This window comes from Halobacteriovorax sp. HLS, assembly GCF_004006665.1.
In the GTDB taxonomy this organism is placed as follows: Bacteria; Bdellovibrionota; Bacteriovoracia; order Bacteriovoracales; family Bacteriovoracaceae; genus Halobacteriovorax.
Window position 1 is genome coordinate 517,053 of sequence record NZ_QOCL01000009.1, and the last position, 57,671, is coordinate 574,723.

Annotated in this window: 51 protein-coding genes (1 of these 51 only partly in view); 21 read left to right on the forward strand and 30 right to left on the reverse strand. The window is 35.5% G+C overall.

Annotated elements, in window-relative coordinates:
- Positions 1-144: 144 nt before the first annotated feature.
- The 7 genes from DPQ89_RS18525 to DPQ89_RS12160 all read right to left on the reverse strand — a co-directional run bounded on the left by DPQ89_RS18525 (position 145) and on the right by DPQ89_RS12160 (position 6,141).
- Positions 145-297: a hypothetical protein gene (locus DPQ89_RS18525; protein WP_164848378.1), complete on the reverse strand. Its 153-nt coding sequence runs from the start codon at positions 295-297 to the stop codon at positions 145-147.
- 121 nt (positions 298-418) lie between these two features.
- Positions 419-982, reverse strand: a complete 564-nt coding sequence (locus DPQ89_RS12135; protein ID WP_241558835.1) for a NifU family protein — start codon at positions 980-982, stop codon at positions 419-421.
- 16 nt (positions 983-998) lie between these two features.
- Entirely contained in the window at positions 999-2,219 is a 1,221-nt protein-coding gene (locus DPQ89_RS12140; RefSeq protein ID WP_127717261.1) for an aminotransferase class V-fold PLP-dependent enzyme, read from the reverse strand.
- On the reverse strand, positions 2,219-3,463 hold the full coding sequence (gene sufD / locus DPQ89_RS12145; RefSeq protein WP_127717263.1) for a Fe-S cluster assembly protein SufD: 1,245 nt from the start codon (positions 3,461-3,463) through the stop codon (positions 2,219-2,221). Before sufD ends, DPQ89_RS12140 begins: the two co-directional genes overlap by 1 nt.
- A gap of 9 nt (positions 3,464-3,472) precedes the next feature.
- On the reverse strand, positions 3,473-4,225 hold the full coding sequence (gene sufC / locus DPQ89_RS12150) for a Fe-S cluster assembly ATPase SufC (protein WP_127717265.1): 753 nt from the start codon (positions 4,223-4,225) through the stop codon (positions 3,473-3,475).
- Between the two features lie 9 nt (positions 4,226-4,234).
- Entirely contained in the window at positions 4,235-5,662 is a 1,428-nt protein-coding gene (sufB, locus tag DPQ89_RS12155) for a Fe-S cluster assembly protein SufB (protein ID WP_127717266.1), read from the reverse strand.
- The gene (locus tag DPQ89_RS12160; RefSeq protein ID WP_127717268.1) at positions 5,659-6,141 is read right to left on the reverse strand and encodes an Rrf2 family transcriptional regulator; all 483 of its coding nucleotides are present in this window, start codon (positions 6,139-6,141) and stop codon (positions 5,659-5,661) included. The genes sufB and DPQ89_RS12160 overlap by 4 nt, the downstream gene beginning before the upstream one ends.
- Positions 6,142-6,332: 191 nt before the next feature.
- On the opposite strand from DPQ89_RS12160, the gene DPQ89_RS12165 reads away from it, so the two are divergent.
- Both DPQ89_RS12165 and DPQ89_RS12170 read left to right on the forward strand, forming a co-directional pair.
- Positions 6,333-8,030, forward strand: coding sequence for a hypothetical protein (locus DPQ89_RS12165; protein ID WP_127717270.1), 1,698 nt, complete (start codon positions 6,333-6,335; stop codon positions 8,028-8,030).
- A 113-nt stretch (positions 8,031-8,143) separates the two neighbouring features.
- Positions 8,144-8,818: a sterol desaturase family protein gene (locus tag DPQ89_RS12170; RefSeq protein WP_164848379.1), complete on the forward strand. Its 675-nt coding sequence runs from the start codon at positions 8,144-8,146 to the stop codon at positions 8,816-8,818.
- Here the strand turns inward: DPQ89_RS12170 and DPQ89_RS12175 are convergent, their stop codons facing one another.
- Positions 8,819-9,067, reverse strand: coding sequence for a hypothetical protein (locus DPQ89_RS12175; RefSeq protein ID WP_127717274.1), 249 nt, complete (start codon positions 9,065-9,067; stop codon positions 8,819-8,821).
- A gap of 197 nt (positions 9,068-9,264) precedes the next feature.
- Between DPQ89_RS12175 and DPQ89_RS12180 the strand changes: the two genes are divergently transcribed.
- Together DPQ89_RS12180 and DPQ89_RS12185 are read left to right on the forward strand one after the other, a co-directional pair.
- Positions 9,265-10,164: a rhomboid family intramembrane serine protease gene (locus tag DPQ89_RS12180; protein ID WP_127717276.1), complete on the forward strand. Its 900-nt coding sequence runs from the start codon at positions 9,265-9,267 to the stop codon at positions 10,162-10,164.
- A 126-nt stretch (positions 10,165-10,290) separates the two neighbouring features.
- Complete coding sequence (locus tag DPQ89_RS12185; protein WP_127717278.1) at positions 10,291-15,819, forward strand: hypothetical protein; 5,529 nt, start codon at positions 10,291-10,293, stop codon at positions 15,817-15,819.
- Positions 15,820-15,821: 2 nt separating this feature from the next.
- Here the strand turns inward: DPQ89_RS12185 and argS are convergent, their stop codons facing one another.
- Complete coding sequence (argS, locus tag DPQ89_RS12190) at positions 15,822-17,579, reverse strand: arginine--tRNA ligase (RefSeq protein ID WP_127717280.1); 1,758 nt, start codon at positions 17,577-17,579, stop codon at positions 15,822-15,824.
- 72 nt (positions 17,580-17,651) lie between these two features.
- On the opposite strand from argS, the gene DPQ89_RS12195 reads away from it, so the two are divergent.
- Positions 17,652-18,032 carry a hypothetical protein gene (locus tag DPQ89_RS12195; RefSeq protein ID WP_127717282.1) on the forward strand — a complete coding sequence of 127 codons (381 nt, stop codon included), beginning with the start codon at positions 17,652-17,654 and terminating at the stop codon, positions 18,030-18,032.
- On the opposite strand, the gene DPQ89_RS12200 is transcribed toward DPQ89_RS12195, so the two are convergent.
- Together DPQ89_RS12200 and DPQ89_RS12205 are read right to left on the reverse strand one after the other, a co-directional pair.
- The gene (locus DPQ89_RS12200) at positions 18,029-18,466 is read right to left on the reverse strand and encodes a GNAT family N-acetyltransferase (protein WP_127717284.1); all 438 of its coding nucleotides are present in this window, start codon (positions 18,464-18,466) and stop codon (positions 18,029-18,031) included. The genes DPQ89_RS12195 and DPQ89_RS12200 overlap by 4 nt on opposite strands.
- Positions 18,467-18,541: 75 nt before the next feature.
- Positions 18,542-19,174, reverse strand: a complete 633-nt coding sequence (locus DPQ89_RS12205) for a hypothetical protein (RefSeq protein WP_127717286.1) — start codon at positions 19,172-19,174, stop codon at positions 18,542-18,544.
- 84 nt (positions 19,175-19,258) lie between these two features.
- Between DPQ89_RS12205 and DPQ89_RS12210 the strand changes: the two genes are divergently transcribed.
- Entirely contained in the window at positions 19,259-21,415 is a 2,157-nt protein-coding gene (locus tag DPQ89_RS12210) for a toprim domain-containing protein (RefSeq protein ID WP_127717288.1), read from the forward strand.
- 14 nt (positions 21,416-21,429) lie between these two features.
- Positions 21,430-22,884: a DNA gyrase subunit A gene (locus DPQ89_RS12215; protein ID WP_127717290.1), complete on the forward strand. Its 1,455-nt coding sequence runs from the start codon at positions 21,430-21,432 to the stop codon at positions 22,882-22,884.
- 28 nt (positions 22,885-22,912) lie between these two features.
- On the opposite strand, the gene DPQ89_RS12220 is transcribed toward DPQ89_RS12215, so the two are convergent.
- Entirely contained in the window at positions 22,913-23,560 is a 648-nt protein-coding gene (locus tag DPQ89_RS12220) for a hypothetical protein (RefSeq protein ID WP_127717292.1), read from the reverse strand.
- A gap of 98 nt (positions 23,561-23,658) precedes the next feature.
- Here DPQ89_RS12220 and DPQ89_RS12225 point away from each other — a divergent pair, with 98 nt between their 5' ends.
- The 3 genes from DPQ89_RS12225 to DPQ89_RS12235 all read left to right on the forward strand — a co-directional run bounded on the left by DPQ89_RS12225 (position 23,659) and on the right by DPQ89_RS12235 (position 26,181).
- The gene (locus tag DPQ89_RS12225) at positions 23,659-25,113 is read left to right on the forward strand and encodes a LamG domain-containing protein (protein ID WP_127717294.1); all 1,455 of its coding nucleotides are present in this window, start codon (positions 23,659-23,661) and stop codon (positions 25,111-25,113) included.
- A 181-nt stretch (positions 25,114-25,294) separates the two neighbouring features.
- Positions 25,295-25,708, forward strand: a complete 414-nt coding sequence (locus DPQ89_RS12230) for an integration host factor subunit alpha (RefSeq protein WP_127717296.1) — start codon at positions 25,295-25,297, stop codon at positions 25,706-25,708.
- A 41-nt stretch (positions 25,709-25,749) separates the two neighbouring features.
- A complete protein-coding gene (locus DPQ89_RS12235) occupies positions 25,750-26,181 on the forward strand; it encodes a MerR family transcriptional regulator (RefSeq protein ID WP_127717298.1) in 432 nt (143 codons plus the stop codon).
- Here the strand turns inward: DPQ89_RS12235 and DPQ89_RS12240 are convergent.
- From DPQ89_RS12240 to DPQ89_RS12300, 13 genes are all read right to left on the reverse strand, one after another.
- Complete coding sequence (locus tag DPQ89_RS12240; protein WP_127717300.1) at positions 26,140-27,087, reverse strand: polyprenyl synthetase family protein; 948 nt, start codon at positions 27,085-27,087, stop codon at positions 26,140-26,142. The two genes, DPQ89_RS12235 and DPQ89_RS12240, sit on opposite strands and share 42 nt — an antisense overlap.
- A gap of 41 nt (positions 27,088-27,128) precedes the next feature.
- Entirely contained in the window at positions 27,129-28,064 is a 936-nt protein-coding gene (gene gspN, locus DPQ89_RS12245; RefSeq protein ID WP_127717301.1) for a type II secretion system protein GspN, read from the reverse strand.
- On the reverse strand, positions 28,064-28,681 hold the full coding sequence (locus DPQ89_RS12250; RefSeq protein WP_127717302.1) for a hypothetical protein: 618 nt from the start codon (positions 28,679-28,681) through the stop codon (positions 28,064-28,066). Before DPQ89_RS12250 ends, gspN begins: the two co-directional genes overlap by 1 nt.
- On the reverse strand, positions 28,678-30,255 hold the full coding sequence (gene pilM / locus DPQ89_RS12255) for a pilus assembly protein PilM (RefSeq protein ID WP_127717303.1): 1,578 nt from the start codon (positions 30,253-30,255) through the stop codon (positions 28,678-28,680). The genes DPQ89_RS12250 and pilM overlap by 4 nt, the downstream gene beginning before the upstream one ends.
- An 81-nt stretch (positions 30,256-30,336) precedes the next feature.
- Positions 30,337-31,713, reverse strand: a complete 1,377-nt coding sequence (locus DPQ89_RS12260; protein ID WP_127717304.1) for a hypothetical protein — start codon at positions 31,711-31,713, stop codon at positions 30,337-30,339.
- Positions 31,700-32,614, reverse strand: coding sequence for a prepilin-type N-terminal cleavage/methylation domain-containing protein (locus tag DPQ89_RS12265; RefSeq protein ID WP_127717305.1), 915 nt, complete (start codon positions 32,612-32,614; stop codon positions 31,700-31,702). Before DPQ89_RS12265 ends, DPQ89_RS12260 begins: the two co-directional genes overlap by 14 nt.
- Complete coding sequence (locus DPQ89_RS12270; RefSeq protein WP_127717306.1) at positions 32,611-33,120, reverse strand: prepilin-type N-terminal cleavage/methylation domain-containing protein; 510 nt, start codon at positions 33,118-33,120, stop codon at positions 32,611-32,613. The genes DPQ89_RS12265 and DPQ89_RS12270 overlap by 4 nt, the downstream gene beginning before the upstream one ends.
- Positions 33,105-33,779 carry a Tfp pilus assembly protein FimT/FimU gene (locus DPQ89_RS12275; RefSeq protein ID WP_127717307.1) on the reverse strand — a complete coding sequence of 225 codons (675 nt, stop codon included), beginning with the start codon at positions 33,777-33,779 and terminating at the stop codon, positions 33,105-33,107. Before DPQ89_RS12275 ends, DPQ89_RS12270 begins: the two co-directional genes overlap by 16 nt.
- A gap of 5 nt (positions 33,780-33,784) precedes the next feature.
- Positions 33,785-34,240 carry a type II secretion system major pseudopilin GspG gene (gspG, locus tag DPQ89_RS12280; RefSeq protein WP_127717308.1) on the reverse strand — a complete coding sequence of 152 codons (456 nt, stop codon included), beginning with the start codon at positions 34,238-34,240 and terminating at the stop codon, positions 33,785-33,787.
- Positions 34,241-34,258: 18 nt separating this feature from the next.
- Entirely contained in the window at positions 34,259-35,476 is a 1,218-nt protein-coding gene (gene gspF / locus DPQ89_RS12285; protein WP_127717309.1) for a type II secretion system inner membrane protein GspF, read from the reverse strand.
- Positions 35,476-37,227 (reverse strand): type II secretion system ATPase GspE, encoded by a 1,752-nt coding sequence (gene gspE, locus DPQ89_RS12290; protein WP_127717310.1) that lies wholly within the window; start codon positions 37,225-37,227, stop codon positions 35,476-35,478. The genes gspF and gspE overlap by 1 nt, the downstream gene beginning before the upstream one ends.
- Positions 37,228-37,236: 9 nt before the next feature.
- On the reverse strand, positions 37,237-39,591 hold the full coding sequence (gene gspD / locus DPQ89_RS12295) for a type II secretion system secretin GspD (protein ID WP_127717311.1): 2,355 nt from the start codon (positions 39,589-39,591) through the stop codon (positions 37,237-37,239).
- A gap of 20 nt (positions 39,592-39,611) precedes the next feature.
- Positions 39,612-41,246 (reverse strand): PDZ domain-containing protein, encoded by a 1,635-nt coding sequence (locus tag DPQ89_RS12300; protein WP_127717312.1) that lies wholly within the window; start codon positions 41,244-41,246, stop codon positions 39,612-39,614.
- Between the two features lie 216 nt (positions 41,247-41,462).
- On the opposite strand from DPQ89_RS12300, the gene DPQ89_RS12305 reads away from it, so the two are divergent.
- The 6 genes from DPQ89_RS12305 to DPQ89_RS12330 all read left to right on the forward strand — a co-directional run bounded on the left by DPQ89_RS12305 (position 41,463) and on the right by DPQ89_RS12330 (position 47,870).
- Positions 41,463-43,259: an acyl-CoA dehydrogenase family protein gene (locus DPQ89_RS12305; protein ID WP_127717313.1), complete on the forward strand. Its 1,797-nt coding sequence runs from the start codon at positions 41,463-41,465 to the stop codon at positions 43,257-43,259.
- 3 nt (positions 43,260-43,262) lie between these two features.
- Positions 43,263-45,029, forward strand: a complete 1,767-nt coding sequence (locus DPQ89_RS12310; RefSeq protein WP_127717314.1) for a CRTAC1 family protein — start codon at positions 43,263-43,265, stop codon at positions 45,027-45,029.
- A gap of 241 nt (positions 45,030-45,270) precedes the next feature.
- Entirely contained in the window at positions 45,271-45,774 is a 504-nt protein-coding gene (locus tag DPQ89_RS12315) for a TraR/DksA C4-type zinc finger protein (RefSeq protein ID WP_127717315.1), read from the forward strand.
- A gap of 174 nt (positions 45,775-45,948) precedes the next feature.
- On the forward strand, positions 45,949-46,437 hold the full coding sequence (locus DPQ89_RS12320; protein ID WP_127717316.1) for a TraR/DksA C4-type zinc finger protein: 489 nt from the start codon (positions 45,949-45,951) through the stop codon (positions 46,435-46,437).
- Positions 46,438-46,515: 78 nt separating this feature from the next.
- Complete coding sequence (locus tag DPQ89_RS12325) at positions 46,516-46,893, forward strand: hypothetical protein (protein WP_127717317.1); 378 nt, start codon at positions 46,516-46,518, stop codon at positions 46,891-46,893.
- Positions 46,894-47,036: 143 nt separating this feature from the next.
- Complete coding sequence (locus tag DPQ89_RS12330; RefSeq protein WP_127717318.1) at positions 47,037-47,870, forward strand: flagellin; 834 nt, start codon at positions 47,037-47,039, stop codon at positions 47,868-47,870.
- Positions 47,871-47,918: 48 nt separating this feature from the next.
- Here DPQ89_RS12330 and htpG read toward each other — a convergent pair whose 3' ends face one another.
- Positions 47,919-49,862 carry a molecular chaperone HtpG gene (htpG, locus tag DPQ89_RS12335; RefSeq protein ID WP_127717319.1) on the reverse strand — a complete coding sequence of 648 codons (1,944 nt, stop codon included), beginning with the start codon at positions 49,860-49,862 and terminating at the stop codon, positions 47,919-47,921.
- A 161-nt stretch (positions 49,863-50,023) separates the two neighbouring features.
- Here htpG and DPQ89_RS12340 point away from each other — a divergent pair, with 161 nt between their 5' ends.
- Together DPQ89_RS12340 and DPQ89_RS12345 are read left to right on the forward strand one after the other, a co-directional pair.
- On the forward strand, positions 50,024-50,566 hold the full coding sequence (locus DPQ89_RS12340; RefSeq protein ID WP_206611167.1) for an asparaginase domain-containing protein: 543 nt from the start codon (positions 50,024-50,026) through the stop codon (positions 50,564-50,566).
- Positions 50,566-51,204: a hypothetical protein gene (locus tag DPQ89_RS12345; protein ID WP_127717320.1), complete on the forward strand. Its 639-nt coding sequence runs from the start codon at positions 50,566-50,568 to the stop codon at positions 51,202-51,204. The genes DPQ89_RS12340 and DPQ89_RS12345 overlap by 1 nt, the downstream gene beginning before the upstream one ends.
- On the opposite strand, the gene DPQ89_RS12350 is transcribed toward DPQ89_RS12345, so the two are convergent.
- A complete protein-coding gene (locus DPQ89_RS12350) occupies positions 51,205-52,149 on the reverse strand; it encodes a BamA/TamA family outer membrane protein (RefSeq protein ID WP_164848380.1) in 945 nt (314 codons plus the stop codon).
- A 282-nt stretch (positions 52,150-52,431) separates the two neighbouring features.
- On the opposite strand from DPQ89_RS12350, the gene DPQ89_RS12355 reads away from it, so the two are divergent.
- Positions 52,432-53,634 (forward strand): DUF4056 domain-containing protein, encoded by a 1,203-nt coding sequence (locus DPQ89_RS12355; RefSeq protein WP_164848381.1) that lies wholly within the window; start codon positions 52,432-52,434, stop codon positions 53,632-53,634.
- A gap of 10 nt (positions 53,635-53,644) precedes the next feature.
- Here the strand turns inward: DPQ89_RS12355 and DPQ89_RS12360 are convergent, their stop codons facing one another.
- From DPQ89_RS12360 to DPQ89_RS12370, 3 genes are read right to left on the reverse strand one after another with little or no spacing between them, the layout of a single operon-like run.
- The gene (locus DPQ89_RS12360; protein WP_127717323.1) at positions 53,645-54,628 is read right to left on the reverse strand and encodes a 3-oxoacyl-ACP synthase III family protein; all 984 of its coding nucleotides are present in this window, start codon (positions 54,626-54,628) and stop codon (positions 53,645-53,647) included.
- Between the two features lie 4 nt (positions 54,629-54,632).
- On the reverse strand, positions 54,633-55,253 hold the full coding sequence (locus tag DPQ89_RS12365; protein WP_127717324.1) for an SRPBCC family protein: 621 nt from the start codon (positions 55,251-55,253) through the stop codon (positions 54,633-54,635).
- Positions 55,240-56,853, reverse strand: coding sequence for a thiamine pyrophosphate-binding protein (locus DPQ89_RS12370; protein WP_127717325.1), 1,614 nt, complete (start codon positions 56,851-56,853; stop codon positions 55,240-55,242). Before DPQ89_RS12370 ends, DPQ89_RS12365 begins: the two co-directional genes overlap by 14 nt.
- A gap of 146 nt (positions 56,854-56,999) precedes the next feature.
- On the opposite strand from DPQ89_RS12370, the gene DPQ89_RS12375 reads away from it, so the two are divergent.
- Complete coding sequence (locus tag DPQ89_RS12375; protein ID WP_127717326.1) at positions 57,000-57,308, forward strand: hypothetical protein; 309 nt, start codon at positions 57,000-57,002, stop codon at positions 57,306-57,308.
- A 339-nt stretch (positions 57,309-57,647) separates the two neighbouring features.
- Positions 57,648-57,671 carry the beginning of a hypothetical protein gene (locus tag DPQ89_RS12380; RefSeq protein WP_127717327.1) on the forward strand. The gene runs 1,056 nt beyond the window's last position, so 24 of the gene's 1,080 nt are visible here — the first part of the coding sequence; its start codon is at positions 57,648-57,650; its stop codon lies off the right edge, out of view.

A 57,671-nucleotide genomic window follows, 5' to 3' on the forward strand; every position in this document is an offset into this window, starting at 1 on the left:
TTGCTTTTTTTATTTACTGTTGATCAGACTAATCAAGTACTGAGCTTAAGTAGCTTGAATAAGAAATGAGCGAAGGCAAGGAAATTGCCTTCGCTCGAAACTGATAAGAAAGAAAAGATATAGGCAATATATCTTGGCCCATATTTAAGATGATTTGAGATTTGTGATTTTGTTCAAAAGAACTTCTTCACTATCTATTTGGATACCCAACTCTTCTAGAAGTTCAAGTTTTTCACTTATCTTTTGCTCTAACTCATGAAGTTCAAAGAGTAGGTCAAGTCGTCCGCGAATAATCATGTTTATCTCCTAGAAATAAAGTTTGATATGTAAAACAATTATATGCCTTATTATACTTAAGTCAAGATAAAAAAAAGCACTAATAAAATTAGTGCTATTTTTATAGTAAATGTGAATAATTTTAATAGCTTGGGGCTATGTAGACATCAATCTCAGGATGATACTCATCTCTTAGTATTCCTTTAATTGCTTCAAGAGTACCAGTTGTCGAAGATGGACAAGTACCACAAGCACCTTGATATTGAACAAGGAGAATATTGTCTTCTAGTGAAATTGTTTGGATATCACCACCATCTCCTTGGAGCCCTGGGCGTATTGTCTTATCTAAGATCTCTTCGATCTTAGTTAATTCAGGAGAAAGAGACCTTCTTCTTTCTGCTTCAGGATCAGGGTCAAAGTAGTCAGGATTATGATTAGGGTATTCGGCCTTAATGAAGTCTATTATATTTGGCTCCATAGCATCCCAGTCTTCATAACCAAATTTTGTTATCGTAATAACGTTGTCGTAGAAGTGAAGTTGGTCAACACCACGAACAGTGAAAAGAGTCATTGCTAAGTTGTTTTCACCACACTCCATAGGAGATCTGTAGCTTGAGTTTCCTTCTTTCTTTACAGGCTTATCCAAAATAAACTTAAGAGCATTTGGGTTTGGCGTAGGCTGGATCATGATTTCCAGGTTTTCCATAAATTCTTCCTTTATATTATAAAAATTCTTTCGTTTTAATTATTCCAGCAACTAGCTGATCTACTTCAGACATGGTGTTGTAAATCGAAAAAGAAGCTCGTGTTGTAGCAGGTATATTAAAGCGTTTCATCAGAGGTTGAGTGCAATGATGACCCGTTCTTACAGCGATACCCTGTCTATCTAATAAAGTTCCTATATCATGAGGATGAGCACCATCAATTGTAAAAGACACAACTGATGCTTTATGCTTTGCTGTTCCAATAATCTTAAGTCCTTCTATTTTTGAAACCTCTTCTGTGGCATAGCTAAGCAGTTTATGCTCCCATGCTTTTATCTGCTCTAGTCCGATTGATTCAATATACTTGACGGCAGCATCTAGAGCAATAACTCCTGCTATATGAGGAGTACCTGCTTCAAATTTATGAGGGAGAGTATTGTAAGTCGTTTTTTCAAAACTAACGATATCGATCATATCTCCACCACCTTGGTAGGGAGGCATTTTATTTAATACCTCTTCTTTTCCGTAAAGAACTCCAACCCCTGTTGGTCCAAACATTTTGTGAGAGCTAAATGCTAGGAAGTCGCAGTCGAGATCTTGCACATCAACTTTTTCGTGAGCGATAGACTGGGCCGCATCCACGAAGTAAATCGCTCCGTAGTCATGGGCGAGTTTAATCATTTCTTTTATTGGATTAATTGTTCCTAGAGAGTTTGAAATATGGTTTGTTGAAACAATTTTAACTTTCTCATTAAGTAGAGATTTGTAGGCCTGTTGGTCAATTTCGCCTAAGTCATTTATTGGAATTTCGATAACTTTTGCACCAGTAATTTCTGCGATCATTTGCCAAGGAACAATATTGCTATGATGTTCTAGGGTACTTAGAAGGATTTCATCACCAGCTTTTAAAAACTCTCTGGCGTAGCATTGGGCCACTAAATTAATTGATTCAGTGGTTCCTTTAGTGAAGAGTACTTCATACTCTTGCTTTGCATTGATAAAGCTTTGTAGAGACTTTCTTGTCTGTTCATACTTAATAGTACCCATTTCACTAAGGTAGTGAACACCTCTATGAATATTAGCGGCCTCATTCGAGTAGTGAGCGTTAATTGACTCTATGACCGGAAGGCACTTAAGAGTACTTGCAGCATTATCTAGATAGATCAATGGCTTGTCATGAACAGTTCTAGAGAGTTCAGGGAAGTCTGCTCGAATTTTATCAATATCAAATATACTCATTATTGACCTTGTTCTAGTGTTTCAAAAACTTCTTTTTCGAATGATTCAAAAAGAATTTCTGAAAGGTAAGTCTCAACTTTTTCGTTATTTACCTTTGCAATTGCTTCAGAACAAAATGCGTGGATTAGAAGCTTTTGTGCTCTTTCTTTTGAGAGACCTCTTGATTGTAGGTAGAAAGCTTCTTCGTCACTCATCTGGCCTACAGTTGCTCCGTGAGCACACTTTACATCATCTGCATAAACCTCAAGTTGAGGTCTCGTGTCTGCATGGGACTTCTTTGAAAGTAAAAGGTTCTTGTTAAGCTGCTCTGAAGAAACCTGTTGAGCATCTCTGCAAACAAGAACTTTTCCTGTGAATACTCCACGCGAGCTACCATTTAAAACACCTTTAAAGAGCTGTGAGCTTTCTGTGTGTGGCTTAATATGTGCAATGAGAGAGAAGTTGTCGCTATGTTGATCACCATTAAGTGCATAGAGACCATCCACACTACAAGTTGCATTTTCTTGTTGTAATCTTACAGTTAGATTATTTCTTGATTTCTTAGCACCTGTTGTAAAAGTGAAAGAGTTAAAATGAGCATCTCTGTGAACATCTGCATTCACACTATTGACGTGAAATGCACTCTTACCATCTATTTGTACTTTAGTATGAGTTAACTTAGCTCCTGCCAGAACTTTGAAATTAGAAACAGCGTTAACATTATACTTAAGCTCATCTGCTCCAGTAAAAACTTCAACTAGTGTACATTCACTAAGTTCTGCAGCTGTTACATGAATTCTTGGGTTTGAGAATTCACCTTCAAAGTCTGATAAGTGAACTAGAGTGATTACGTCATCGCATATATAATTCTTAGGAATTTCTAGTGATATCACTTCATCGCAGCTTGCTCCATTAATACGAGCAAAAATATCTTTCTTGTCATCATTAGCATCTTCTTCGTCTAGTTCGATGAGATTTAATTTAATTTCATCTGGAAGAAAGGAGTCTGCCACGGAGACTTTTCCATTAAGTGTGACAATTTGATACTTACCTACAACTTTGACATCTTTTAAAATAGTAGTCTTACTTACTTTTTTATAATTCGTAGGAAGTACATCTGTTAGTTTTGTGTAAATCCAATCTTCCATTTTTGTATGAGGAAGACCGATTTCTTTAAAAAGCTCTAGTGATGACTTTTGCGAAGAAGTTTTCGCAATTGCTTCTAGATCACTTATATAGTTATTTGTTATTTCATTTATATTCATGTGAATACCTTAATTAATTAGCCAGTCGTAACCTTTAGTCTCAATTTCCATTGCAAGTTCTTTAGTTCCAGATTTAATAATCTTTCCTTCATAAAGAACATGCACATAGTCAGGAACAATATAGTCTAATAGTCTTTGATAGTGAGTAACCATAACGACTGCATTGTATCTACTCTTTAATGCATTAACTCCCTTGGCAACGATCTTAAGAGCATCAACATCAAGTCCAGAGTCAGTTTCATCTAGAAGTGCTAGGCGAGGATTTAAAACTGCCATTTGAAGAATCTCATTTTTCTTTTTTTCACCACCCGAGAAACCAGTGTTTACTGGACGAGTAAGAAATTCTTCACGCATTTCGAGTAGTTCAAGCTTTGGAATTAAAAACTCTCTAAAAGCGTCTTCTTCCATTTCTGGTGCACCTTGAGATTTACTTACTTCATTAAATGACTCATGTAAGAAGTTAAAGTTTGTTACACCTGGAATTTCAATAGGGTATTGGAAACCAAGAAAGATACCATTCTTAGCTCTTGTGTCGGCCTCTAGTTCTAAAAGGTCAGATACTTTTCCATTAATATTATAGTCGATAGAGCCGCTTGTTACTTCAAATGCAGGGTGACCAGCGATAACTTTAGAAAGAGTACTCTTTCCAGACCCGTTAGGACCCATGATCGCGTGTATCTCTCCGGCCTTAACTGTTAAGTTAATTCCTTTTAAAATTTCTTTGTCTTCAACTTTTGCATGTAGATTTTTTATTTCAATCATTATTCTTTCCTAACCAATAGAGTTTTCTAATTTCATTTCAATTAATTTTACGGCCTCAACAGAGAATTCAAGAGGTAACTCTTTAAAGACATCTGAACAGAATCCGTTAACTATCATAGATATACATTTTTCCATATCCATACCACGTTGTTGTAAGTAGAAGAGTTGGTCTTCGCTTATTTTTGAAGTTGAAGCTTCGTGCTCAACTGTTGCAGTATTATTCTTTACATCAATATACGGAAATGTATTTGCCGAACATTTATCACCAACCAACATAGAATCACATTGAGAGTAATTTCTTGCGCCGGTAGCAGAAGGCATAACTTTTACAAGACCACGGTAATTATTTTCTGATTGTTCAGCAGAGATTCCTTTAGAGATAATAGTACTCTTAGTATTCTTACCGATATGAATCATCTTTGTTCCAGTATCAGCTTGCATCATATTATTAGTAAGAGCGACTGAGTAAAAAGCCCCTTGAGAATTGTCCCCGATGAGATTACATCCAGGATACTTCCAAGTAATTGCTGAGCCGGCCTCTACTTGAGTCCAAGAAATCTTTGAATTTCTTCCTAAGCAATTTCCTCTTTTGGTAACGAAGTTATAAATACCACCTTTACCTTCTTTATTTCCAGCATACCAGTTTTGGACTGTTGAATACTTTATCTCAGCATCATCTAATGCAATTAGCTCAACGATGGCCGCATGAAGTTGATTCTCATCTCTTTGTGGAGCTGTACAACCTTCAAGATAATTAACATAACTTCCTTTGTCAGCGACTACTAGAGTTCTTTCAAACTGACCCGTTTCTTTCGCGTTAATTCTAAAGTAAGTGGAAAGGTCCATCGGACAAGTCACTCCCTCAGGGATGTAGACAAATGATCCATCTGAAAATACTGCCGCGTTTAGAGCTGCATAGAAATTATCAGCAGGAGGAACAACTGTTCCAAGATATTTCTTAACGAGCTCAGGGTATTCTTTAACAGCTTCTGAAATCGAACAGAAAATAACACCCACTTTTTCGAGATCTTCTCTGTATGTTGTTCCTACAGATACAGAGTCAAAAACAGCATCAACTGCGACACCAGAGATTCTCTTTTGTTCCGAAAGAGGTATTCCTAGTTTTTCAAAAGTCGCAAGTAGTTCGGGATCAAGTTCATCTAGGCTTTCAATACTAGTCGATTTCTTAGGAGCAGCGTAGTAGTAGAGATCTTCGAAATCTATTTCTGGAATTTCTAGCTTCGCCCAGTTTGGAGGAGTCATAGTTTTCCATAATCTAAATGCTTTGAGTCTATACTCTAGTAACCATTCAGGTTCTTCTTTTTTTGCAGAAATTAGACGAACAATATTTTCATCCAAACCTTTTGGAAACTCTTCAGTTTCTATATCTGTATAGAAGCCGTATTTGTATTCTTGAGAGGTAAGTTCTTCACTCATAATTTTAATCCATTTATCTGTAGGGTCTTGGTTACTGATTCTATTGGGCATGGCCCTTTGTCTTTGCAAAATTCATTACTAAAAAGTAGTTCTTGAATAGAGAGTGTGCTTAGGAAGTAGTTTAGTTTTTCTCCTAAAGTGATCATTGGGTTAACAATATTGCAATCACCATGTAGTTCACATAGGCCTTTGTTAGTTTGGCAAACTGTACCTAATTCCTTTCCTTCAATTACTTTTGCTAGTTCGAGGTAGCTTAAAGTGGAGAGCTCTCTTGCTAGAGTGTAGCCACCTTTAATTCCTTTGACTGATTTTAAGATGCCGTGTGAGTTCATTGTCTGCATAACTTTTGCAGTAGTATCAAATGGTGTCTTAAACTTGTCGCAGATTTCTCTCGCGCTTGTGAGTTGCTCACTATTTTTGTCGGCCATAAATTTCAGGGCCATCAAAGCATATTCGAGCTTCTTATTTACTTTTAACACTTAGGGGTCATCCTTAGTTGCGAAGTCTTTTTTTTCTATAATTTCAGTTAATTAGAGTCTATACCTCTAAATAAGCCAAAAAGAAACCTATTTATATATAATATATATCATAAATACGTCAAAAAAAGACGTATTTAAAAATGAAAAGGATTTAAATTTTAGTTTTTAGACGAGATTCCGATAAGTTAGGCATGTTTAAGGTTTATATTTTAATCCTATTTACTTATAGTGCGTCAACTTTTGCAATCTGTTCAGAAGTTGAAGGCGTTTTTAATAAGTTCTTATCTCTAGAAAAACTTAGTGCAAAGCAGAGAAGTACGATTCGAGGCACAGCACAAGTTAAAGAGTTTTTGGGTAAGTGGAAAGATCAGAAAGTTATTTCTGACAACCGAGCATTCATGAGTTCTATGGACCGAGCAAGTGGATCATCGCAAAAGAGAATATACTTTGATGTAGAGAACTCAGTTTTGAAAGGTTTAAATGATCATGTGTTAGAGGATAAGGGTCTTGGTGATGCTGTTAATAATCTCTTTAATCAAAAATTTTTAAAGAACCTAAAATCTCATCCTGATTTATTAGATAAAATAAGTGGACAGTACTCAGACTTTAAATCAATGCGTTTTAGTTTTGATTATAAAGACGCATCAGAAGCAGATTCTATAAATAAGGCCTTAGCAGAAGTTTATCAAAAATCGAATGATGAGTTTCTATTAGAAATGGACAAGGCAAAAATGGCGGGGCTTTGGCAAGGTCATGAAGGTCAACTTGGAAGTCCTCAAACTTGGTTTCTTGCTGGAACTGGAGACAATGCACTAGAGGCCAATATGGCATCAAGGGCCCAGAGAAGAAATGTCGCTTCTACTGGAGTAGCTAGTCTTTCGAAGTACTCTGACAATGTAGATGAACTCTATTCTCAAATGAGAGGAATAAGTGGTCTTCAAAGTGAGCTGGCCTCAAATCAGAAGCTTGTATCAAAGTCTATAATGACAAAAGTGAATGATGATTATGTCCTTTCAAAAGAGATGATTACTATCTTACGTAAAAATAAAAGATCGGACTTTTCAAGTGAAGCAAAGTATCTAAAAGAAATAGAGCAGAAGTCTAAGAGTTTATTTGGAGTGAAGTTAGAAAAGGACGAAATTTTAAAAATGACAAAGTACTTCGAAGATATTGATTCAATGAGCCCTCCTTTGTTTATTAGAGATAGACAGATCATAAATTTGGAAGAAGCTAAAAGCGGTCTTGTATCTGTAGACTTTGCGGGAATTGGTGTTGATAACGCTCAAGCGGCCATGATTGGACTTGGAAAGAGTTCAATGAATGATGCTAAAAAGATGAATAGTGTTTCAAAAACGTTAGATAATGTCTGGAAAGAAGTAGATAGTGTGACTGATGAGATGCATATGGCGCAAAGATCATATAACTCTGCAGTAAAAGAAATTGAACCAACTCACTCAGGGGCACTTTTTAGTGGGGATGATGGAATGTTCTTTCCTACTAAGTCATGGTCTAGAGATGAAAAGGTTAAATTAGTCGAGAAGCTTTCTCAAAAAGATCCTAGTAAGTATCGAGTTACTTTTGTTCCAACTCAATATAGTGATGGAACTTTGATTTCTGCTGCCAATAGAAGTGAGTATGTTGTTAAGGCAGAAAAAGTTGAGAAGTCTTTGAGAGCGAAGGTTACTGGAGTTGGGAAAGACAAGGTTCACTTTAATAGAGCGAAGGATTTGATTTTCGCAATTGAATATAATCCAACTAAAGATGGAAATGGTACTTTTAATTTAATTGTTAAAGGTGGCGAGCTTTCTCCTAAAGAGCTTAAGTCAATTCATAAAGTTTTCTCACAAACTATTGAAGAAGGAAGTTCTGCTGGTATAATTATACATTAATGGAACATTATCGATTAATAATATTTCTTGTCACGATTGTCTTATTTTCTATTTTACAGAATATCTTTAAAAGAAATTCTTCTATCTACTCCGCACGTCAATCGAAGCAAAGATTGAAATTAAATATATCGATGCTTCTCATTTTCTATATATGTTTCAAAGTATTTATTCCCTATGAACTTTTTAGTATTGCTAAATTGGTTCATGATAAAGGAATTGGACTGCTTAATTACTTTCAGCTCACTGGTGTAGGATATTATGTCTCTAGTGTTATACTTCTAGACCTTGTCATTTACTGGCAGCACCGTCTGTTTCACACTTCAAATTTTCTATGGAGATTTCACCGTGTACACCATAGTGATAAATTCTTAGATGCTAGTTCTGCGTTTAGATTCCATCCAATAGAGATGTTTCTGTCTTTTGGTGTAAAGGTTTTCTTTATTGTTGCTCTTGGTTTATCTCCACAGGGCGTAATTGTATTTGAAGTCCTGCTCAGCTCATTTGCTATCTTTAACCATGCTAATCTTAGGCTTTCCAATAGATTGAATCGCCATCTCGCTAGGTTCTTTGTTACACCTGATTTTCATCTAGTACATCATAGTGATCAGAGAAAGATTCATGATTCGAATTATGGTTCATTTTTAAGTTTGTGGGACAAGGTCTTTGGAAGTTATCTAGATAGTGATATTTACTTAAACGATGAGTTTGTAACTGGCCTAGAGACTCCAACAAAAGATAAATCTGTAAAGATTGTATCTATGTTGAAGCTTCCTTTTGAAAAATTATAATTAGGCAGCTGTTCTGTGAGTCGTCTGCTCGTAAGACTGTTCTAAATACTTACAGATAATATAATCTATATTGTGATCATTATAATACTTAGCAAAGCTTTGAAATACACTTACTTCGATAAGATTCTTATCAAGCCATGGTGCTTGCTCTGCTTGTAGCTGAGTTAGGTACTCAAAATAGTCTTCAATATTATGACTCTGTTCATATTTTCCAATTGAATTAAATAGTTCTTTTTTTATGTCTGACATATATGCTCCTTTACGTCCTGCAAAGATAAACTTTGGCTCCTGCCATACTTATCGTGAATGTATAATTAAAATTTACAATCTTCCTCTAAGAAAGAGGTAGAAATAGAATAATTACTCCTTAAGTATTATAAAGTATTTCTGAAAACTTTCACGTATAATTTCAAAATAGTTAAAATAGTGAAATTAGATAGGTGTTTATGATAGCTTTTGCCTCTTTGGCCGATAAGAAATTGGCCGACGAAATTTGTAAGGAAATTTCTAAACAAGGAATCCTGTATAGAATAGATTACGATCCGAGTACTAATCAGTATATTTTATTGGTTGATAAAGAAGAAAATATTGGTGTCGCTTTAGACATTTATCGAGTAATGCTTGGTTTACCAAGGCAGTTTGAGCAATCTGAAGAATGGTCTAAGATTCAGTCGGTAAGCATGGGGCCTGTAACTATGGTCGTTGTTGCATTTTGTATTGGGATTTTTATTTTAGGAGATTATAAGATTGTTCCTGAACTCTACACGCTAATGCAACTAAGTCCGGATTTTTTTACAGATTTTAATATCATGAATGTCTGGAAGCTGGTGACTCCTGTTTTTATTCACTTTGGTATCATACATATTCTATTTAATATGATGTGGATGAAAGACCTTGGAAAAGTAGTAGAAGCACAAAGAGGTGGAAACTTTCTAATTTTCTTTATTTTTCTTGTAGGGGCCTTCTCTAATGCTGCTCAGTTCTTTAGTATTGGACCAAACTTCGGTGGTATGAGTGGAGTTATTTACGGTCTACTAGGATACTTATGGATGAATAAGAGATTTAATAAGAATTCTGAATATAGTTTGGCCAAGCAAGATATCTACATCATGGTTGGATGGTTTTTCTTGTGCTTATCCGGAGCTTTGAGTTTTTCTATTGCAAATATGGCGCATGCAATGGGTTTAAGCTTGGGTATGCTAGTAGGTATTTTCTTTGGAATGAGCGAGTCAAAAGAAGAAAAGCAGTGGACTGCGGTAGCGGGATACTTTGTATTTGCTCTAGCATTACCAATATTCACACAATTTATAGAACTCTTCAAACTTTCCATGAAATCGGGTGCTTAGGCCAAGATAAATAAATAAAGTAAAATACTCAGGTTTCCGATAAGTATCTAAAGGTGGGCCCGAATTTTTAGGCCTTTAGGTATTTTGAGAGAATATATTAGAAAACATCTATTTAGTTTTGCACTAGTGCTAGTGTGTTTTTGTGAATTAAGTTTCGCACATACATTGCTACATCAACATGCTTCAAGCGATGGTGCCACAGTCGTTTATCTTGATGAAGTTTCTCGTAAGTTGATCGTAAGAAAGTATCACTCAACTGATAGTAAGATACCTGCAAACTTTCCAAAAAATATTCGCTCACTTTCAAGCTTCAATCCTTCTATATTTGATAAATACCAAGGCGTATCTTCTAGTGAAAGTATTGTTGATCTAAATTCAAGCTCATCTGCAATAAGTTCAGCTTTAAGTAGAGCAGTAGACGACTCTAGTTCAAAGTTTAGAATTGAAAGAACAATGAATGAACTGAAAAAGAATTTAGAGGGGAAGTCTTCATATAAAGTTGTGGCCGATACTAAAAGGCATGGTAAAAGAAATATAGCTCTTTTTAATCCAGTCTCCTCACACTTTATTATTCAAAAAAGTAAATACTCAAATGCAGAAGTTTCTAGTCCTGTCAGCTTTCCAAAAGACCTTGCCAGAAGATTTAGAGAGAGTGATCAAGATAGCTATGATTTATCTACTCCACATAAAATTGATAAGTATAGATCAAGAATCCAAAAAGGTTTAAAGAATGCTCGAGTTAGTGAAGATGTCATTGCTAAGACTCTAAGAGAAATAGATGAACTCAAAAAGAGTAAGTCAGAAATTATCTCTAAAATGAAGTTAATTAAAACTGTAGGAGAGTCTGGAGAACAAAAAGAAATATACATGGACCTTGATACAGGAGACTTCTATTTTAGAAAGTTTGATGATGGCAAGGTTGATAAAGATAGCTTCTTTAATGTCGGGGATGATGCGACATTAGAATCTTTAAAGGAGCTATTAATTAAAGAAGACTTATATAACGAAGGTGAGTTTGAACAAAAATTTACAGACTTTTTTAGTAATCATTGTCCTGAGAATCAGGCGGCCGATGTTATAGATAATTACGAAAATATAGAAGATATTTTAAATGTAAATTCACAAGTTTGGGAACAGTACCTATCTATGGCGGTTTCAGATGGGCCACTTATTTTAGAAGACGGCTCCCTTGTTTCTAAACTTTCGTATCAAGGACAAGAGCATGGAGTTAAGTTTAAGCTTGATAGGTTGGGAAATATAGAAAGTGTTTCATTTATAAATTCAGATAAGGCCACTCAGAGTGGACTTAGTATTGAGAGAGTTAAAGAAGGTAATGAATATATTTTCAAAATTGTCTCTAACGATAATGGAGAAAAATTAGATCAATTCTTCTTTGATACAGAAGCTGTCAAGCTTGACAGTGATCCTATTACGGCGAAATTGGCAATCTATGTACTGGGCTCTCATGAAAAAGACCCTCTAGGAAAGAACTACTATGATAAGAATATCTATCCTATTGAGTTAGATGGTTTAGGAAAAATTACAAATAGTGGAAAGAAAATTCATCTATCATCTGCTAGAAGTTCAAAGTATCCACATCGTTTCAAAGAAGGAGACGGAGCTGGCGTGACTAGCTTTTTCTTCTCTAATTTCTTTAGCACAAATGGTAGAAGAGAAAAGCTAGAAAATGAAATATCTAAAGAAGCGCTCAATACTTCTGAGAAGCTGAATAAAGATGGTGTCGTCCTACTAAATAAAGGGGAAGTTAAAGAAACTGTTTCATTAATCGTGAGTGAGGTTGAGCGCGATATTCCTAAACTAAAAGGTAGTGTGCCACAAATAACAGCAAAAGTTTATGAGCACGCATATGAAAAGTTCTCCAAAATTATTGTTCCAAAAATGATTAAAGATATGATGCCTGGAGAAAAACAAGATATCTATGAGTCAATTACAGATAAGGCAATGGTAGAGTTTAAGCAATGTTTAAAAAGAGCGTCCGATCAGAGTAACCCAGAGGGAGCTCCAAAATGTATGGAGTCCTTTGAAAAAGAAGCTCCAGTTATTATTGGTCAAGAAATTCTTGATCTTCAGTTGAGTCAAAATGGATATGAACAACTCTCTGCGAAAGCAAAATTAGAATATACAAAATGTATTAAAGAAAATTATGACACCGCTAAGGGAGATATCAACTTTATAAAGGGCTGTATATTTAAGGCAACTTTTAGTAGCGTAGATGATGGGTTAGAGGGAGTTATTTCTCTAACATTAGAAAAGATGAGCAAGGAAATGGACCCTACTGGCAAGAAAACTATTTCAGTAAGTTCTAATATATCTCTTGCTAGTCGTAACGCTTTGAGAAGTTGTTATAGCAAAAAAGGATATCTAAGTAGCAGGGTCTTTACTGACAGCTATAATATGGACACTTTAAAAGAATTGGAAGTAGAGACCTTCAAGCAAGATCTCTTTACTTGTGCAGCAAGTGTCGAAGAGATTGTGACTAGTAATGTAACAGAGCAGTTTATTAGAGATAATCTTGCAGAAATTGATCTACCTGAAAATAAAAGAGCTGAAATACTAAGTCTTTCAATGGATAAAGGACTTAAGCATTGTGTTGATATTCAAAAAAGAAGAGTTGATATTCTTGCAAAGAGTGGGAAGTTCTCAGTAGTAAAAGCTAGTGAATGTAAAGACTACGTAACTCTCTTTGTAACTGAACAAGTTGTAGATCAGAGTCTACAAGAGAAAGTATCAAAAGATTTATGGAATAAAATAGGAAAAGATGCTCCTCATAAGTCTTGTTTTGAAGGACTTAAACAAAACTCTTTAAAAAATCTTCTTGAAGAATCGGAAAGTGAGTTCAATATCGATCAGCAGTCTGCCAATTGTCTCAAAAAGAGTATTGAGTGGATAACTTACTACGTGGCAAAAGAAGAGTTACTAAAGACCTTTAGTGACGATCCAATGTATAAGAAAGTAAAGATCGATGATAAAAAAAGAGATCAATATGCAAAGAGAATTCAAAAATGTATTTCTGAAAAGTTATCTTCGAAGAATTCTTTAGAGGAAGTAACTGATTCTTTATCTCAAGCGCAGGATGCATGTATTGTTAGTTTAGTTTTAAGTGATGATGCTGCTAAAGACATTCTCTCTCCTGTTGTTTCAACTATGTTAGATGAAAATGACATAGGGATTGATCTACAGGCCAAGGCCATCGGTCCTATTGTCCACAATATGCGAGAGCGAGTTAATTCAAGATTAAAAACAGAAAGCTTAACGCTTGATCAAGTTGTTGATGAGTTTAAAAAAGTTAAGGGGACGGCAATCTATTTCATAGCAGATATGACTATTGATGGATATGTGAATGACTTTATTGATGATAAAAGTAAAGTTGATGAAATCTCTCTAAAGGTAAGAAAGGACTTATTTGATGGCGAAGACGGTTATCGAGCAATTCTTACTGGAGAGAAGGACGAAGCTAAGTTTGATAATCATATTCGTTCACTAACAAAAGATGCTGCCATTAAGCTCACTGCAATTGTCACCAATGAAGAAGCAAAGAAATTATTGTCAACAGGAGTGCTTAAAAGTGAAGCTGAAGTTGAAAAATTATCTAAGAATGCTCCTATCACTATGGAAAAGTGTTTAAATGAATTTAAAACTGGTGAGTTTAGTGATCATGTTACGTATTGTATTGCACATACTAAAGCGTCACTGACAAAGGATGTTTTTGAAGATCAGCTAAAGTCTGTTTTATATAATAGTGAGTATTCAGAGTATTTTGATGAGAAAACCAGAAAAGAAATTTTGGATAAACAGATTAATCCACAACTAGAAAGTAGTATCAAAGAGGCCTATAAAAAAGATGAGCTTGAATCCTTTATAGAAGACTTTACTTTAAGTTCGACTATTATTGCGTCTAAACCTGTACTTAGAGGAATAATTGCAGAGACGATATATGGCAAAGGGGTTGACCCTAAGAATGCTCCTGCCTCTAAAGTTGAACTGGTAGAAATGGCCTCACAAAAGTCTGAAGAGGTTTTATCGAATTGTTTACTTGAAAATCAAAGAGCTGGAAAGAAGTCTTCCCAAGATACAGAGCTTTGTATAAATGGTGTTAAGTTAACGGCCACGAGTCTTATACTTGAATCAATTCTGGATGATGTAGGTACTTATTTTGATAAAGATCCGATCTCTAGAAAGAAGTTGATAGATGGTCAAGTGAAGTACTTAGAACTTTGTGCAAAGAGTGCCAATGTTGAATTTAAAGGAAATGAATTTTCTAATCATTTAAACTCATGTTTAATTGAAGATATTTTCGATTTTACAGGAAATGCTGTAAAGCACTTGTCCCATAAGAATGAGTTAATGAGAACTATTGGGGATAATGATCTGGAGAAAATGAATACTTGTATTCAGGATGCTAAGCGAGACTATGTTAAATCTCAAAAAGTAGTCTCTTTAAGTGCGCAACAACGTAATGAGCTTTACTCTAAGATTAAAGATGGTGTTGGATTTTGGAATGAGATCTTTAGTATTCATGAACAGAGTGGAATTAAGAACTCTTCGAAAGGTGTCATCGACTGGTCTGTTGAAACTGTAAAAAGATGTGCAACAAAAGAAGTCACGCCTCTCGTTCTAGATAGTATTCTTTTATCTAGAACTGGTAAGAAGGCAATGGGTGTGACTTCACACGAGCATGCACTTGTTCTGGAAATCTCTCGGGCCATAAAAGATTTTACTGGTAAAGAGTTTGATGATCGTTTTTGGATTGATTTTTCCTCAGCGTTTTCAACAGATAGTAAGAAAGCTGAACCTTCTGTTAATGATCGCAAAGATATCAGCGATTATATTAATTCTATAATGCCAATATTAGGTACTTATATTAAGAAATTGTCGGCATTTGATTCTAAGCGAACCGTAGAAGAGTTTAGAGAATTGCTAAAAGAAATTGCCTTGGCCAAAAAGAATAAGAACCTCACTTTAGACGAGCTTAAAGATATACTTCTTTCATCTAAGCTGATGGATACAATTATAACTTCTGAAATTGGTGAAGTAATTCGAAAAGAGGCCACTGTGGCGCTTTCTTCAGAGGGACTAACTGCTGATGATATTCGCAAGATCGTCTCACCAAAGATTTTGAATGAATTATTTTCGCCTAAGAATCCAAAGGCCAAGAAAGTGTTAGACGATATAAAGCAACAGTATATTAGACCTCTTTTAGATGGTAAGAAAGTTGACGGGATCCCTGAGTCTGTAGTTAAAGATGTTAAAATACATCTTGCATCTGACACTAAAATGGGGGGATTTGTTGAAACTTTAGCAGGAGCTATTGTTCAAAAGAAATTAGATGCTAAAAGACCTAATAATGTTGGTACTCAAACGATTGCGGGTCTGATTGGCTACAATCATAGAGATTTTGATTGGAACAATTTAAGACAAAGAAGAGCTACAGGAGTTGCAAGTAAGGACCAGCCTGTGCAAAAAGCGATTGATTACTTTGGAGCGAGTGTTCTAAAGCCTATTCTTTTAAAAGAGAACTTAGGTAATCATGTTGAAAATGGGATATTCTCAAATAAAGTAACCCCAATCATTGAAAAGAGAAAGGAGTCTTTCTCAGAAATGATTGAGGGATTAATGGAGTTAGATAGACCTTAGTCCTACATTCTTTGAGGAGCTTCAATACCTAAAAGACCTAGTCCATTTTGCATGATTAAACTAACTGACTTAGCAAGAACGAGTCTAGACTCTTTAAGTTCTTGTGTTTCAGCTTTGCTAATTGAACACTCGGCATAGAAACTATTAAAGAGTTTTCCTAGTTCAAATAAGTATGAACATAAGGCAGTAGGAGAGTTCTTCTCGTGACATTGAACAACGATGTCATTAAATGCTGAACACTTAAGTAGTAGTGCTATTTCACTATCTTGTGATAATTGAGAAAAATCAGGCTTAAGTTGCGCTGAATATCCTAGCTTCTCACAAAGCGAGTTAATTCTTGCATATACATATTGCAGGTATGGACCAGTTTCTCCATCTAGTTTTAACCATTCTTTCATGTCGAAAACAATTTTACGGTTATTATCAAATCTAGTCATTCCGTAATTGATGGCCCCTCTTGCAATCTTTTGTGCAGTAGAATTAATCTCTTCTTCAGACCAGTCTCCAGCATACTTTTCTAGGTATTCTTTTTTAATATGCGATTGCATTTGGGAAATTAGGTCCATCAAAGGAACTATATTTCCTTTTCGAGAACTCATAGCACCGTCTGGAAGTTCAACAAAGTTGTATTGTAAGTGATGGCAGTTTTTGGCCTGTTCAAAGCCAATTTTTTCTAAGACTTTAAACACTTGTGCAAAGTGAAATGACTGTCTAGTGTCTACAATATAAATATTGTTTTCAATTCCATACTCTTCAAACTTCTTTACAGCAAGAGCAACGTCTTTTGTTGCATAGAGACCTGTTCCATCGGATTTGATAAGAATACAAAAACCTAGCTTATCTTCTTCAAGGTTCATTCCTACAGCACCATCATCTTTAATCAGTTTTCCTTGCTTATATAAGTCTTTAACTAACTCAAGCGAAGGAGTATCTACTTCTGACTCAAAGAACCATCTGTCGAACTCTACGTCGGCCCATTTGTAAGTACTTTTCATTAAATCCAGTGACCATTGTCTAGTCTCTTTCCAAAGATCAAAGTATTCTCCAGATTCACTTTCTAACTCTTTTAAAATTGCAGTTAGCTGTGCTCTGTTTTGTTCTTCTTGATCACTACCTAGTTGGTCCTCAAGTAGTAGGTTTGCTCTAGTGTAGATTTTTCCAAGCCATGAACCTTTATCTGTTTCAGGAACTGCTTCTTTGTTGTGATACTTTAAGTACCAGAGACATTTGGCAACATGAGTTCCAGAGTCTCCAGGGTAGGTAACAGCTACAACATCTTGATTGGCATATTTCTTAATTCTAACGAGGGCATTTCCAAGACATAAATTTCTCATATGTCCTACGTGCATCTCTTTGTGTGTATTTGGTTGAGAGTATTCAATCATCGTTTTCGGACGTTCAGAACACAGTTCTTTTTTAAAGAATTCTCCACTTATTATTTCTTCAGTTAATAACTTTGAAAAGTGAGCAGGATTAATAAAGAAGTTTAGGTATGGCCCAACTGATTTGGCCTCTTGAATAATCCCATTTGCTGAGATTGACTCCGCTAGTTTCCCGGAAATCATATTAGGGGCCATTTTTGTTTCTTTTGCCAGTGGAAAACATGGAAAAGCGATGTGACCCATTTTCATATTTGGAGCTAGAGAAATTAACTTGTAGATACTATCAATAGTTAGCGCCGCATCTGGAAAGTTCTCCTTAAGTGAATTTTCAATATTTTGGGCGATTTCTTTTAAAATAGTATTGTGTAAAACAGTCATAAAATTCTCGTGTCATAAATTTAAAGATAATATGTTATACTTATTCTATCTTACTAGAAATGCAAAGGTTTTATGCGAATACTTGTCATCATTTCATGTTTTCTAAGCTTTCAAAATATCGTTTTTGGACAAAAAATCGATGAAAGTGACCTGCTTAATAAGGATGAGAAAAACTCGACCCTAAGAAGAAGACTTGAGCCAAGAATAAGTGATAAATATTATCGGGGACGATACCTGATCTATGATTGCGTAAATAGACATTATGTATGTATCAATTTACCAAGTTTTTATAATTGCCAAGAAGAAAGATTGAAAGAGATTGAGGCCAAGAGTGTGCTCTTGTCTTGCGCTCCTCTAAAACAGTTTAAAACCCAAAAGGAGTGCTTCGACGTGAACTACTCGCTTATTCACAGAATTACGAATAAATCATTTTGTGTTAATCAGGTTTTTTAGATAATTGTTTTAAACATGAGTACGTGAGGACCAATATCCTTGATATCAAATTCACTTCCAATTTTCTCAAATCCAACTTTTTGATAAAAACCCTGAGCAGTTGTGCGTGCATTACACCAAAGTAATTGGCAAAAGTTCTGCTTAATAATTGGAAAAGCTGTTTTTAAAAGTGCTGAGCTTAGCCCTTTACCTTGATGTTCAGGTAGAGTGGCCATACCTCTTAATCTGTATTGATATTCTTCAGCTAAATCTTTATTTTTTTCAAAATAAAAAGAAGCAACACTTACGAGTTGGGAGTCTATGAACGCCCCAAGATGAAAACTTTGTTCGTTTTCATCATTTTTAAAGTGACAAGTATCGATAGGTTTACCAGGTCTTAAAACCTGATTTCTAATTTGATATGTATCAGATGCATTTATTCTTAAAACTTTCATAATTATAGTGTGTTAGAGTGGTGGTGTCCTTTATAGGAGTATCGCCAGACAATGTCACTAAAATAATAATCATGCTTAGTAAGTAGCTGAAATCCTGAATAAGTTTTCCATAGAAAGACCTGCAAGTGCCTTTGAGAAGAACTCAAAAAGGGTATCAGGTATGCCTGTGTCGTGACCAAACCACTGTGCATAGCTGTAGAAAAGACAGCGATTATTGTATTCAATCGCGATAATCTCCCCCTTAAGTCCATTGAGAAAACCACGATCAAATATGAATGGGTATCTTCCTGGCCTCTTTATTCTAGGAATTGCAAAGTTTAGACTCATATCAAACGGTAGTAACTTCGAGGAGAGTTGAAAGTTCACCCTTTGTGCTTTGTCGTCGTAGCTACTTTCTTTGATAAAACCGAGATGTTTACTAAAAGATTCGTAGTGAGACAGCTTTCTAAGTGCAAAACGACAGGACTTTGGGTGGAGTCCGGAGATGATAAAGTCTAGTTTTTGATAGTTTTGTGAATGTTTCTTTGAACTTTTAACCGTTGAAGTTACATAAATTTCATTTTTTAATATTTTTTTCCATGCAGATTCACTTATGGATTTTTGAACACTTATATGGTCAAACTTCTTTTGAGCATGGACAATTGGGGCACCATGGGCAGTACTGATTAGCAGTAAAATAGTTAAAATATATTGTTTTATGTGACGCATCGTACCTTTTCTTGGATAATATGGCTCATTACTCTGATTAATATATCAAATTTATCACAACCTGAATCATAGGGAAAATGACGCATGGGTAAGAGTATTGAAACCGTAAAAAGAAAAGGTAAAGCAAAGGAAGCACTGATTGAGAGTAAAGATCAGCGGTGGCATTGCCGAAATCGTATTACTCTAGTCTTTGGCTCAAATGATATCGAGGAACTAGATACTTATATCTATGAAGATCATAAAGTTGACTTTAAAACTGTTAAATTTCATCAGGCCAAGAGTAAGGCCATAGAAGAAATCTTAGATAATTGTATTGATGAATTCTATCGTGGCCATGTTACAGAAATTCACTGCGAATTATCGGACGATGGTAAGACTGTTGCCGTTGAAGATAATGGTATCGGGTTTCCACTTCCAAAAGTTCCTCAGGTTTACTCAGAATTTAGAACGGGTTCAAAATTTAAAGACGAAGAGACAGATGCAAAGGGGTTTTTACATAGAACCTTAGGTCAAAACGGTCTTGGTGCCGCGGCAACATGTCTTACTAGTGATGAGTTCAAGGTTCGTGTTCGTCATTATAATACAAAAAAAGAGCAAACTTATACGTTCATTGATGGAGCTCTAAAGGTCAAAAAGACTAAGCCTAAGACTTTTGCTGGACACTCTGGGGTTAGAGTTGAAGTTACTCTCTCTAAAGAGGTCTATAAGAATAATACTATTGATGCTGATTTACTAAGAAAGAGAATTATTGACCTTTCTTATAATAACCCTGGTCTGACTTTCTATTTCAATAAAGAAAAGTATCACTTTAAGAAGGGGCTTTTAGAGCTTGCTCAAAGAGTTGACGAAAAAACGGCGCAGGAATTCGGTACTAGTACTTATATTTATGAAAATACTAATACAAAAGGGAAGAAGGTTAAAGGGAAGATAGATATGTCTATTGCCCTAAACATCTGTCCAAAGTCTGAAGAGCGAGAAAAGTATATTTCTTTTGTTAACTCTACTCCTACTTTTGACGGTGGTTTTCACCATGATCGTGTAAGACGTATTTTTATCAATGGTGTGAAAGACAAGCTTGCCAGAGCGATGAAGAAAGAGAAGGTAACTCTAGTAGATAATGATATTTTAACAGGTATTACTTTTACTATTGGTATTACAATGCCAAATCCTCGCTTTGAGTCCCAAACAAAGAGAAAGCTTGTTAGAGATACTTTCTTAGAAAAGGGAATTGAAGAAATAATGTCTAAGAATATGGATAAATTTCTTAGAAAGAATAAAGAGTACTTAGAGCTTGTAATGGAAAGAGGTAAGTCTCGTCACCGTTTTCAAGAACTCAAAGATGCATCGAAAGTTGCAAGAAAACAGAAGAAACAAAGAGTTGAAAAGTTACTAGATGCTAACGAGAGAAAGAAAAGAGAGTTATGCTCTTTATTTATTTGCGAAGGGGATTCTGCTATTGGTGGTCTTCGTTCTGCAAGAGATAAGCTTTATCAAGGTGGAATCGCTCTTAAGGGTAAGCCAATGAATGTTGCCCAGTCTTCTATTAATGACATTATTAATAATCAAGAATTTGCAGATATAATGGCCTCAATTGGCCTTGTTATTGGTGTAGAAGCTGAAATCTCAAACCTTAGATACTCGAAGATTATTTTTCTCGCGGATTCGGATGTTGATGGTGGGCATATCAATACGCTCTTAACAAACTTCTTCTTCCAGTTTTGGCCAGAATTATTTGAACTTGATGTGATATGTATTGCTAAAGCACCACTATTTGAGGTTATTACAGATAAGGGAACTAAATATATTGAAACTCCAAGTGAGCTAGATGATTTTAGAGCTACGACAAAATTAAAGATTAAAGAAATTCAAAGAAATAAGGGACTTGGGGAAATGTCTCCAGAGGCGTGGAAGCATGTTCTTTCTCGTGAGTCTTTCACTGTTATAACTGCTAACGATATGTCTCTTGCAAAAGAGATGCTGAACGTCTGTTTTGGTAAAGATACTAGCCTTAGAAAAGACCTGTTAATGGATGAAGAGTCTACTGGAGAAAGTGTTTCGGTATCATCTTCAAAAGTGAAAAGCACTTCTAAGAGTTCTAGTAAAAAGAAAGTAACTAAGAAGAAAGTTGCCAAAAAGAAAGTAGCACCTAAGAAAGCTGCTGCTAAAAAAGCCACTTCGAAAAAGAAAGTTACTAAGAAGAAAGCAGCTACTAAGAAAACTAAAAAGAAATCCAAGAGATAAGGAAGAATTAGAAAATGCAAGAAACGTATTTACATTCAATGGCAAGCGTACCTCTAGAAGATATTGTTAAAGAGGAATATCGCATTTACCAAATCTATACTCTAATGGATCGTGCGATTCCTTACCTAAAGGACGGTCTGAAGCCAGGTCAGCGTCGTATTCTATTTACACTGTGGAAAAATCAATCCAAAGGCCTCATGAAGGTATCTTCTGCTACAGGTCTAGTGCTAACTCTTCATCCACATGGACCTGCCTCAGTTGAATCTGCAATTGTTAATATGGCCCAGGATTATACTTTCTCTAATAATTACCCTCTCATTGATAAGAAGGGTTATTTCGGTGAAAGAATGGAGACTTCTCCAGCAGCATCTAGGTATATCGAATGTAAACTGGGGAAGATCTCTCAGATTCTACTATTTGATGATATGGACCAAGTTGAAATGGTTCCTAACTATGATGAAAAAGTTATGGAGCCTCTAAATCTTCTACCTAAACTTCCACTTATGTTACTGAACGGTGCGGAAGGCATTGGTACTGGTTTTTCTTCTGTAATTCCTAGTTTTGGTCATAAAGATATTATTGCTTCAATGATTCAATTCCTAGAAACAGGTAAAGCGAAGAAGATTAAGCCATACAATCATGGTTACACATTACCAATTGAAAGAGATGAAAGAAGAAGACTTATCTTTAGAATGGGTTTTGAAGAAAGAGCAGGAAAGTTTTATATAACAGAGCTTCCTCGTGGTTATGATGCTCCAAAGGTTTATAAGTTTTTAACTAAACATATGGAGTCTGGGTTCTTAAAAGACTTTACTGATTCAAGTGTAGATAATGATGTAAATATTGAATTAATCTTTAAAAAGAGTGCAGAAGTTACTTTAGAAGAGATTGAGAAAGTCATGGGGGCCCATTCATCTCAGGTTCCTAACTATACTCTTATTTCAGAGCGTGGTGTTCGAATCTTTGATAGACCAGAAGAAATATTAGAGATCTTTTCTGGGCAAAGACTTGCTGTTGTTCAAAGAAGATATGAATTACGTTGTGAGAAGCTAAAAAATAGTATTCAACAAAATAATGAAATTATTAAATTCATTAAAAATAAAGAATATGAAGTTGCTACTAAATCTAAAAACAGAAAGTCATTTGTTGAGTACTTAACTAAGAAGAAGTATGTTTATGCTGATTACTTAGCAGATATGCCAATTTATAGAATGACAAAAGAAGAAGTTGCTAAACGTGCTCTTATGGTCAAAGAAGATAAGAAGCTATTTGATGAGTACTCTAAAGTGGCCAAGTCTCCTAAGCTTATCAAGAAGAAGCTTATTGAAGAGCTTAATGAAGTAGGCGCTCAATTAACAGCTTGGCTTAAAGAGAAAGATCGCGAAAGAGTAGAGCTTAGAAAGAAGATCGAAAAGAAAACAGCGAAAGTTGCGAAGAAAAAAGCAGTAACGAAAAAGAAAAGAAAATAATAAAAAAGGCTCCTTACGGAGCCTTTTTTTATATCGCTTTTAAATGACTTTGTTTTTTATTTTCATTTATACATGTATTGTATAAGTATTTTTGATACTCAAAGCAAAAAGCTCTAGCTTCACTTACTCTGAGTTTTCCTTGAGCAATTCTTTTGTACAATTCTTCTTTAGATTCTGCCCTTTGCTCAGTTGTGTAGTGATAATCTATTGCTTTTTCCATATTTGATAGGAACATTGGCCCATACATTCTATGACCCCACAGATCCATATTAATCAATTGGTTCGTGAAGTTAATGGCCATAAGTTCTGCGCTGGTTGCATTTCCACTTCCGTACTCTTTAATGACTTCGTTATATAATGTGGAAGCGTATTGACACTTTTGAGTAAATATAAAGTACATATTCCAATAGCCCATTGTCGCAAATGTTGTAAAGATGAGAAATGGCTCAACATCAATTCCAAAAAGTACTAGATTCAAACTTGAGAATACAGTGTAGTAGATACTAAAAATTGCGCCAGTAATTAGTGCAGACCTTATGAGTAGAAAACTATTTCTTGGTCTATTTTTAAAGTACATAAATCTAAAAAGTGCAAAGTTTTCAAGGCTCCAGTGAAACCAGTCACTAATATTTTGATTCTTACTCTCTTTTAGATAAATTCTTTCTGGTATGCTCATATAATTCCCATTAGTTAAGTTACTTCATTCTTATCGGATATATATCAGATTTTTTAAATAAATCTTATGCTATCTTCATATTATCCGAAGAGGTAGGTATGAAAAAATATTTTAATCAGTCCTTATTTGTATTTTTAATTCTTAGCAATTTATTTCTCATTAGTTGTTCTAGTGAAGATGAACAGGCCATTGCAAATATCATCGAAGAGGTAAGTAAAGATATCCCTGAGGGTGATATTGTAAACCCTAGTGAAGTGACTGAAGTTATCAGTAGAAAGAGTTTTCTTAGAAAATTTAGAGTAACTGATCCTATTTTCTTAAAACCACTTGAGGAGCGCATTGAGGCATTAAATAAAGCATCTAATTACCACTTTGATATTGAGTCGGGGAAGTGTTTTGATATAGACGCAGTTGAAGCAAGAGGTGAGTCAGACTCACTTGAATGTAATATTCCCGCTGCCGTTGAATCTGAAAACTATAAATTTTCTCACTATAATTTCTTTGGAGCAGACGCCAGAGGGGCCAGTGTCAAAGATGCGGAAGTTTCTATTTATGATTTGGTCTTTGCTGAAGTTCAGTTTGATATAAATTCAATATTAAATAGCGAAAAGAGACCATTCTATCAACTCTTTCATAATCATAAACGTGTCTATTACAATCAAAAGAATATGGAAGAAAAATATTCTAAAGCGCTTAAAAAGTATCAGGAAAGAAAGAGAACGTTAAAAAAGAAATTCAGGGCAGCTAAGACCGATAAGGCCAGAGAAGGGATTAAGAATAAAATTCTTAAGACTAATGAGCAAATTGAATTGGTTAAGTTGAATCATAAAATTGCAAGAAAGAAAGCTTCTAGACATCTAAAAGAGCTTAAGTGGATATCAAAAGTTGATGAGCTTGAGCAGATGAATGAAACATTCTCTGGAAAGAATAAAAAATTCGCATTCTTTGATGGATCAATGGGTTATAGCTTTGCTCCATCAAATGAAGTTTTAAATGATAAAAACTTTACTGTCTCTTTATGGTTTAGAACGTTGATTGATCAGCAAGATAAGAGGCTAATTAACTTCCACCGTGAAGCCAGTCCCGGTAGTGCCTTGAACTTGTCTCTTAAAAAAGGGAAAGTTGTCATGGGTCTACATAATGGTACAAATTATATTTCTAACGAAGTGGACTTTGAGTATGATGATGGGGTTTGGCACCACTTTGCTGTAACAAAGTCTAAGAAAGGATTTATTGTTTATATTGATGGAGAAAAATCTCTTCAATACACTGGGGAGTTTTCTGGCCTTGGTGCTCATCCTGTTGTCTTGGGCTCTTATAATGGTCAAGGTTACTTCTATAGTGGAGATTTAGATGAAGTAAGTATCTGGTCCCGATCTCTTAGTAAAAAAGATATTAGAGAAGTGTATAATTCTGGTGTTCCAGGAAATATAAAATTGCACACATCTTCTACCTTCATTAATCATTGGTGGAGACTTGGGGATCATAAAAAAGATAGTGATAATTCTTTCTATGATTCTTACTCTAAGCAAAGCTTCTTGCTAGTAGAGTAAGCTCTTGGATTCACATTTTCGGCACTTTATTCCTGAGTATATTTCTCGGCTAATGCTCTTTTAGTTAACTTTAATGGGGAAATTCGTATCTACTTAATATTTTTATAGTAATCTATTGAGTTCTTTGTTAACCTATTAATATATATGGATTTTGCATTAGACTTTAATTCACGGAGGAAGTATGAGTCTTACTAAAGCCGACATTGTTGAGCGTGTTTATAAAGAAGCTGGGTTTTCCAAGAAGGAAGCAGCTGACTTAGTTGATCTTGTATTCAAGGTTATTAAGGATACGTTAGCAAGAGGCGAAAAAGTAAAAATTTCTGGTTTCGGAAACTTTTCAATTAGAGACAAAGCAACAAGAGTAGGTCGTAATCCACAAACTGGAAACTCGATGGAAATCTCTGCAAGACGTGTTTTGACTTTCAAGCCATCACAAGTACTAAAAGAAGATGTAACTGCACGTTACTCTCATAGACTTGATGATAAAGGAAATGAAGATACTTCATTGCCTGCTAAGGAAGGTTCATCTCGTGCTTTAAGTTCATTTATGAATAACACTGAAGATATCAGTGGTGATGATTTAGACTTTGATTAGAATAGAGTTCTGAGGAACTCTACATACATTTCGGGGGAAGTATGAGTGCTCAAATTGAGATTCCAAATAAATCGCATTTCAAGTTAAATGAAGTGTGTTCTTTAACAGGTGTTAAGCCATACGTTTTAAGATTTTGGGAAACTGAATTTGAACAAATTTCTCCGATCTTATCCTCTTCAGGTCAAAAGCTTTACGAACATAAAGATATTGAAGCAATTGCTTATATCAAGAAGTTACTCTTCGATGATAAATTAACAATTGACCACGCTAAACGTGAACTTGATTTACAACACTTTTCTCAAACACAAGAAGATGAACAAGAACTAGTCGAGCCTGAGGCCCATGCTAGGCCTGAGAGATTTTCAAGAAGTCTTTCTGATTCTGATATTCAAAAGCTTGTGATGGCAAAAGCTAAGTTAAATTCTTTAATTTCAAGTGTTGATACTTTGAAGCAGAGAAATAACTGGCAATAAGTCCTTCTTAGTGTGTGATTCAATATTAGTTCTATCTTTGATTATCATAGATTCAATTTTCTTAAAGTAGTTTGATAGAACTTCTCTTGTCGAATTTAACTTTCCACTATTTAACATTTTTTCAATACTAGAGAGCTCTTTTAAAATTGTTTGATAGCAATTTTCGTTAAACGAGTTGATCCATGGATTAACTTTTACCTCATGGTCAGTTAATTTTTCATCAACAAGTTCTGTGAGGTCATCTAAAAGTTGAAATACAATACCTATACTATGTCCTAGTCTGAAAATATTTTTAGACTCTTGGTAGTAAGATTTACTACCTTTTTCATCCATTGCGCACCAAAGACCTAGCAACATGGATACCTGAATCAGTCTGGCCGTTTTATATTCATGAGTTCTTAAAAGGTTTTCAAAACTAAGAGTCATCTCTTCACTAAGATCGAGAACCTGTCCTTGGATAAGTCCTTTAGGGCCTAGCGCCCATGAGTAGAGTCTTAGGACTAGTGAGAGGTTTGTGCCTTTGTACTTGCCCAGAAGGGCAAAAGAAGCGCTTAAAAGACCATCTCCGGCCAAAAGCGCTTTCCATTCATTGAACTTTATATGCGCCGATGGCTTTCCTCTTCTTTGGTCATCATCATCCATGCATGGAAGATCGTCATGCAGTAATGTATAGGCGTGATGAACCTCAACGGAGCTTGCTAGAAAGTTAATTGAGTTTTTGTGATTATTAAGGAAGTCAAAATTTTCAAGCCCTAAAAAATCTTTGTAAACTGAACATACCAGTTGGGGTCTAAAGACTTTTCCTGGAGGAAGCGTTCCATATCTATACACTTCAGAAAATGAGTGATTAGGAATAAGCGAGTTGACGTGAGTCTCTAGGTTTTTGACAATTTTTGATAATTCCATAATTTAGCCTTGTTAGGCTGTGAACTTATCAAAAATTGTATTTATTGGAAACTAGGAACTGGTGAAGAAAGTCTTCCTCCGACTTTAAATTTGTAGAAGCCTTTGTCGCTGGGTTGTCTGCCGCTTAGCATTGCGTTAAGTAGAGCGAAACTTTCTAAGATTGTTTGCGAAAACTTAACTTCTCCTACTAAATCTAGTGTCGAGTTATCTGTATTGTGAGGGTTTAGTTTGATATTGCCATCTATAAGAGCAATGATAGGTGAGTTAGAGTTACCAATCCTTATATCTTTAAGCTCAATCAAGTTCTTAGCGTTAACACTAGATTTTATTTGTAACTGACTAATTGGTAGTGCTGGAAGATCTACGAGGCCCGCGACATTTTGAGGAGGTATATTGAGATTTGTTGAACTTATAATTACATCTCCTGAGGTAAGATTACCTTGGTTGATATTTACTAAGGCCTCTATTTCAAAGTCTCCACTGAATTTAAGTGATTTCTTACCAAGTAATGCAAGTAGCGTTTCATGGGAGATTGAAGACTTGTCAATTTTGATCACTTGTCGGTTCATTCCAATTGTTGGGTAGATATTAAGAACCGTAAGCTTGTGCTTAATTTTTGTATGAAACTTCAATCCAATTGGCCAAACACTCGGCATCTGTAAGCTTAGAGCAAGATCATTTAGCTTCATCATTCCACCGGGATTATTGAAGCAAACTCCACTTATGACAGGCTTTTTCAAAATAATTTTTGGAGTAAACCATTCAATTCTTAGGTCATCATAAGTGATAGGACAGGCCCTATTTGTTGCAAGTGCATTAACAACTGATGTTTTAATTATTTTTGAAATAGGAAAATTAAAGAAAAAGGCCAAGAAAAAAAGAACTACTGCTGCAATAACTATTTTCGTTATTGTAAGTCGACTTTGTTCATAAATCTCTTCTGGTAATTCATTCGGTTGTACTTTTAACTTAACCATTATTTTGCAACCTTTCCATAATGTGTAATTTTAATCGTTCCACTAATGAGGGATTTAGTTGTATCTCGCTTTAATACGATCTCTTCGATTTTCACTTTTTCGGCCTGTAAAAGACCAATGATAAGATCAGAGAGGTTAGCAGAAGTGAGTAGCTTAACTGTAATCATAGCTTCTGATTTAGAGATATTTCCTGATTGTTCTAATGGTTCAAAACTCGCTACCGATATATTGCTAGGTGAGATACTCTTTCTTTGTGCAAGCCTGTTAAGTCTTTGATTTAGATCATTTCTATTTAAAACTTGGTGAGGAGAAATAATTCTAGAACCAACTCTTTCTACTTCATTTTTCTTAGCAATGAAGAATTGAATTTCTTCGAGTATACTCGCTTTTGTTTCAATTGTACTCTTTAACATTGAGTTAGAGATAAAGAAAGCTAGCATGACAAATATTGGAACTAGTATGAGTAGATAAGAACCTGCTTGTGAAACAATCTTTAACTGCTGCTCACTAAGTGAGTTCATTGTTTCATCAATTTTGGCCTTGGCCGGGCTTTCTTTGAATGCATCTAGCTGCTTAAAAATAAAATCATCTATTTGTTTTATGACTTTCTTTCTCATATATTTTCCGTAAATTTAATGACCATTGTTCTAGCATTCTTTTTTAACTCAATATTTAAGTCGTTAAATGGTCCATTTTTTAAATGTGTCTGTAGTGCTTCAAGTTCTTTAGGTTCTTTAGAGCTAAAGTGAATTCGAACGTTACCACCCTTATTCTCGAAGAGTTCCATATTAATTAATTCATTTCGCGAGATATATTCACTTATTTGAATAAGTGGTATGGCAGCGTTTACTTCTGAAGCAGACATAATCGTTTTTATTTCTTGTTTAACTACTGAGTTCTTCTTTTTCACAATAGAGAGAATTTGCTTAGGATCTCTATTGTATTTTTTCTGATCACGTCTTGAAACGGAGAGGGCTTCGTATTTAATAAGCTTTTTAATTTTACTATCAAGGGAGCGTGATTCTTTTTGTAGAATAAAGCTTCTCTCAACTACCATAAAGCAAATGAGCATAGCACAAACGGCCATTACTCTTGTAAAGATAAAAGAAACTGAGTGTAATGAGATTGAATCTGAAAATCCACTAGTATAGTTTCCAGTCAAAAAGTTTGGTATTTGTGTTGATGATCTTTGCGCTGCGGCCATCATGTAAGATAGAAGAAAGCTTTGTCTCTTTGCTGAAGGCAAATCTTTAATTTTATCAGTTTTGAACTTTTCAACTTTAATATTTAGGTGTGAAGTAAGGAAGTTTTCAATATTATTTATATTTGAACTACCACCAGTTAAGAAGATTTTATTAATAGGGTTACCGAACTTAACTCTATATCCTAGCTCCCATCTCTTTAGGTCTAAGATAAGAGGCATAATTGACTGCGCCATTAGTGTCGCAAAGTCTCTTTGTTCTTCAGTAACATCAGAGAGCTGGTCTTCTGTTAAGAAAAAACAATTCTCGTGCTTGTAGATAACTGCTTCATCAAGAGGTATTTGATAAGTTGATGAGATGATATCATCTAAAACTTTTCCACCTAGGTTTGTTAAGTGAGAGGAAATGACTTCTTTGTTATGAATGAAGTAGGCATTTGTAGATTCGTGACCAATGTCAATTATACAAAATGAACCCGTATACTCTTTTTGATCTATAAAGCTCTGAATCACACCCATTTCTGTCGTTAAGATTCCAGGCAGTGTTCCAGTTTCTTCTAAGTAGCTATAGTAGTTATCGAAGTAATCCAGTTGTGCAATACTAACTAGAGCAGAGAAGTTCTCACCGTGCTTTATCAAAGTAGAAGTGTAATGAATATCCGAAAGCGAATATGGAATATTTTCTTCTAATAAGAAAGGAACCATCTGTTCAGCTTTCTTTCTGTTGTTAACAGGAAGTTCAAGGTACCTAGAAGTCGTGAAGTTATCTTGAATTTGATAGATGATCTTACCCTCAAACTCTGATTGTTTTAAGTAACTTCTGATAATTTCATTGTGAATTTCATTAACTGTAGTGTCAGGATCAAATTGTGCTCTAATTTTAGAGATGACAATTTCTCTATGCCCTAAATACTTAAGTTGTTTTCTTTCTAAGCGACATTCAAAAAATTTTACCGAGTAAGTACCAAGGTCAATTGCTAGTATATTCATAGTAATATATTACCAGAATCATTAGAAAATTGCCTCGTATTTATCTAGGAAATAATGTCCAATCTATATTTGTTGAGCGTTTTACTCAATTCTTATTTCGATAATTCTTGGAGCTAGTAATTCGATAATTTGCTCTTCTTCTTTCTTTTCTTCATCTGGGTCTTCTCCAGGCTCATCAAGCAGTTTATCGGGATCAGCATCAGGGTCAGATGGATCTTTGGAAGCTTCTTTCTTTGCTGCCTCGGCCTCTTTCTTCTTTTCTTCTTCCGTCTTTAATTGAGGCTTGATAGGTAGGTCAGCAAAAGCTGTTATGCTATATTCTGCACGACCAAAGAAACCTTTAGAAACTATTTTGTAGAGCTTTCCTGCAACCGCAATTTTAAGTCCTGCCTGATCAAACTCTTTTTTTCTATCTTCATATGTTTGATCATCGACTATTGCCAATTTATTGACCACTAGCTCTTTAAAGTCTTTTTCAGATTTAAACTCCTGGGCCTTTATTTGTAGCTCCTCATCTCCATCTCTATACTTAAAGAACTCCTCTGATTGAATCGGAGTTATAGAAGGAAAGAGAATTTTTAGTTGATCCTGCGTGATTTCATTTACAGGGATGATACTGACTTCATGTGCCGTGAGCTTTCCATCAAAGAGCTTAATAATGCTATCGTTCCAACCTAGTAACATATTTAACTCATCTATGGAGTTAAGAGGGGCATGCTTTGGTTGTACATCCTGAGCGAGATAATTTGCTTCTATTTCGGCCCTTTCGATATCATTGAAATTCTTCTGATCATTTACATAGAATTTTAACTCTTTAATAAGAAGCTCGGCATTAACATTGCCATAGACAGCATCATAGTTTTCATTGGTTTCTTTTTCTTTATCAAGTGCATCTTGAAGGGTTTCCACTAATTTATTTTCAATATAGGCGTCAGGTGACGTTTTCTTCTTATCTTCGTCTTGCGAATCAGCGTCTGGGTTATCCGTATCTGTGCTAGGGGAAACTCTCAAATTATTAGGATTTAAAAAGCCTGATACAGAGCTCATTGAAACAGTCATTCTGCCTTTGATCATATTATTTTTTTCAAAGTCCGCTAGAGCTGATTTTTGTTGGGCATCTAATGCTCCAGGCAGCTCTAATGGAACAGCAAAGTCCATCGTGACAACATTTTCTAATACAGAAGGTTTAATAAGTTCTTTTAGCTGCTTATTTTTCTCTATTAAGTTTCGACCTTCTTGATAGAGTTTAAGTTTTGCCATCGCAAAATTTAGTCCCGCCTCCGCATTTAGTCTTGCTTGAAATTTATCTTGTTGATTATAAATTTTAATCTTATTTATCTTAGACTCGAAAGTGAAGTCGGCCAGTAGAAAGGCCAAAATGGCAATGACAGACATAACCATCATGATGGCCATACCAGATTCATTATTAGAAATGGTTTTAGTATTACTCTTGTTCATCATCACTATCTTTAACGTTACTTCCTAAATTTCCACCATTAGATGGATTTGAGTCAGGGTCTTTCGCTGTTTCTGTCTTCTTTGCTTTTTCATCTTTTTCAGTATCAAATAGCGGAAACAAAGGTCTAAATGTTCTTTCAATCTCAATTTCATTATTATCTTTATTAATCCAGACCATCTTTACTTTTATTATTCTAGGAGTCTCTCTATCAATTGCAAGTTCTGCAATAGAGTCCACAAACTTCTTTGTTTCTTTATTCCAGAATTGAAATTGGAATGATTTTAAATCCTTTAACAGGACATGTTCTTTAATTTTATCCCAGTTAAAATCTTTTTTAAAAATATTTTCACTCTCGACAGATCTAACAAGCTCATACTGTACACCTGTTTTTAGAGACTCTTCTGAGATCGATCGAATAGAGTAGCGAATCCAGTTAAAACGAGACTGTTTAGAGTCTTCGCGAATTCTCCTATTAGAAGTTGACATAAAGACTAGTTCTGTTTTTGATTCATTAAGAAATGCCGGAATAATATCTCCGGCCGTAGAAATTGCTGGAAATCTCTCGCTAGGCTCGTAAGTGCTAAGAGGGTCTTTTGTATTTGTTGTATCCGTTGGAGTTGGCTCGTCTTGGTCTTGATTCTCATTCTTTGAATATGCAGCATTGAAATACATTGGAGAGTAGATTTGAGATATATCTGTTTCTAATCTTTCTAGGGCCGTTACTAATTGTAAGGAATCACGATCTTCTGAAATGATCTTGTCTTTTGTCTCTGTACTATTTTGGACAATTGTATACATCATAGACATAAGAAGGGCCAAAACCGTAATAGCGATCAATACTTCAATGAGAGTAAAGCCTTCTTGATTTGATAAATTTCTATTTTTAGAAACTTTCTTCATAGCTGCTCAAATTGAATCTGTGCTTGATGGTTATATAACCAAGTGCTCACAGAGTAGTTTCTATCAGTGTTTTCGTTCTTTACTGTTACTTCTACTTGCCAAATTATTTTTTCGAGGTTCTTTTTTACATTTTCAAAAATTTTCTTCTGACTTGGGTCTTGATCTTCTTCGGTCGTTCCCATTATTTTTTGAAAATCTGGTAATTCAAATTTAGTATATTTAACTTCATAGCTAAAACTCTCGTCTTCTTTAAACTTTCCAGCGTCGGCCTTTAAAGTGAGAGACTCTTTTAGCTCTGGTGGATCAATAATTAATTCATTAATCTTTTGCTCAGCGAATCTTTTAAGACTTAGTTCATCTCTCATCACTGTACTGTCTGTGACATTATAACCTTGAGCGGTCAGGTAGGCAGTTACAAAGACTGAGAAAATAGCAAGAGAGATCATGACTTCAATAAGAGTAAAGCCAGCTTGATTGATAAATATTTTTTTTATTCTTTTAACCATTCTTGATAGATTTCTTCTGCCATTTCGACTTGTTTGTCAGTTATATCGCCTTCAGATTCTAAATCTATCGAATAGTACTTCCTTTTAAGATCTATCGTAAAAGGGGAGACTGTTATTGACGCTAATTCATCATCTGTTGCTACAACAATTATAGCACTATCTTTTTCTCCCGTGGGATAAATATAGAGGGCATTTTCGCCATTGAGAACCATGGCCTGATTGAGAGTTGTACCTATTCCAATAATACGTACACCTGGAGGTATATCTTTCTGTCCATCTTCAAATTCTTTTACGCTTGAAAACTTCTTGTCTAGAGCCTTTTTTTTCGACTTTTCTTCATCTTCTTCCTCTCTACTTTGCACAAGAGTTTTTTTAGATGCTGGCAGCACAAAGTTTCCATCTGGTCCAAACTCTACGCTCCATTTTTGTGGATCTTCATCAAGATTAAAATTGATTCTAATCATTGCATTTCTAAGGGCCGCTTCATCAGCAGAGAATCGAATCCCTCTTTCAATATCATTAAGTGCTTCGTCTAAGTTTCGTCGAGTAGAAAAACTGGTACCAGTTACGACAGTTAGGACAATAGTAACAAGTAGGAGGGCCACTAACATTTCTATTAGTGTGAACCCTCTATCATTACTTGTTATAGTTTTATTCATTAAATCTAGTTTTTCTTCTTATTGAGGTGCATATCTTCGTCAGTACCTTCTCCGCCTTCAGTTCTATCTGGTCCATATGTCCAAATATTGAAGCTTCTTCCATCAGATTCGTAGAAGAATTCTTCATCCCACGGATCTCTTGGAACTTCTGCAGCGTCCATGAATCCTTCAGGAGGGTAGTTCTTACACTCTTTTCCACCACTTGGTTTTTGAATAAGTGCTTCTAGACCCTGATCTGTTGTTGGATATGTTCCACATTTTCTTCTATAGTCTTGTAGTACAGACTTTAAACTCTTCATTTGAATATTGGCAGATTTTCTTTGTCCTTCTGTTAATTGGTCAAAGATCTTTCCGGCAACAAAAGTACCAGCGATACCCAAGAGTGTTAAGGCGATTAGAATTTCAATCAGTGAGAAACCACCTGATTGTCTTAGCATTTGTTTCATGCTCTCTTTTTTCATTATGTCTCCTTTTAAAAGTTAATTAATTGAGTTGAGCTCCATCATTGGAACAACAACTGAGAAAATGATAAAGGCAACAGCGATACCCATACCGACTAACATTATAGGCTCTAAGACAGAGGTTAGTCCATTAAGTTTTCCTTCTACTTGATCTTCATAATTTTCAGATATAATCAATAGCATATCTTCTAGTTCACCAGCTTTTTCTCCCAGTGTCATCATATGTGTCACCATTGTTGGAAAAAGACCTGAACGTGCCAGTGGGGCCGATAATGAAGCACCTTCTGAGACATTAACCCTTGCTTCTTCTACAGCATTTTGCATATGTACATTACCAATCAAGTTCTTAACAATCTTTAGTGCTGCCATAATTGGAACGCCAGAGTTTAGAAGAGTCGCTAAAGTTGAGCAAAACCGACTGACATTGACCATCATCACAAGCTCTCCGATAACTGGAAGTTTTAATAGGAGCTTGTCCCATTTAAATTTTCCTTTTTTAGAGGTGATATACTTTTTAAAGAACATACTTCCAAAAATAACTGCTAGAATAACCGCCCACCAGTATCCTTTTAGAAATTCTGATATCCAGATACAAATTTGCGTTTGAATTGGAAGTTCCTTTTTCATTGTGTCAAAAATCTTGGTTATTTTAGGAATAACAAAAATGAAAATGATTCCCATCATAAGTGAGCCAACACCAATCATAATTATTGGATAGGTCATTGCTCCTTTAACTTTATTTTTTAACTTCACCTGTGCTTCTGTAAAGTCAGCAAGCTTTAGGAGGACAACTTGCAGTGTCCCTGAGGATTCACCTGCCTCAACCATATTGACATAGACATTATCGAATACTTTTGGATAGTCTGATAATGCTTTTGCTAGTGAAGAACCTTCATTAACTTTTTGTTTGATTTCTGCCAAAATAATTTTTAGCTTTTGATTATCTGTTTGATCAACTAGGGCACTAAAGGCCTCGACAATTTGTATCTTTGCCTTAATAAGTGTTGCAAGCTGTCTTGTCATGAGAGACAAGTCTTGAATTGAAACTGTTTGACCAAAGCTTAAACCTGAGCCACTAGAAGAGTTCTTATTTTGAGACTTCTGCTCACTTATTTCAATGAGCATGACTCCACTAGAGCGGATTTTAGACTTGGCGGTAGTAAGACTCTCTGCATTTACAGAGCTCTTAATTTCTTTACCAGTTTTATCTAGACCTTTATAAGCGTAAATCGCCATTAACTCTTATCCTGCTGATGATCGTCGTGATGATCTTCTTCATTGATGGCCCTAACCATTTCATCTATGGATGTTATTCCTTTAAATACTTTTGAAAGAGCATCACTTCTTAATGTTTGCATACCACTTTTTACTGCTGCCTTCTTTATAGTTCCAGAGTCGGCCTTCTTTAGAATGAGCGGCCTTACAATGTCATCAATAACGAGTAACTCTGATACAACAGTCATACTATTAAATCCGTCATAGTTACACTTAGGGCAACCTTTTGGCTTAAAAATTGTTGCATCAGGTGGAATATTTCTAACGCCCATCATCTCCATATCAAATTGAGTAGGCTTATGTGGAACTTTACAGTTATTACATAAAGTCCTGATTAGCCTTTGGGCCAAAACTCCGGCCAGTGAAGATGCAATTAGAAAGGGCTGAACTCCCATGTCAATGAGTCGACCAGGAGCCGAAAATGAATCATTTGTATGCACTGTTGAAAGAACAAAGTGACCTGTTAGAGATGCTTGAATTGCCATTTCTGCAGTTTCTAAATCTCTTGTTTCCCCAACCATAATTACATCAGGGTTCTGTCTAAGTATCGATCTCAATGCAATGGCAAATGAGAGGTCAATTTTATGATTAACCTGAATTTGCGATATACCTGGAACTTCATATTCTACAGGATCTTCTACTGTAATAATCATTTTATCTGGAGTATTGATCTCATCTAACATCGCGAATAGGGTAGTTGTTTTACCGTGACCAGTTGGTCCTGAAACATAGACAACTCCATGTTTTCTAGATCCGAGTTCTTGCAATTGCTTTAGAACATTTCCATGAAAACCAAGGTGTTCAAGTTTTAAGACTGTATTACTCTTTTCAAGTACCCTCATAACTATTCTTTCACCGTTTTGGATTGGAACAGTAGAGAGACGAATATCAATATCTTTACCTGCCATCTTAATTGGAATACGACCATCTTGAGGCAATCTCTTTTCTGCAATATCAAGCTTTGCCATAACTTTTATACGTGAACTTACGGCAGAGTGAGTTTTAATAGGTTGCCTAAGAACTTCTCTCATCACTCGATTTATTCTAAAGCGGTAAACTGTTTCTTTTTCATAAGGCTCGATATGTATATCTGAAGCACCTTCTTTTACTGCTCTAAAAATGATCGAGTTTACAAAACGAATAACTGGCGCTTCGTCAGCACCTGCATCTAAAATATCGATTGGTCCATCAAGGTCGAGAGACTCTTCAAATTCATCTTCTAGCGAGTCAACTATATTTCTATTGGCCTTTTCATAGACTCTGTTAATTGCTTCTGAAATCTTCATTGGATGAGCTACTACTAGCTTTACCTCTTTTTTAAAGATTTCTCTGATGTCGTTAATCGCATCAAAATTAAATGGGTCCGTTAATGCCACTGATATTGTATAGTCAGTTTCTAGTAGGGGAAGAACCTCATGACTTTTTGCATAGTTGATCGGAATTTGAAATGTAATATTAGGATCAATATCATCTACATTTATCTCAGTAATATATGGGATATTTACCTGATGACAAATAACTTTAATTATATCGTGCGGATGAATATAGTTCTTTTTAAGAAGAATTTCACCAATTAGCATTCCAGATTCTTCTTGAATATGAAGTGCTTCTGTAAGTTGGTCTTCTGTAAGAGTAGTATGTTGAAGAAGGAGCTGACCAATCATCTCCTTTTGTCCTTCAACTTTCTCTAGCATGTGTTCTGAAATTTTCAAAACAGCCCCTTATTTTTGTGTTGCCGAAGCTTTAGATTTAACTTTTTGTACAATTACATTATAGTTTGGAACTTGTTCAGAGTCTCCAAGAAGAGGGTCTTCCATCTTCTTTTTGTCATCTCCAATACCTGGTCCTTCATTTTCTCTTCTATACTTTCCAGCTTCTTCTTCATCATAAAGAGGGCCTTCTTCTTGTCTCTTGGCCTTATCATATAGACCTTTAGCAGTAGATGCGAATGGATCTTTCTCACCCAATGCATTCTTTAAATGCGTACTTCTTCTATTTAGTTGATCTTGAACATTCTTAGCATTGGCCGTGTTGTACACATCAATGATCTTAGGAGTTAAGAAAAATAGAAGGTTAACCTTTTCTACACTTTTCTTCGTATTCTTAAAGAGCCATCCAAGTACAGGAATATCTCCTAGAAGAGGGACTTTAGAAGTGATGTCAGCTTCTTTATCTCTCATTAAACCACCCATTGCAATAGTATCTCTATCTCTTACAACTACAGAAGTGATCGCACTTCTTGTCGTCGTTGCAACACCTTCACTTTGAACTGAAGAAGGGAGTGATCTATTTGAGAAATCATCAATCTTCTGGTCAATTTTAAGTTTGATAAATCTCGTTACCTTATTTACTTGTGGAGTAATCTTTAATGTCAGAGCAACTTTTTGTTGTTTAATTGACGTCGAAGATGATCCATTTGCAGCATTTGTTCTTTCAGCTGTTGGAATACTTTCACCAACTTCAAAAATAGCTTCTTCATTATCTAGCGCCATAATTTGAGGTGTTGCTAAGACATTTGTTCCTGCATTGGCCGCTATTGCTGTGATCAGACCTGAAACAGATTTAATTTTAACTTCAGTACCACCAACATTTTGAGTTACAGTTGCTCCGGTACCACCACCAACGAATAGTCCACCAAGTGCAGTGATATTATTTGTCATTACATTAAATAAATCGCCTCCATTACCAATGAATCCAGCTTTATCCGTTGCCCCTGATCCGTAAGCGCCGATAATATTAACACCAAACCCTTGGTCTTTTGTTACGGACGTTTCCATGATCATACCTTCAACAAAAACCTGATCTCTTGGACGATCTAGCTTCTTAATAACTTCTTTGATCGTTAGATAATCAGTAGGTGAGGCAGTAACAACAATTGCATTATTTTCTTTGTCTGAAGTGATCTTAACTTCAGCATTGAATAGAGTGCTTGAATCACTTGAGCTAGAAAGCTTTGAGAACCTAGACTTTGACGTCGTTGCAGGCTTTGCTGAACTGACAAGGCTAGATAGAGTCTTAGCTAGAGTCTCACTTGTTCCATGATTTAAATAATAAACATGAATTTGACCAGAGCTAGAATTTACTAGCTTTACATCTAGTTTCGCAATTAAGGCACTAAGTTGTTTTGCACCTTCTGCATTGGTCATTGCGATAATTGAGTTTGTTCTTGGTTCTGCAATTAACTTTATATCAGACACAAGAGTCGACTTTGAGCTAGATGTTCTAACTTTTGAATTCGATTTAGTTCCTTTAAAGATTTGATCAAGCAACTTTGCAATTTCTTGCGCAGAAGAGTTTTTAACTGGCATGATCTGAAGAGATTCTTCGTGTCCTGGTACATCAATAAACTTAATAAGCCTAGTTAGTCTATTAATATTAGCACCAGTATCTTGTACAATAATTGTATTGGTTTGCTTGATGTCGATAATTCTACCGTAACGAGACATAAATGGTCTAAATGAACGAGTTACCTCAGTAGAGTTAATATTCTTTAGAGGTAGAATTCTCATGACATAGTTGTCAGTATTAGGAGTGAAATTTCCTGTATAAATCTTTGTTGGAGTATATCTAATATCTCTAGCGTTAACGATTTTGTAAAAAGAACCAGACTTTACAAGCGTATATCCGTTTAAGTTCAAGGCCGTCAAATAGGCCTTCCATGCATCTCCCACAGTAATTGCTGTAGGTGCCATTATTGAAACTTTACCCTTTAGGTCTTTATCTAAAATAAGATTAATTCCTGTCAACTTTTGCATGTGCTTAGTTAAGTCGGTTAGGGAAGTATCAGGGAAATCAAAGCTCGTAATAACTTCAGGCCCAAATGCTGTTTCTGGATTTAAGTTAACGTACTTCTTATCTTTAGATGCATCTATCTCAGAAGAGTCACTTGATCTACCAAAGAAATCGCTTGATCCATCTTTAGTCTTAATAAGGCTTGTAGCAGATTTATTAGAAGTATTGTACTTTGTTTTAGATTTAAACTTTCCAGGTTTAAATTGTGCCATTACTTGTGCAGGCGCAGTTGCCATTAAAGCAATAGTTAAAAAGGTACTAACAGTCATTGTCGCATTTTTCATAAATTCCGGTCCCTGGAGTTTTACTCAAAGTTATATTCTAAATTTTGTTCAACACCATCTCTCTTTAGAGATAGTTCTAGTTGGTCAACCTCTTTGATTTTTCCAAATAGATTCATAATTTCATTTAAATTGTTAAATTTCTTTCCATTAATTCCAGTAATAATATCTCCATCTTGGATATTTAATTTACTGTAGATAGATCCCGGTACAACTTCTGTCATTTTAAATGAGAGACTTCCATCAGGGTTTTTGATTTGAATGGCCCTAGCCTGAGTTAGAACTTCGCTTATATTAGAGAGCATTTCATCTCTTACTTTCTTTTGAATCTTAAAGTTGTTTCCTACATTCTTAATACGTGAGTCTTTATACTTATTTAATAGTGGTGCGCCTCTTTTTTTGCTAACCACATTAATTGGTTTAGGATTTCTTGGTTCCCGTCCTTTAGTCTCAACATATTCACATTCACCAGTATTTAGATTTTTAAATACAAGTTTCATTCTATCTATTTTTCCTACCTGAGCATCTGATTGAATTCTATCTCCCTCTCGAATACTTAGAATGTCATTCTTTCCCCTAAGTTGAACTGCTGCAATAGACTTTACAGAGTCTTGAAGAACAATAGTATTTACAAGTGTGATTCTTAATTTGGACTTTTTATTAGATTTTACACAAACTAATTTCTCATCAATTTTTGGGCCTTCATCTTTTTTAGGTTCTACTGTTTTAAGTGGATCTATCGTGTTGAATAGGTTGGCCTGGGCAATACTTTTTCCTTGATCTCTCATGCTGTCCACTGGGGCAATAGCAACACGAGGTGATGTTTTTGCTTCGGTAGGAACAAACTTAGCAGATACTGAACTTGCCAGTAACTTTCCAGTATAATACGTTCCACTAAGAATTAGAGTCGTTAAAAAAGTCCTATGAATAACTTGTCTTGTATCAGGTGAAAAAGACTTCTCTACAAAAAGAGGCCATGAAAAACTTTTAAGTGCATCAATATTTACTTTAGGCTTAAGTCCAGCTTCGCTATCATCAATAGTTCCGCCATCAAAAGCGATATTACTTTGTGTTTTTTTAGGAAATTTATCTTTCATATTAGAAAGAAAATTTGTAAATCTCTGTTGAACACTTTGTTTTGGTGGATGAGCTTCGTAGAGTTCGTCTTCGTATTCTTCGTACTCTTCATCCTCTTGTTCTACTTCTTCGTACTCTTGATCATCATGTAATTCTTCTTCAGAGAGGCTTTGTTCGACTGGGGCTTCAAGCTCACTCAATTCTTCTTTTTGTTGCTCACTAACCTTAAACTCAGTAGGGAAGAATTCTTCTTCCTCTTCATCGTCTTGTTCGCTGTCGGCCTGTATTGATGGAACATCTTCTGTGTCATCTCTGTGGTTGAGTAGGTCTTCAATTTCGTCTTCATCTTTTTCGAGGGAATCAAAAGTTATATTATGATTTGTTCCTTCACTAGATTTCGCTAATAACTCTTCAGATACTTTTATCTCACCAGTTGAATCTCCAACTTCTTGTTCAAGGTATTCCTCTTCATACTCTTCTTCGAGTTCATCTTCAAATTCGTATTCATCTTCAAATTCAACATCTGATTTAGAAAACTTTTCTTTGAGTTTTGAGAAAATTCCTTTTTTCTTTTTCGTCATTAAAAGATCCAGCTTTTTAGTAAAGTAAATTTTTTTATCTTATATCTTTATTATCATTACTATTTTAAGGGTTTAGACTATATGCTTCAAGTAACTTTATTCGGTTTTTTTTGCCTATCTTCTGATTGAATTGGTCGGTTATTTTTTATTGTTGTCACATTTCACTATAAAGAGTTAAAATTTTTGCAATTAATAAATGAAGTCTAAGGATTTAAAATGAGTGATGAAACTGATTCTAAGTACAATGTGGATAAAGATGGTGGAGCGTTTGACTCGGTTGTAGGGAGCCTATTTTTTGGTGAGATCAACGAGGATGCTGTTTTTCCTTTTCCACATTTCAGTAATGATCAAGTAGAGATGGCCAAAGAGATGTGTTCTGCTATTTCTAAGTATGGTGAAGATGCAATTGATGGTGAGAAGTTTGACCATGAGGCGAAGATTCCTGATGAAGTAATTCAAGGGTTGGCCGAGTTAGGTCTTTGTGGACTTGCGGTACCGGAAGAGTTTGGGGGAATGGAGCTTGATTACTCTCTTTACTCTAGAGTTTTTGCTGAAGTGGCATCGATGGATGGTTCTACAGCTACAATGCTTGGTGCGCACCAATCAATTGGTTATCGAGCACTTTTAAACGAAGGGACTCCGGAGCAAAAAGCGAAGTGGCTTCCAGCTTTAGCAAGCGGTGAGCAATTAGCTTCATTTTGTTTAACTGAGCCAGGTTCAGGGTCGGATGCTTATTCGATAAAGACAAAAGCTACTTTAAACGATGATGGTTCATATACAATTACAGGACAAAAGCTTTGGATTACAAATGCTGGAACTGCTAATTTCTATACTGTTTTCTGTAAAACAGATCATGAAAAAGACGGAGAAACTGTTGAGAAGATTTCTTGTTTTATCGTTGAAAAAGATATGGAAGGTGTAACTTTTGGTGAGAAAGAAAATAAAATGGGAATCAGAGCATCTGAGACTCGTGCTGTTTATCTCGATAAAGTTAGAGTTCCTGCGGAAAATGTTTTAGGAGAACTAGGTAAGGGATTTAAGATCGCCATGAACGTTCTCAACTCTGGTAGACTTTCTCTTGGAGCAGGTTGCGTTGGTGGAATGAAGACTATTCTAAAGATGGCCACTGAACATGCTAAGGGAAGACAGCAATTTGGAGCTCCTATAAGTGACTTTGGTCTAATACAAGAGAAGTTAGCATTTATGGCAGCTCGTTGTTATGCAACAGAAAGTATAGTTTACATGACTACTGGAAATATGATTAAGGGAATGGATAACTACTTCTTGGAAACGGCTATTTGTAAGATCTATGGTTCTGAATCCCTTTGGAGTGTTGTTGATACTGGACTTCAGATTGCGGCGGGTAATGGTTATATGAAAGAGTATCCTTATGAAAGAATCATGAGAGACTCTAGAATTAATCTTATTTTCGAAGGGACTAATGAGATTTTAAGATGTTTCTTAGCTCTTTCAGGTATTAAAGGTCCATCAGAGAATTTAAAAGATCTTGGGAAAGTTTCTGATGTAGCGTCGGCACTTAAAGATCCTATTAAGTCATTAGGTGTTCTTTCTGACTTTGCAAAGAATAGAATTTCTAAAATGATTGCTTCTAAGGCGTTGACTAAAGCTCATCCAGAGCTAGAAGAGTATGCCAATAACTTCTCCTCTTTAATGGCTTCATTTGCAATTCAAGTAGAGAATACGCTTATCAAGTACGGTAAGAATATTATTGGAAACGAATATCCTCAAGGAAGACTTTCTAATATGGCAGTTGAGCTATACGTTATTCTTTGTGTAATTTCTAGAACAACAGCGATCTTAGAAAAAGACGATGTTCCTCAAGATAAAAAAGATTACGTTCTTGGAATGACTAAATTAGTAATTAAAGAGTCTAAACAGAAATTCGTTGCGAATTTAAAAGGTATGACTAATAACTATGATAAACTAACTAAAGAAGTCTCGGCCGCAGTATGTAGCTATGACGGTTATGGATTAGATATCATCGATTATTAATGAATGACTAAATACTTACTTTTAACACTTATTCTTGTAACTAGCTGTGGAACTTTGGAAAAAATTCCACGGCTATTTAAAAAAGAAAAAAAGAAGCCAGCTCCGGTAAAGGTTTCAATTCCTTCTGGTCCGACTTATCAAGGTTCAGGAACTTACTTTGAAGACATTACTGAACAAGTAGGATTGATGGGAGAAAGTGCAACGCAGTTATATGCCATTGATTTTGATTTAGATGGTTATACTGATCTTGTGACTTTGCCGTTATTCTACTCTCAACCAAAATTCTTCATCTACGTTCCTGAGACAAAGAAATATAAGCTACTTGATTACAATCCTTTTGAAATGACTGTTCGGGCAAGTTACTTATCATTCTTTGATGTTAATAAAGATGGTATTTTAGATTTGATAGCTGGAACATTAAATCTTAAGTCTTCGCTCCCTAGAGAAGCTCTGAAGGTTTTTAAAGGTTATAAAAAACAAGGTAGAGTCTACTATAAGCAAATACCTTCTAAGAAAAAACTCACTCCAAGACCTACTTCTTCTATCTCACTAATAGATTATGACTTAGATGGGAATATTGATGTTTACGAAGGCAACTGGCTTGATTATACCAAGAGCCCTCCAAGAGTTTCTCCAGATCGTCTATATAAAGGTTATAAGAATTTTGATTATAAGGAAGTTAGCTACCTCTTAGAGGAGGAGAGTCGCTTTAGTAAGGCCAATAATGCTTATGTAAATGCGAAGCCTACTTTCTCTACTAGCACTTGTGATGTCGATCAAAACGGATTCCCTGATATTCTAACTTCTTCTTCTGGCGGGCACGACAACAAGATGTGGCTCAACCTCTACGATAGTAAGAACAAAGATAGAATTTTTAAAGACTTCGGTGAAATTTCTGGTTTTAGTAGAGATTCATTTGGATTGCTAGACTCTAGGGGTGGTGGCAATACATTATTCTCTCTTTGTACTGATTATAATAATGATGGGATTATTGATATTATGGTCGGCGAATCTTCGCACTCCTATGATTCTGAAAATAAAGATCGTTCATCGTTTCTGACGGGGAGTACTAATAGCTTTCCTCCAAAATTTCTTAGATCTGAATATGTTGAAGATGATGATAAAGAAGTTTGGACTCATAGTGATAGAAGAGCGGTGTTTACTGATTTTAACAACGATGGGCTAATAGACGTTCTAGTTGAAAACTCAGGTCATCCTCCATACACTAGATTAATTTATTTTGAACAGTTGGCCGATCACGGCTTTGAAGATTTTGCCAAAGACGCGAAGATCGATATTTTAAATCCATCAGGTGTTATTACTATAGATGTAGACCGTGATGGCAATATGGACTTCATTACTGGTCAAAGTAATATAAGAAAATCTGATATACCTAGCCGTATCTATGTTTATAGAAATAAAATGTTAAGAGAAGGGCGTAGATCAATTAGACTTTACCTTGAAGGAAAGAAGGCCAATACTAATGGCTGGGGTTCTATGATTGAAGTGAAGACTGCAAACTTTACTCAAAAGAGATGGGTTGAGTACTTAACAGGCCCACAACCTTCTCAAAGTGAATTTGGAATGCACTTTGGCCTTGATATAAAGAATGCGCTTGAGTCAGTTACTGTAACTTGGCCAATACTTGCAAAGCGACAACTTCCTCTAAAGAGAGTTTACGACCTTAGTGGACTGCACTTTGACCGTCACCAGGATATAACTCTGTGTGAGAGCGGTAGCTTCATCTTAGGGCGAAAGTCCTGTAAATAGTTAAGAATCCATCTAAATAGATCTCGTTGGAGCTTTTTTGTCTCTCAATTCAGTATCAATTTGTCCTAAAATCCCTTTTTGACCCTTGGTGTCGATATATTTACTCCTAAAAACTTGGCACGGAAATTGGAATATGTGTTCACAACTGGAAACCACTAGGATGGCGGATTTCCAAAGAGCATATCAGGATGATTACTCGAAACAAAAAACTATGAAGGTTAATTACATATAGGAGATTACTATGGACAGCAAAACTCTAGAACAATTCAAACTACTTTTTATGGAGATTAAAAGAAATAATACTCTAGAGAATCTCGGTAGAGAAGTAGATCAGTCCCTTGTCGCTACAAGTGGTGATGAAGTAGATCAGACTTTAAGAGAAAGAGAAAATCAGCTGCTCATAAAGTTAAGAGGTAGACAGCAATTCTATATGAAGAAAATTGATGCAGCACTTGAGAGAGTTAATAATGGAACTTTTGGAGAGTGTCTAGATTGTGGTGCAGATATCTCTACAGATAGGCTCTTTGCTAGACCAACTGCCACGATGTGTATTTGTTGTAAAGAAGAGCAAGAAAGAGGAGAAGATCAAGTTCTTTACCAAAAGAGAAGTCATACTCATGGTAAAGAGATTGTTAATGAAAATATTAAGTCCTCTCTACTAAATACTAACCCTGGTGATGATAATATTGTCACGCTAAGTGCAAAGAGTAGTGAGACTAAGTCTTATATGGGGATTGGTCTTTAAAAAATCTAAAAATAATTAAGGAAATACTAAGGCCTAGATATTCTAGGCCTTTTTTACATAAACTTGACATAGTCTTTACTCGTTGCGGGCAATTGAGTGCAATATCTTTGTTATTCTTGTTTTGAGCTTAAGAGAAGTTAAGAACAACTTCTCCTACATCACATCGGAGATGACATGGATGCAAGAAGATTAGAAGAGTTTAAAATTTTATTTAATGAAATGAAGCGAATCAATGAATTAGAAAAGTATAAACTTGATCAATTGGCCGCTCAAGACAATTCAGGTGATGAGATAGACTTATCTATAAAGCAAAGAGATGAGCAATTACAACTTAAACTTCATGGCAGACAAAACTTCTTTATGAAGAAAATTGATGCCGCTCTAGCAAGAATTGAAGCTGGTAGTTTCGGAGAGTGTGAGGAATGTGCCGAGGAAATAGGCATTAAAAGATTGAGAGCGAGACCAACTGCGGAGCTTTGTATTAATTGTAAAGAAGAGCTTGAGCGTAAAGAAGAAAATGTCGCTTATTTAAAGCGTAGCCATACTCACGGAAGAGAGATTATCAATCAAAATCTAGAGGCCGTAAAGTCCCTTGTCTCTGGAGAGATCTTAGAGCAACGGGTTCTCCCTGAAAAAATGTTATTAGGTCGTTCTGTGAACTAGTATTTGTGCTCCTCCTATGATGGGAGGAGTTTTTTTATAAAGAGTTTATTTCTTATTTTCTATATGTATAATATCTGTATGAAATATACATTGGTCTTCATTCTTTTAATTATTAGTTCTTGTTCTACTCTTTCAAAGAAAGAACCTGTTCCTCGTAAAGTCGAAGAGAAGCTAAATATAACAGCAAATAAAATAATTCCAAAGGCCAAAAAGTGTTTTCAGATAGAGTATAAGGACAAGCAAGGAATTCATAAGAAAGTAGATGTTAGTTTTGACATTTATAATGATGGCAAAGTTCTTGTTACTAAAATATCTTCTAAATCTGAGTTAAGTCGAACTTTTAAAAAGTGTATAGAATTAGTTTATGAAACTTCTGAGTTCTCTGATCCAATAATAAAAGAAGGGAAGAAGATTAAGTTCATACAATCACTTGAGTTTACTACAACAGTTAATTAGCCTTACATAACCAACTTTAAAATTCCCTTAAGATTACTATAAAGATTAAGATTTGTTGAATCTTGTGACGTAATAGTTACTGTAAGAATTGTGGAAGGAGTCCCAATCTAATTTCCAGTAAGGAAGAAATTACGGAGGATTAAATGGGATTACGAATTAGTACAAATGTGACTTCCTTGGCCGCACAGAGGACATTGGGAGCTACAAATGATCAACAGGGAAAAGTTTTAAATCAACTTTCTTCTGGTACAAGAATTGTTCGTTCTGCTGATGATGCTGCTGGTTTGGCGATATCTGAGAAATTAAAATCTCAAATTCGTTCAACAAATCAGGCCGAAAGAAATGCTAATGATGGTATTTCACTAATTCAAACCGCCGAAGGTGGACTGAATGAAATCGGTAGTATTTTAGTGAGAATGAGGGAGCTGTCTGTACAGTCTGCTTCTGATACAGTTGGCGATACTGAGAGAAAGTTTACTGACCTTGAGTATCAGAACCTTAAAAGTGAAATCGAGAGGATTTCCCAGGTAACTGAGTTCAATGGAAAGAAGCTTTTAAACGGACAAGGGGAGAAGTTAGATTTTCAAATTGGCATTAACAATAATGACTTTGAAGATAGAATTTCTTACGCTTCAGATGCTACGGTAGCAACTGTAGCCGGTTTAGGTGTTGATGGACTTGATGTAACTTCTAAAGAAAGTTCACAAGTTGCACTTAAAACCTTGGACGATGCAATCCAAAATGTTTCTGGACAAAGAGCATTCTTGGGAGCAACTCAAAATAGACTGACTTCAACTGTTACAAACTTGCAAGTAACATCTGAAAATCTATCTTCTGCTAACTCCAGAATTAGAGATACAGATTTTGCAGCAGCAACAGCTGAAAATACTAAATTAAATATTTTGAAAAATGCTGGTACGTCAGTACTGGGACAAGCTAACTCGCAAGGCCAAGCAGCACTAAAGCTAATTGGTTAAGTGAAACAAAGGCCACCTCTTTTTGGGCTTAAAGAGGTGGCCTTTTCTTTATAGAGCTAAAGTAGTTAGTTCTTGCATTAAGTCCTGAGTTCTTTGAATGAATAATTCTTTTTCTTCAGACTTTAAACCTTCACTTGATATTTGCGCTAAATCTTCAACATGGTGACATAATTTAGAAACAAGCATTTCGTTTCCACCTTTGTCGTGAATCTTTAAAGCATTTTGAATGAGTGGGTTTGCAGGGTTAATAACTAATGTTTTCTTAGTCGGAAAAATAGAAGTCTCTTGTCCCATACTCTGGGCCATCTTTGCAAAACGCTTCATTTGCTCGTCTACTTTAAAGTAGGCCGGTGTCGTTGCATTAGAGAACTTTGAGATCTCAACTTCATTTGCCATTGGGTTCTTTTCTTTTTCATCCTTCTGTGGTGAAAGAATATTTGAGAAAAGCTCTTTTATACGAATATCTTCTTCTGTCGTATTTTCAGTTTCTAATAGATTCCCAATCTCTGAGTCTACAGAAACAAATTGAATCGCTTCATCACCAATTTTGTGTGACTCTGTATGCTGGAAGAAGTGAGGATCAATGTGGTCATCACACTCTATAGCGTGGATACCTTCTGCAAGAAGTTGTTTTCTTAATGCAACATCAGATTTGTCCTTATCAAAGTAGAGAACTTTTCCTTTTAGTTTCTCTGCATACTTTTCTGGGTGCGAAGCTGAGTATTCAGCAAGAGTAACATACTTGTTTTCAGAGTTCTTAAAGATAACTCTCTCTCTCATTAACTCATCAAATTTAGTATCACTTACACAACCATACTTGATGAATAGTTGAATATCATTCCAGATTGTTTCATACTTTTCACGGTCTTTCTTGTTAAGAAGCTTTAGGGCCTCTGCGACTTTCTTTACAACATAGTTCGAGATCTTCTTTACGTTAGGATCACCTTGCAGTGAAGATCTAGAAACGTTTAATGGGATATCAACAGAGTCGATACTTCCTTTTAGTAATGAGAGAAAATCAGGGATAATATTCTTAACATTGTCAGATACAAAGACTTGCTTACAGTAAAGTCTCATATTATTTTCAACTTGATGTTTCATCGGGTTGATTTTAGGGAAAAATAAAACACCCTCTAGAGTAAATGGATGGTCAACTTTTAAGTGAATCCAAAAAAGAGGATCTGAGTCAGTAGGGAATTGCTTTCTATAGAATTCCTTATAATCATCATCAGTAAGCTCTTTTGGATCTTTTTTCCAAATAGGTTTAGTTTCATTGATAATTACAGGGGCCGCAACAACAGCAGGAGCATCCTCATCAACTGTACCATCTTCTTTTAGCGGTTTTTGAGGTGGTTTTAACTCATCTAGAACACCAATCGGGTATGGCATATAATCACAGTGATTTCTAAGAGTTTGAGTTAGTTTCCATTCATTTAAAAACTCAACACTTTCTTCATCGTCATTAACATGTAAGTAAATTGTTGTTCCTACACTTGATTTGTCAGACTCTTCAAAAGAGTACTCTGTATCACCTTCACAGGTCCATTTTACGGCCTTAGCTCCTTCATTCATTGAAAGAGACTCTACAACAACCTTGCTCGCAACCATAAATGCAGAGTAGAAACCTAGTCCGAATTTACCGATTATATCTTGACCATCTTCAGCGCCTTGATCTTTCATCTTATTTACAAATTCTTCTGCACCAGAGAAAGCTAGCTGAGCAATGTATTTCTCAACTTCTTCTTCAGTCATACCAATTCCATTATCTGAAATTGAAATTACTTTTTCGTCCTTATTAACTGTGATGTTGATCGAGCCAGAAGGAAGCTCAACATTCATATTTCTTGAAAGCGTGTGTCTTTTTGTTATTGCATCAGTCGCGTTAGCTACTAATTCTCTAATAAAGATATCATGCTCTGAGTAAAGCCATTTTTTAATGATTGGAAAGATATCAGCTGTATTTACTGAAATATTCCCCTTTCTTTGTGTCATGTTAATCTCCTATGTGAGTTTCATTAATTTATTGATTTAACCAATATGGTTGTAAATTCTCTAGCGTCAAGGGTTGGCGCTTTACAAAGAGAGTAATTTTAGGCGAAATTGTGATTATAAATATAAATGAATAGATAAATACTGTAACTGGTTGAAAATATATGACAATTGACTTAGATATGGAGTTTCCTAATACTCCTCAGGATGTAATCGTAATTACGACTGGTGGCACAATTGAAAAGTCATATGATGAGTACGATGGGTCATTAGAGAATAAAGAGTCAATTATCAAGCATTTGATATTGGAAAAGTTACGCATGCCATATACGCGTCTTCATGTTCATGCGCTCCTTGCCAAAGATTCTTTAAATATGACTGACTACGATAGAACCTTAATTGCGAAAACGATTGAGATTCAACTATCAAAAGGTTGGCCAATAATAGTTCTACACGGAACTGATACTATGGCCAAGACAGCTGAAACTTGCCAAAAATATTTGAAGAACTTAGATCGTCCGGTTGTTTTTACAGGAGCAATGAAGCCGATGGGCTTTGATGATAGTGATGCTCGTCAAAATGTTACAGAGGCACTACTTGCTTCTAAAATTTTAAAGCCGGGAGTATATATATCTTTTCATAATAGAATCTTTCCAGTTCCTGGTGTTAGAAAGAATAAATCTAAGCGTACATTTGAGGCAATTTAATGTTTAAGAATTCTCTGCAGTTCGGTTCTAGAAATCTTGTTAAATTTGTCTTAGACAATTATATATACTTCATACTATTTTTGGCCTTTTCGATCACAGTTGATTTTTTGAGAACTTCTTTTTCACAAGGAAATGTTACATTCGAACAAATCCTTGCCGTTGTAGAGTTACTATTTACTTACTTTATAACGGCCGCTCTTATTAGAAAGGGTCTACAGATTATTTCTCAAGATGAAACAAGTATCTATTCTAACTTTTGGGGACGCTTCTTTATTTATTTGCGTGTAAATATTGTCTACACCTTATTCTTTTTAGGGGGAGTTTTTCTTCTGGTTCTTCCGGGGCTTTTCGCATTAGTTTTTCTTTTCTATGCACCGCTATTAGTTTTAGACCCTTCTTATAAGGATGATAGTTATTTCAAAAAGAGTATTGAATTAGCTAAGAAGAATAAAGGTCTTACTGCTTTTATTGCAGTTTTTTCACTAATTGTAATGGGCCTTGATTTTGCTTTATTGCCACAAATTAAAGACTCTCAATTTCCACTTCTGTGGATTAGTTTAAAAAGCATCATTATGACAGCTATAGATTTCTTTATGGTTTTATTTAATGTTCAAGTCTATTGGCAATTAAAAAAGTAATTAGAAGGCCTCTGCAATATTCATGTAGAAGCCACTTTCTCCATCAGCAATTCCATAGTCAAAGCGTACGTTCACGCCCTCTTTAACTTGAAGTCTGTAGCCAGTACCGATACTTTTTAAAACTCTTGAGTCTGACAGATCAGAGTAGGATTTTCCCATCATCGCACCACCAACCCATACAGCAATACCATGAGGTTTTCGTATTTCTTTTCTCCACTCAATTTGCGTAAGAACCATTGTACTATCTCTATAGCGGCCTTCGTAGTATCCTCTAAGGCCGTTAGAACCACCCACAAGAGCGTATTGATCCCAAGGAATATCGCCATTATTAGTTTCTGACTTTATTTGAAAGGCCAAGATATTATACTTCTCTTTATCGAGAGAGAAGTACTCACTCCATTCAAAAGCGGCCTTAGAAAAGTCTGCCTTACTTCCAATGGCATCATCATATTGTGTAAATGATAGATCAATAAAGCGACCAGTCGTAGCATTCAGAACAAAGTCTCTACTGTCGTGAAATGCTCTTAGACCAATTCCAACAATAGTTGAACTATTTGGGAAGTCAGTAGTTTGCAAAGTGTTTGGCGTCACCAAATTCGCTGATGGCTGAACATCATTTCCGTTAGTATAATTTAAATGAATTAGAGGTCCAAAAAAAGAATTCTTAGCAAATTTCTTTAATAAAGTTGGTTCAATTTCAAATTGGTCTTTATTATAGTCAAAAGCATTTCCATCATTTCTATTAGTATCGTCTCCGATTCCATAATAGGACTCCACCGAATGATGGGCCTTACCATCAATATAGAGTCTAAGACTATCTTCATTTAAAAATGTCTTGTTTTGGATGCCAATGCCAAATGTTCCGTTTAAAGTTAGGAATCCATTTATGACAAGAGAGGACAGTTGTGTTTGTTTATCACTTTTGTCCGGACGATAGAGTCCCACTGCCGATACTCCAAGTCCTAGGGAGGTTTCAGGGCTGTAGAAAGGTCCCGGTATGACGCTGAAGTCAATTAGTTTATCTTCATCAAATTTTTCACCATCAAGACCTAGCTTTTCAAGAACGATATCGAGAAAACTATCATCATCGTTAGCAATGGCCTAATTATTTACAGAAAAAAGAAGAAAGGTAAGAAGGAAAATATATTTCAAAATTAAACCCTAGTGTGGCGTTTCGCTGATGAGTACTCTATAATTATGACTATTAAATTATCATGGAAAGTTTTTATGAGAAAGAGTTTATTTTGTTTTCTATTATGCATTTTGACGGGTTGTTCCAGTCTACAGTGGACTTCTGACATCACACCAGATGACGATTCGATCTTTAATATGCTCAATGAAACTACAAGTGAAGGGCAGTCTTGGAATTTTGAAGTTAGAAAGAATGCAGAGTTTGAATTACCAGATACATTAAGGCCATGCTGTGCTTTTGGAACTGATCACAAGGTTCAATTAGGGGCACTTCCAATTCCTCTGATTACTCTTGCAAATACTGTGTCTATCGAAGATATAGGTTCTCATAGTTATAACGCATCTGCTTTTACAAAAAGCTCTTTTAAGCAAAAACATCGCAGTGATAAAGAGAATAATGGACTTATCTACACTAAGCGAGGTGGTTTTCTAGATATGGCCCATGTTCGTGATACAGCAGATCTAACCATTGCTCTATTTTATTTCTTCTATGAAAACTTGGGGCAAGAAAAAACTGTCAACCTAAGAAAAGAGCTTGGCGAGGCAAGAATAAAGCTGAAGAAGTTTGACCGATCAAAGTTTTCGAAAAAGGAAATTTGGTTTCTAGCTTCAAATTTGGCGGCGAGAAAGGCCTATCAAATGGCAGTAGCACATGAGATTTCACAGTGGCATGGATATCGAAGTATTGAATTATTTGATGAGACTGTTTCTGCTTATTCTCCTGAAGATTTATACTCTAATTTATTGGGAGCAAAAATTGCTTCTAATATTATAAATAATAAACTTGCATTTTCTAGTGAGAGTTTCAATAAGCATATGACTGTGTGGTTAGCTAAAACTCTTCAATCTCTGGAACCTGTAAGTAAAGATGAAACAAATAGATTATTGAAAGAAGTTGATGGGACTTGGTGGGACTCTTCTAAGAGACTACCAAGTAAAGAGCTTGTTATTAAAAGAAATTATAACTTAAGTTCTAATCAGGCCCCTCTACTTGTTCCATCAGTAGGGGATGAGAAAAAAGCTGTCACAATACGTTTGTCAAACTTCCTCTATGGAATGAATTTAGATGAAATTGCGAACTACTCTTTTGATGTCGACCTTCGCTATCAATCATCTTTTTCTCATATTCCTAAATCAATTTGGAAAAATGGAATTACGAGTGATGAATTTTCAGTAATTGTAAAATATGATGAAATTGAAGATATCAAATTCTTTAAGAAAATAAAAAAGGGCCACTAGGCCCTTGCCGTTACCATCTTATCAAAGTTGCAGCAGCATAGTCTCCAGCGTGGGAGAAGCCTGCTAAGCAGATCAAGTCACCCTCTTTAAATTTGCCCTCTTTGTTTGCCTCAGCAAGTGTAATAGGGATACCCGCTCCAAATAGATTGGAGTACTTTGAAAAAGTATTTAAATGTCTCTCTTGCGGTAGAAGAACAGCTTCTCTCCAGTTTCTTAAGAATAGATAATTAGGCTGATTTGTTATCAGGTAATCCAGTTCAGTTACTTTTAGATTGGCCTCTTTTAATGCCTGATAAATCATCTTAGGAACTAATCTATTTCCTCTGCCAATGATTTGAGTGACTTTTTCTTCGGGAAACTCAAGATTGCCCACTTCTGAGCGAGCTTCCCAGTGATCTTTACCAGCGTAGTTGGCCTTCATATCTTCAGAGTTTTCTGGAAATACTTCTTGCACAGTGGCCAAGACTTTTCTGCTTTCAGTTTCTTCAAATAGGGCCACGGCAAAACCATCTCCTGGTATCGCTGACTGAGGAAGGTTCTTATTCTCTTCTTTTGCAAAAATTCTTCCCCCGGCCGTTTGACCAGAACATAGGAGAACTCTCTTTACTCCATGACTTAACATGAAAGACTTTGCAACTTCCATCATATAAATAAATGAGACACAGCCAGTATTATGCAGATCAAATATCCACTTTGCCTTGCCACCAATTTTCTTATTTAGAATTGCGCCACTGCCTGTAAATATATGATCAGGAACAGAGACATTAGTTAAGATCATATCGACGTCTTGGGCCTGGAGTCCATTTCTTTCGAGTAACTTCTTTGCAGCACTCGCAAAGTAATCTACAGATTGCTCTTTATCACCGATATGACGTCTTTCTACACAGCCTTTGAACATTCTATTTTGATTCTCTTTAAAAGCATCACCAAAGAATGAATTATCGACAATTTTCGCTGGAAGAATTTCTTCAATATCTACAAGTCCCATGCTCATTTTCTTATCCTATACTTGGAGTCATTGGTAAATTATTGGCATGCTTATACTCTAGAATTCGTTTTAAATTCTCTAGCTCTACAACATGTCCGGCATAGAACATATCCCAAAAGTTTCCTACCCATGGTCTTCCTTCTGGGGCCTTCTGTGGGTATGGATTATTTGCATAGTAAGGATGTTTACAGTTTTGCCAAAAAACTATTGAGCCCGGTTTATTAAGAACTCTTTGCGCAGGAACGATTCTATTTAAGTAGATCATCCAAAGATCCTCTCCCTGGTCCCAGGCACAGTGGTAGTCTACGAGTAGGGCCTCTTTATTAGATTCGACTTTGAAGTAAATATCTGTATTCTCTCCAATTTTATCTTTACCAACATAGAGTCCACTATCATTTACTTTTTGAAATTCTCTCATACTATATGTCCACTCTGCGAGACTGTAAGGATGCGACATATATTCAAAAACCTTTTCAGGAGGACAGTCGATATAGCTTTGAATAGGGCAGTAGTCTCCATAGACTTCATCATGTGGGTAGACCGCGTGAGTTAGATCGGCAACAATGCCACCCATCTCATCTTTACCAGTCGTTTCAATTCTCTTTAGACCTTCAATATTATCTAAGCTCATCTTTAGGCTCCAGTTTTGATTTTGTAAAAGTCCTAAATGGAGGAACTTCGGTATCTTGAATATTAATATTTATAACAATGATTTTATCTTCATTTTCATTTAATTTTTTAAGCGACGCTAAGAGTTCATCTTGATTGTGGACTTCATAGGCCAGTATTGACGGAAACATTGCCTTCATCCCAGCGGCATAATTTGATTGTTCAAAATTATTTAGTTGTGTCTGCCCTCCGAGAAAAATATTTTCTCTCACTCTACACATTCCATGAGAATTATTATTAAAAATGAAGATGGCCAATGGAAGCTCTTTTTGAACGGCGGTGTGAATCTCTAGTCCATTAATAAGAAAAGAGCCATCTCCTGTGAAAATATAGCTTCTTTTCTTTGTCGCTGTAGAACACCCAATTGCTGAGCCAAAGCTATTTCCCATTCCACCTTGTCCAAGAGAGAGATGAAAAGATCCGAGTCCTCTAGGGGAGAGATGATTTACACATTGAGCTCCAGTATTTCCTGCATCAATAAATAAATCAGCGTCATTTTCAATGAATGCATCAATTGTATGTAGTATACCTTTCCAATTATATATCTCTTTGCTGAGATCAATTTCTTCATATTCAAGAGTCGTTAGTTTTCTAGAATAATTATCATCAACATAAGTAGCGCTATCAAAATTATAGTGCTTATAGGTTTTGCAAAAAATAAAGTGCTCTACGGAACCAATTGAAAGAATATTCTTATCGATTAATTTATTTTCTATTTCAAACCTTGAGATAACATCCCAATTTGTTCCAAGTAGTAAAATTGTTTTGGCCTTAGGCAATTCTTCTAGAAGAGAATCATTTCCCATGACTCCGATGACTCCAATAAAGTTTGATGCTTTGTTATCATAGAGCCCTTTAGTTAAAGGAGTCGTTGCAACTTTACAGTTTAGCTCTTTAATTAAAGATAGAATTTTAGACTTATCTTTTAAATGAAGAAGTTCTTCCCCTAGGATGATTAGGTCAATTTGATATTCAAAATCAATCTTTTCAATTGGAGAATTTAGAACTTTAAAGTTCTTCACTTTTTTTGAACATTTCGCATTCACTATATTCTTAGGAATGAGTAGGACACTAGGTGCTCTTTTGATAATTGCTTCATCAATAGATTCTTCAATCATTGAAACAAAGTCTTCACTTCTTTCTATTCTAGCGGCAGAAATTGTTGCGGGTTTAAACATCTCAAGGACATCAATTGAATTTCCTCTTCCTGAGTTATCTTGAAAGGCGCCAACTCCTTCCATTTTCTGATCAATCTGACCGCCTATAACTAGCAGTGGAATTTGTGATGTGAAGGCCTCTGCTACTGCAGGTAAGGTATTTAAAATGGCCGCACCAGATGTTGTAATAACGGCAGCAAGTTTATTCGTTTTGAGATAAACAGACATTGCCATAAAAATGGCGTTGTATTCATTCTTAACAATTGTTAGTTCAATCTGTGAGCACTTTTCTAATTCACTTAGAAGTTCTTCATTATTTGCTCCACTCATGGCAAAGACTTTCGTTACATCTCTGGAGAGTAGAATTTCAGGTAGTATTTCACTATTTTTCATAGACTTAGACATACCATAAAAATGTATCTCAAACGTTATACAGAGCTTAACTTGAAAAAATTACAATTATATTATGATCCTGTTAAGAGTTCTTAAGCACTTTACACTTAACTAGAACTTAGATAATAAAGGCTAAATCAATTACTTCTGGAGACACTATGAAATTTCTTTCTTTTATCGCTCTTTTTTCATTATTTACAACAAATTCTTTTGCTTGCTCGACTTACGAAGCGCAAATTATTGCCGACGTCGTTAGAGTAGAGACAGACTCGATGATGACTTGTAAGGCATTTATCTCTGCTGAAAGCATCCAAATGTACAACGAACACGGACTTTGTGGATTAAAGTTAGAAGAAGTTCTAGAAAATGGAATTGATTTTCCACTAATCAATGGTCATGACTGTGAAGTAGAAGATACTATTTCTGGTTACTTATACACAACTAAGACAGGTATTAGCTTAGACTAGTCCTCGATAAATCTGTGGCCTAAATACTGGAAATGTCTTTAGGCCGAAGATTTCTTGTTAGTAGGGACCACTGCTACTATCTTTCTTTCTCAAAAAACTTCTTATCTATTCGCCACTGATTTTCTGTGATTTTTTTAATGGACTCTTTCTAAGACGTTATTGAAGATATCTTGAGAGATAAGAACTTATAGACTTAATTTCTATTCTGTATTTTATCTTCTCAACATTCTACTTTAAAGAAATCAATAAAATCATTTTGATTACTTCCAGATGCAGCCTATAATTAGTTAAGTACTTTTAAATCTAATAATTATATTCGTCATTAGTAGGAAATATATAATGAATCTTAAAATTAACTTTATC

What these genes read in the sequence shown, in the direction of transcription:
- DPQ89_RS12205 (WP_127717286.1), bottom strand. Translation starts at nt 19,174, where the DNA reads ATGCGTCACATAAAACAATATATTTTAACTATTTTACTGCTAATCAGT.
- DPQ89_RS12300 (WP_127717312.1), bottom strand. Translation starts at nt 41,246, where the DNA reads ATGACGAAAAAGAAAAAAGGAATTTTCTCAAAACTCAAAGAAAAGTTT.
- DPQ89_RS12260 (WP_127717304.1), bottom strand. Translation starts at nt 31,713, where the DNA reads ATGAACAAGAGTAATACTAAAACCATTTCTAATAATGAATCTGGTATG.
- htpG (WP_127717319.1), bottom strand. Translation starts at nt 49,862, where the DNA reads ATGACACAAAGAAAGGGGAATATTTCAGTAAATACAGCTGATATCTTT.
- DPQ89_RS12365 (WP_127717324.1), bottom strand. Translation starts at nt 55,253, where the DNA reads ATGAGCTTAGATAATATTGAAGGTCTAAAGAGAATTGAAACGACTGGT.
- DPQ89_RS12200 (WP_127717284.1), bottom strand. Translation starts at nt 18,466, where the DNA reads ATGAAAGTTTTAAGAATAAATGCATCTGATACATATCAAATTAGAAAT.
- DPQ89_RS12175 (WP_127717274.1), bottom strand. Translation starts at nt 9,067, where the DNA reads ATGTCAGACATAAAAAAAGAACTATTTAATTCAATTGGAAAATATGAA.
- gspN (WP_127717301.1), bottom strand. Translation starts at nt 28,064, where the DNA reads ATGGTTAAGTTAAAAGTACAACCGAATGAATTACCAGAAGAGATTTAT.
- DPQ89_RS12135 (WP_241558835.1), bottom strand. Translation starts at nt 982, where the DNA reads ATGGAAAACCTGGAAATCATGATCCAGCCTACGCCAAACCCAAATGCT.
- DPQ89_RS12345 (WP_127717320.1), top strand. Translation starts at nt 50,566, where the DNA reads ATGTTTAAGAATTCTCTGCAGTTCGGTTCTAGAAATCTTGTTAAATTT.
- DPQ89_RS12215 (WP_127717290.1), top strand. Translation starts at nt 21,430, where the DNA reads ATGCAAGAAACGTATTTACATTCAATGGCAAGCGTACCTCTAGAAGAT.
- DPQ89_RS12180 (WP_127717276.1), top strand. Translation starts at nt 9,265, where the DNA reads ATGATAGCTTTTGCCTCTTTGGCCGATAAGAAATTGGCCGACGAAATT.
- sufB (WP_127717266.1), bottom strand. Translation starts at nt 5,662, where the DNA reads ATGAGTGAAGAACTTACCTCTCAAGAATACAAATACGGCTTCTATACA.
- DPQ89_RS12310 (WP_127717314.1), top strand. Translation starts at nt 43,263, where the DNA reads ATGACTAAATACTTACTTTTAACACTTATTCTTGTAACTAGCTGTGGA.
- sufD (WP_127717263.1), bottom strand. Translation starts at nt 3,463, where the DNA reads ATGAATATAAATGAAATAACAAATAACTATATAAGTGATCTAGAAGCA.
- DPQ89_RS12370 (WP_127717325.1), bottom strand. Translation starts at nt 56,853, where the DNA reads ATGTCTAAGTCTATGAAAAATAGTGAAATACTACCTGAAATTCTACTC.
- DPQ89_RS12375 (WP_127717326.1), top strand. Translation starts at nt 57,000, where the DNA reads ATGAAATTTCTTTCTTTTATCGCTCTTTTTTCATTATTTACAACAAAT.
- sufC (WP_127717265.1), bottom strand. Translation starts at nt 4,225, where the DNA reads ATGATTGAAATAAAAAATCTACATGCAAAAGTTGAAGACAAAGAAATT.
- DPQ89_RS12225 (WP_127717294.1), top strand. Translation starts at nt 23,659, where the DNA reads ATGAAAAAATATTTTAATCAGTCCTTATTTGTATTTTTAATTCTTAGC.
- DPQ89_RS12165 (WP_127717270.1), top strand. Translation starts at nt 6,333, where the DNA reads ATGTTTAAGGTTTATATTTTAATCCTATTTACTTATAGTGCGTCAACT.
- DPQ89_RS12250 (WP_127717302.1), bottom strand. Translation starts at nt 28,681, where the DNA reads ATGAGAAAGAAAGTCATAAAACAAATAGATGATTTTATTTTTAAGCAG.
- DPQ89_RS12265 (WP_127717305.1), bottom strand. Translation starts at nt 32,614, where the DNA reads ATGAAGAAAGTTTCTAAAAATAGAAATTTATCAAATCAAGAAGGCTTT.
- DPQ89_RS12140 (WP_127717261.1), bottom strand. Translation starts at nt 2,219, where the DNA reads ATGAGTATATTTGATATTGATAAAATTCGAGCAGACTTCCCTGAACTC.
- gspD (WP_127717311.1), bottom strand. Translation starts at nt 39,591, where the DNA reads ATGAAAAATGCGACAATGACTGTTAGTACCTTTTTAACTATTGCTTTA.
- DPQ89_RS12275 (WP_127717307.1), bottom strand. Translation starts at nt 33,779, where the DNA reads ATGAATAAAACTATAACAAGTAATGATAGAGGGTTCACACTAATAGAA.
- DPQ89_RS12315 (WP_127717315.1), top strand. Translation starts at nt 45,271, where the DNA reads ATGGACAGCAAAACTCTAGAACAATTCAAACTACTTTTTATGGAGATT.
- gspF (WP_127717309.1), bottom strand. Translation starts at nt 35,476, where the DNA reads ATGGCGATTTACGCTTATAAAGGTCTAGATAAAACTGGTAAAGAAATT.
- DPQ89_RS18525 (WP_164848378.1), bottom strand. Translation starts at nt 297, where the DNA reads ATGATTATTCGCGGACGACTTGACCTACTCTTTGAACTTCATGAGTTA.
- DPQ89_RS12210 (WP_127717288.1), top strand. Translation starts at nt 19,259, where the DNA reads ATGGGTAAGAGTATTGAAACCGTAAAAAGAAAAGGTAAAGCAAAGGAA.
- DPQ89_RS12195 (WP_127717282.1), top strand. Translation starts at nt 17,652, where the DNA reads ATGCGAATACTTGTCATCATTTCATGTTTTCTAAGCTTTCAAAATATC.
- DPQ89_RS12340 (WP_206611167.1), top strand. Translation starts at nt 50,024, where the DNA reads ATGACAATTGACTTAGATATGGAGTTTCCTAATACTCCTCAGGATGTA.
- pilM (WP_127717303.1), bottom strand. Translation starts at nt 30,255, where the DNA reads ATGAATATACTAGCAATTGACCTTGGTACTTACTCGGTAAAATTTTTT.
- DPQ89_RS12355 (WP_164848381.1), top strand. Translation starts at nt 52,432, where the DNA reads ATGAGAAAGAGTTTATTTTGTTTTCTATTATGCATTTTGACGGGTTGT.
- DPQ89_RS12240 (WP_127717300.1), bottom strand. Translation starts at nt 27,087, where the DNA reads ATGGAATTATCAAAAATTGTCAAAAACCTAGAGACTCACGTCAACTCG.
- DPQ89_RS12270 (WP_127717306.1), bottom strand. Translation starts at nt 33,120, where the DNA reads ATGGTTAAAAGAATAAAAAAAATATTTATCAATCAAGCTGGCTTTACT.
- DPQ89_RS12325 (WP_127717317.1), top strand. Translation starts at nt 46,516, where the DNA reads ATGAAATATACATTGGTCTTCATTCTTTTAATTATTAGTTCTTGTTCT.
- DPQ89_RS12220 (WP_127717292.1), bottom strand. Translation starts at nt 23,560, where the DNA reads ATGAGCATACCAGAAAGAATTTATCTAAAAGAGAGTAAGAATCAAAAT.
- argS (WP_127717280.1), bottom strand. Translation starts at nt 17,579, where the DNA reads ATGACTGTTTTACACAATACTATTTTAAAAGAAATCGCCCAAAATATT.
- DPQ89_RS12235 (WP_127717298.1), top strand. Translation starts at nt 25,750, where the DNA reads ATGAGTGCTCAAATTGAGATTCCAAATAAATCGCATTTCAAGTTAAAT.
- DPQ89_RS12320 (WP_127717316.1), top strand. Translation starts at nt 45,949, where the DNA reads ATGGATGCAAGAAGATTAGAAGAGTTTAAAATTTTATTTAATGAAATG.
- DPQ89_RS12360 (WP_127717323.1), bottom strand. Translation starts at nt 54,628, where the DNA reads ATGAGCATGGGACTTGTAGATATTGAAGAAATTCTTCCAGCGAAAATT.
- DPQ89_RS12305 (WP_127717313.1), top strand. Translation starts at nt 41,463, where the DNA reads ATGAGTGATGAAACTGATTCTAAGTACAATGTGGATAAAGATGGTGGA.
- DPQ89_RS12330 (WP_127717318.1), top strand. Translation starts at nt 47,037, where the DNA reads ATGGGATTACGAATTAGTACAAATGTGACTTCCTTGGCCGCACAGAGG.
- DPQ89_RS12230 (WP_127717296.1), top strand. Translation starts at nt 25,295, where the DNA reads ATGAGTCTTACTAAAGCCGACATTGTTGAGCGTGTTTATAAAGAAGCT.
- gspG (WP_127717308.1), bottom strand. Translation starts at nt 34,240, where the DNA reads ATGAAAAAAGAGAGCATGAAACAAATGCTAAGACAATCAGGTGGTTTC.